This window comes from Streptomyces sp. NPDC004647, from assembly GCF_040609575.1.
In the GTDB taxonomy this organism is placed as follows: domain Bacteria; phylum Actinomycetota; class Actinomycetes; order Streptomycetales; family Streptomycetaceae; genus Streptomyces.
Genome location: NZ_JBEXKU010000053.1, coordinates 1 through 55,036 on the forward strand (window position 1 = coordinate 1; position 55,036 = coordinate 55,036).

The following is a 55,036-nucleotide window of genomic DNA, read 5'->3' on the forward strand; positions in this document are numbered from 1 at the left end:
TCGCGTTCCTCGCACTGCTGGCCGGGACCGCACTGCTGTACCTCTGGAACCTCAGCTCCTCCGGCTACGCCAACTCCTTCACTCATGGAACCCGGCTGGAGGGCTTCGAGCTGTAGGGCAGTCCGGACGTGGCCGGCCCTACTGCTGGGCGCCGGCCTCGCCCCCGCCACTGGCAGCAGCGGCGCCCGCGTCGGCACCGGCGTCAGCGGCGCCACCGTCAGCGGCACCGGCACCCCCGGCACCGGCATCCCCGGCACCGGCGTCCGCAGCGCCACCATCGGCAGCCCCCGCGTCTCCGGCACCCGCGTCAGCCGCGCCGCCGTCCTCCGCGCCACCGGCCGCGGCACCGCCGTCTCCGGCACCGCCGCCCGCACCGATCTGGGCGCCCGTGGCTTCCAGCGCGGCGGTGACCGGCGCGAAGAAGGTCTCACCGCCCGCGGTGCAGTCACCGCTGCCGCCGGAGGTCAGCCCCACGGCCGAGTCCCCGGAGAACATCGCACCGCCGCTGTCACCGGGCTCGGCGCACACATCGGTCTGGATCAGACCGTTGACGATGTCCCCGTTGCCGTAGTTCACCGTGGCGTCGAGACCGGTCACCGCGCCATCGGTGGTCCCGGTCGTGCTGCCGCTGCGCTTCACCTCCATGCCCACGCTCGCCTCGGCGGCCTGGGTGATCTCCTGCTTGGTGCCGTCCTGCAGGTCCACCGAGCTCGGGGCTTCGACGGCCGCGTCGTCGTACTTGACGAGCGCGAAGTCGTTCTCCGGGAACTGGCTGTCCTGAACGGTGCCCACCGCCTCGGCACCGGCCTCGTCAGAGGTCCAGGTCTCCGATGCGTTGCCGCAGTGGCCGGCGGTGAGGAAGGCCGGCTCGCCCTGCACATCGACGTTGAAGCCGAGAGAGCAGCGCGATCCGCCGCCGAAGATGGCGTCGCCGCCCTCCAGGGCGCCGGCCGCCGCGTCGCCGCCGGCACCCGCACCGCCGGCACCCGCACCGCCGGCACCCGCACCGCCGTCGCCCGCACCGCCGGCAGCCGCGCCGCCCTCTTCGGCACCGCCCGCACCGGCACCCGCGTCGCCACCGGCACCCGCGTCGGCAGCGCCGCCGCCTTCCTCCGCGCCGCCCGCGGCGGCACCGGCGTCCGCCGCACCACCGGCGTCGGCGCCGGCATCGGCCGCACCACCGCCCGCTGCGGCGCCGGCATCGGCTGCGCCATCACCCTCGTCGAAGGGCTTGAACTCGCCGGCGGACCGCTTCACGGTCACCTTGCCGTCCATCCCGTCGACGGCCTTGTTGAGCGTGTCCATCTTCGAGCCGGTGACGGTCTTGTCCGCGAGGACGGAGACCTTGTTCGTCCGGGGGTCGATCGACCAGGCGGTGCCGGGCACCGAAGCCTGCTCCGTGAGCGTCCTGGTCGCCGACTTGAGCTCGGCCATGCTGTTCTCGACGACCTTCGCCACGGCGCCCTTGGCCCGTACGCTCTCGGCGCTCTCCTCGTCCAGCACGTTCATGACCAGCCGCTTCGATGTGCCGTCGAAGTACCAGCCGGCCGCGTCCTGACCGAGGTCTCCCGCGAGGGTGGTTCCGAGCTGTGCGGCCGCGCGGGGAGCGAATGACTTCGGGCTCGAGTCCGTGTCCGAACTCGCGTTGGCGTTGGGCAGGAGAATCGCCGCTGCGGCGACGGCGGCTGCGCTTGCTCCGACTATGGCGCCGGTCCGCTTGTTTACGCGTCGGTGGTTCAACTGACTGACCTCCAGTGGGGGGACGTGCCCGCGAGGGGTACGCCGGCCCGGTTCGTGCGAATACCGGTACGCAAGGCGGCTGGAGCGGTGTCCGTTCCGAGTACGGCGGTGGATACGCCACCCTCCGCGCCCTGTGCCTCGTGCCCCCACCCATACGGACGTCCTCGCCGAACCGCTCAATGCGAACTGTTTTCCGATGTTCGAGCCTCATGGCGGGTAGGGTCTGCCGATTGCCTCCCCTGCCGATGGCTCATCGACCAGAAGCGATTGACGGAATGTCAGCTCGAGAGCTGACGACCCGGCAGCACTCCCTGCGACCTCGGCAGCGGACTCCGGACACACCCCACGGGCACCACGCCTCTTCGGTCCACGGACGTCCACGGAAACCCTCCCGGGGTATTGACGGGACCCACGCGGCGCATCGCCCCGGGTTCGTCCGGCGAGAGCTGGGCACCCGGCCGCCAGGGGCGCGCCCCACCCGGCCCGTCCCACCCAGGCCCCGTAGCTCGGGAGGACGATCATGGGCAGCTCAGCAATAACCCGCACCGGCGGCAGCACGGCCTTGCACATGCTCGGGATCTATCTCAACGACCACCTGGCCGGTGCCACGGCCGGCGTCGAGCTTTCCCGGCGCATCGCCCATGAGTACCGCCACTCCCGCCTCGGTGGTGAGCTGGAGCGCCTCGCGGACGAGATCGCGCAGGACAGGGAGTCCCTGCTCCGGATCATGGACGCGCTCGGCGTACCCGCCCGCCGGTACAAGATCTATGGCGGCTGGGTGGGCGAGCGGATCGGGCGGCTGAAGCCCAACGGGCGCCTGCGGCGTCGCTCCGGACTCAGCACCGTCATCGAGCTCGAGGGCATGCGACTGGGGGTGGAGGGCAAGTCGCTGCTCTGGCGCACTCTGGAGACCGCGGCGGCCGGGGAGCCCCGTCTGGACACCGACCAGATCCACGAGCTTCTGGACCGCGCGAGGCGGCAGATCGAAGCCCTGGAGTCCCTGCGCATCAGCGCGGTCTCGGCCATCCTGACTCCCGCGCCGGAGGAGTGAATCCGCTCACCGCCCGCGGGGACGAACAGCCCAACACCCCTGCCGGACTGCGTCGTTGCGACAGACACCGGCCCCGCCGAGTGCGCATCCACCGGTTCGCCGGTCCGAGAATCCGCTCACGCCAGGAGTCTCCGCCAGGCACGCGGGCGGCCCCGGGCAGGGGAAGGCCCCGGCCAGGACGGGGGGACCTGGCCGGGGCCGGTATGGAGGGGCGCGAATCACTGCTCGGCAGTTGGGGACCGAGACCCTGCTCCGGCACCGCGCCTGCTAGGTAGTTTAATGGTGAACCGCGCGGGTTGAACTCTCTCAGCTCGTACACCAGTACGCAAGCCGTATACGACGTCGTGTCGACAGGGGCGAGAGGGCAACCCCAACAGGGAGCTTCACGTCCGGTCCGGCGGGCGTACGGGCGGGGTACGCCGATCCGGTGACCTTCCGCCGCGCCCTGCGCCGTGCGCGATCCCGGCGGCGGGAGGATTGTCCGATGAACCCCCCTTCCGGTCCCCCGGCACCCCACCTCGACCCGGGCGAGGCGAACAAAGGCCAGGACAAGGAATCGGGGCGGGCCGCGAACGAGTGGCGCCGGCTGCGCGCCGAAGCCCGCAAGGTGGTCGCCGGGTACTCACAGGACGCGGACGATCTGGCCTTCCTGCTCGAGGCTCTGGATCTGCACCCGGACACCGATGGCCGACCGGGCCGGACCCGCCCGCGCCCGACCGGCGAAGCGGGCCCGTAGCCCGCGCCACGGCCCGGAGCACGGAGCACCGCGCGGACCGCAGCCGAGCGCTGCAGCAGCGCCACGGCACTCGGACCGTCGCGCCCACCGGACCTGGCCCTGCCCACGTGCCCTGCGGCCCTGGGACCGGCACCGGTCCGGTCCCGTTCCGGAGGGCACGTGGGTAACACCCTCTCAGATACTGACGCCCTTCCCGCGGAGATAGGCCAGGGGATCGATGTCCGAACCGTAGCCGGGGCCGGTGCGCACCTCGAAGTGGAGGTGCGGGCCTGTGCTGTTGCCGGTCGATCCGGACCTGCCGATGCGCTGGCCGCCGTTGACCGGCTGACCCTCCCGGACGGAGAGCGCGGAGAGATGCGCGTACTGGCTGTACCGGCCGTCGTCGTGCCGGATGACGACCTGGTAGCCGTACGCGCCGCCCCAGCCCGCGGAGACGATTCGTCCGCTGCTGACGGCCCGCACCGAAGTGCCGGTGGAGACGGGGAAGTCGACGCCGGTGTGGTAGCCGCTGGACCAGCTGGCGCCGGAGGCCCGGTAGGGCGTGCCGGTGGCCGCTCCGCTCACGGGGCTGGTGAAGTCCGCCGTACGGGGCGCAGCGGCCTGCTTCTGAGTCCTGGGCTCGGACTGGGGCTTGGACTGGGGCTTGGACTGGGGCTTGGGTGCGGCCTTCGGTTCAGCGGTGTCCCGGCCCGCCCGCGGCCGCTCCGCCCTCCCGGCCGACGGCTTGTCGGCTGTCTTGGTGGACTGCCCCTCGAGGGAGAGCTTCTGGCCGGGAAGGATCAGGTCGGGGTCGGCGCCGATGACCTCGCGGTTGCCTTCGTAGAGCCGCTCCCAGCCGCCGTCGACGTCGCGCACCCGGGCAATCGTGAAGAGCGTGTCCCCGCTGACGACGGTGTAGGACTCCGGCCCGGAACGCTTCGACCGCTGGGTGGTGGGCCGCTCGGCGGTCCTGTCCTTCTGCGCCGTCCTGGCAGGCGCCTGCTTCTCCGGGGCGGAGGCCTTCTTCTGCACGGCGGGTAAGGCCCCGGGAGTTTCGCCGCCGCGTGTCAGTCCCGCCCTGTCCGAGCACACAGGCCAGGCGCCGGGCCCCTGGCCCTCGAGGACCTTCTCGGCGATGGCGATCTGCTGGTCCCTGGTGGCCAGGTCCGCGCGGGGGGCGTACTGGGTTCCGCCGTACTCCGCCCAGGTGCTCTGGGTGAACTGCAGTCCGCCGTAGAAGCCGTTGCCGGTGTTGATGCTCCAGTCGTTGGTGCTCTCGCACTCCGCCACCTTGTCCCAGGTTTCGGCGGGCGCGGCGGTCGCCCCGGAGGCGCCGACGAGCGGCAGGGCTATGCCGGCCCCGCCGGCGGTGACGGTCAGGGATGCCTGGGAGATTCGGTTCGGCCGGTAGCGGCGGTGGCGTCCACGTGCGGGCATAGAGCGCTTCCTCTCCTACGCCTGCGAGGTGAGCTGTCGGGTTCGGGCTGGAGTTGCCCGGCCACGCCCGGGGCGGTGCAGGTCCCGGCGTGTCTTCACCCCTAGCCGTCCGCGCGGCTCGCGCGGTGCGGCGTCCTCCTGGTTCCCCCGCTCCTGCCGTCATGGTCTTCGGCCTCCCCCCGGCCGACGGCAGGACTCGGCGTTCCGGCGGACAGGGACCCGCACGGGCGACTCGGCGGGCGCCGCAAAGATTAGGACGCCTATTCCGCTGCCACAAGGGAATGTCGATTTCCGGATATCAAGGGAGTGCCGATGGCTGAAATGGCGTCACTTCACGTTCTCGACCAACACGTTCACTTCAAGATCGGACCTTGGGAAATGGCGTCCGGAACTTCCCTGGCTGACGAAAATGGCCGGAACACGGCCGTCCGGACACAGAGAGCGAAGCGGAATGCATACTAGCGTGATATGCATCACAGACGAGGCTTGGAGGCGGCGCATGCAGGACCCCCTTCCTTCGGCGGACGAACTCGCGCGGATGTACGCCCTGGAGCCGCTGCCTTTGGAGGGCGGGCTGTTCCGCCGTACCTGGGCGGGGCCGCAGCAGCCCGACGGGCGCCCCTCGGGTTCGGCGATCCTCCTGCTGCTGTCGGCCGACGACGGTCACTTCTCCGCGATGCACCGGCTGCCGCGCGACGAGGTCTGGCACTTCTACCTCGGCGATCCAGTGGAGCTGCTGCTCCTGGAACCGGGCGGCGCGTCACGGGTGGAGGTGCTGGGCGGGCAGGTGGACGCCGGTGAACACGTGCAGTACGTCGTGCCGGGCCGCACCTGGATGGGGGCACGGGTACGCCCGGGGGGCGAGCGCGCGCTCCTCGGCTGCACGATGGCCCCGGGATTCGTCCCCGCCGACTACGAAGGCGGCGACGAGGAGGACCTGTGCGCGCGCTATCCGCTGCACGCGGAGCTCATTCGCGCGCTGTCCCGCGCCTCATGACCGGGCCGGGCCCGCAGAGCCAACTCCCCGGCCTCGACGGGCTGGTGGCGGTCGTGACCGGAGCCGGCGGCACGGTGGGGGCGGGGATCGCCGAGGAGTTCGCCCGGGCCGGCGCCCGCGTGGTGGCCCACCACCGTACGAGCGCGGAGCGCGCCCGGGAGCTGGTGGCCCGGATCGCCGAACAAGGCGGCGAGGCCTGGGCCGTGGCCGCCGACCTCACGGACGAAGCGGGCTGCGCCCGGCTGATGGAGGCCGCGCAGTCCCGGTTCGGCCGAGTGGACGCCCTCGTCAACAATGCCGGGGTCCAGCCGGTGCGGGATCTGCCGTCGATGACCGCGGCCGACTGGCGCGCGGTGGTCGACACCAACCTCACCAGCGCGTTCTCCTGCACGCAAGCGGCCGCAGGGGCGATGCGGCGGGAGGGCGCGGGCGGCGGGGGCGGCGGCACGATCACGCACATCGCTTCCATCGAGGGTTCCGCCCCCGCCCCCGGGCACGCGCACTATGCCGCGTCCAAGGCCGCCCTGATCATGCACGCGCGGGCCGCGGCGCTCGAGTACGGCCCCTACGGGATCCGGGTGAACACCGTCTCCCCGGGCCTGATCCACCGGCCCGATATCGAGGAGGAGTGGCCCGAGGGTGTGGAGCGCTACCGGAACGCGGCGCCGCTGGGGCGGTTGTGCCGTCCCGCCGACATCGGGCGCGCCTGTGTCTTCCTCGCCTCGCCGATGGCGGAGTGCGTCACCGGGCACGATCTCGTGGTGGACGCGGGAGTCACGGCGCGCCCGACGTGGTAGCGCGTACGCCGTGCGCGGGCCGGCCCGGGCGTCACCAGGGAAGCAGGCGGGGGTCGATGCGCTTCGCGGGGTCCGGCGGGGAGAGGAGCCCTGCGCCGGTGCCGCCGGCCTGTTGCAGCCAGCGGACGATGGCTCCGACGGCCCCTCCGTCCAGCTGGGCGAGGTCGCGGATGACGCGCCGGTCGTCGGGATGCGGCGGGATGGCGGCCCGGGTCAGCTCGGCGTGCAGCAGCAGCCGCTGGGCGTCGGACGAGTTGCGAACGCCGTTGACCGGGCCTGCGAGCGGGGACTCCTGCGCCTGCACCGGGAGCTCCATCGTGACAGCGAACGGGTCGGCCATGTTCGGTCGCCTCCTTCAAAGTGCCCATCGGAAGGGATGGTGCGGTTTCCCCTTTGCGACGGCGCGTCCGGCGGCGCGGTTGCGGAATCCTCGCGCTATCACCCGTCCGGCCGCACGGCGAGCGGGAGGGGTGCGTCGGCCGGGCACGGCTGAGGCGCCCCTCCCGCACGCGGGGAAGGGCGCCTCAGCCGGTCGGGAAGGTGCGTCGAACGCTCCGGTCCCGGTGTCGCGTTACCTCAGATGGAGACGCCGTGCTCCCGCAGGTAGGCGAGCGGGTCGATGTCCGAGCCGTAGTCCGGGCCGGTGCGCACCTCGAAGTGCAGGTGCGGGCCGGAGGAGTTGCCGGTCGAACCGGACAGGCCGATCTGCTGGCCGCCGGTGACCGACTGGCCGGCCGAGACGGACAGCGAGGACAGGTGGCCGTACTGGCTGTACTTGCCGTCCTCGTGGCGGATGACGACCTCGTTGCCGTACGAGCCGCCCCAGCCCGCGGAGACGACCTCGCCCGCGCCGATGGACTTCAGCGGGGTGCCGGTGGGTACGGGGAAGTCGGCGCCGGTGTGGTAGCCGCTGGACCAGCTGCCGCCGGCCTGGTGGTACGGGGTGCCGATCGTGGTGTCACCGACCGGAGCGGTGAAGCCGGAGGCGCTCTTGGCCTGCTGCTTCGGCTTGGCCTCGGCCTTGGGGGCGGCCTTGTGCGCGGCCTTCGGAGCCTCGGCCTTCGGAGCCTCGGCCTTGGGCGCGGCCTTGGGGGCCTGCTCCCGCTTCGGCTCGGCCTCGGCCTTGTCGCCGCCCACGGCGAGCTTCTGGCCCGGGCGGATCAGGTTCGGGTCGTCGCCGACGACCTTGCGGTTGTCCTCGTAGACCCGCTGCCAGCCGCCGTCGGTGTGCTTGGCGGTCGCGATCTTGTAGAGGGAGTCGCCCGGGACGACGGTGTACGACTCGGGCTTCGCCTCGCGCTTGCCCTCGGCCGGCGTGCTCTTGGGCTTCGGAGCGGCCTCGGACTTGGCCTTGGCGGGGGCCTGCCGGCCCTCGGTGGAGACCTCGGGGTCGGCACCGCCCTGGGTCAGACCGGCCTTGCCGGAGCACACGGGCCAGGCACCGGGGCCCTGGCTGTCGAGCACCTTCTCGGCGATGGCGATCTGCTGGTCCTTGGTCGCCTGGTCGGCGCGCGGCGCGTACTCGCTGCCGCCGAACGCGTTCCAGGTCTCCTCGGTGAACTGAAGTCCGCCATAGAACCCGTTGCCGTTGTTGATGCTCCAGTTGCCGGTGCTCTCGCACTCGGCGACCTTGTCCCAGGTGCTGACGGAGGCGGCGTTCGCCTGGCCGACACCGATGAGGGGAAGAGCGATACCGGCGCCGCCTGCGGCGGCGACGAGGGACACCCGGGAGATTCGGCCGGGGCGGTAGCGACGGTGACGTCCGCGTGCAGACATAGGTGGGTCCTCTCCTACGCCTGCGAGGTGAGCTGTCGGGTTCGGGCTGGAGTTGCCCGGCCGCGCCCTGAGCAGCGTCAAGCGCTGCGGCGCGTCTTCACCCCAAGCCGGACCGCACACCATCGCGCGGTACGGCACTTACCTGGTTCCCCCGCTCCTGCCGTGGTGCGTTTGTCGTTTCTCCCCCGGCCGGCGGCAGGACTCGGCGTTCCGGCTGGTGGCGCCCGCCCTTTCGATGGGCAGGCAGCGGCAAAAGTAAGCGCATTGATTTCTTCACCACAAGTGCCGGGTATTCCACGCATTCGGTATTAACGAGATCCACTCGACGCCGGGTCACGCTACGCTGCCGATCTTGGTCCCAGAGCGATAGGCATTACTACTGAACGGCTCTCATAATCTGCGTTCGGTAACCAAGTTGGCAGATTTGGGGCGTATCGAGTGCGCGGGGTCACATCAGGGCGGAACTCCTGTGAGATGGCTCACCCGCAGTCGAATTGCCCTATTTGGAGCCGAGGTTCTCCTTTGCTGCATTGCAGGCGCTAAGCAGTCTTTTGCCGCGCCGCATAGTATCTGCATTTGGCGCATGTCGGACACTCGCTGCTCGAACGCCCATAACAGGTGAAACGGATGATTCGACAGCGTGGTCACCGCGTTGTGCGCCGGGGTGGCGGCCCTCCCCCCGGTTATCGTGAGGTCCCTCGTCGCGGACCTTCGGAGTCAGTGTGCAGAGAGCGGAAGAGCTGATCGACCCCCCGTCATCGGTGCCGCCGGCACTGGGCGCGCGCGCGTCCCGTACGCTTCCTGGCCGGACCTCTCCGCCCGTCGTGGCGGCGGGCGCGCTGGTCATCGCCGTGGCCGTCGCCGTGGCGCTGGGAGGGAGCGGCTGGCTGTCCCAGCCGGCCGCACAGGCCTGGCGGACGATCTGCGTGGCCATCGTGATCCAGGCGCTGCCGTTCCTGCTGCTGGGCACCGCCCTGTCGGGCGCCATCAACGCCTTCGTCCCCGCCCGGGCCTTCAGCAGGGCGCTGCCGAAGAACCCTGCCCTCGCCGTCCCCGTCGCAAGTGCCGCGGGGGTGGTCCTGCCGGGGTGCGAGTGCGCCTCGGTGCCCGTGGCGGGGAGCCTGATCCGCCGCGGGGTGGCCCCGGCGGCCGCGCTGACGTTCCTCCTCTCGGCCCCCGCGGTGAATCCGATCGTGCTCACCGCCACGGCCGTCGCCTTCCCGGGAGCTCCGGAGATGGTGGTGGCCCGGCTCCTCGCCTCGCTCGCCGCTTCGGCGGCGATGGGCTGGCTGTGGATCCGTCTGGGCCGCCAGGAGTGGCTGCGCCTGCCGGCCCGGACCACCGGTCACACGCCGGGACACGACAGGTGGGAGGAGTTCCGGCTCGGCTTCCAGCACGACTTCCTGCACGCGGGGGGATTCCTGGTGCTGGGGGCGATGGCGGCCGCCACATTCAACGTCACGGTGCCGCGCTCGGTGCTGGACACCTTCTCCGCTTCGCCCTGGCTCTCCGTCATCTTCCTGGCCGCGCTGGCCATCGTGCTCGCCGTCTGTTCCGAGGCCGACGCGTTCGTCGCGGCCTCATTGACCGGTTTCTCCCCCACGGCCCGGCTCGCCTTCATGGTCGTGGGGCCCATGGTCGACCTGAAGCTCATGGCGCTGCAGTCCGGCACCTTCGGGCGGGCGTTCGCGATCCGGTTCGCCCCGGCGACCGCGGTGGTGGCCGTGGCGTGCAGCGCCCTGATCGGTTGGTGCCTGCTGTGAAGCGGAACATCCAGGTACTGCTGCTTCTGCTGTCCGGGGCCGGGCTGCTGCACATCTCGCTGTTCAGCGATGTGTATCTGCGGTACGTGAAGGAGGGCCTGCGGCTGCCGCTGATCATGTCGGCGCTGCTGCTGATCGCCCTGGGGCTGGTGGGGGCGGCACGCGACGGCTTCCCGCTCGCCCGGCCCGCCGAGGCCGGAGAACAGGGTCACGAGGACCACGGACACGGCCATGACCACAGCGGCGGACCGAAGATCGCCTGGCTGCTCTTCCTGCCCGCGATCACCCTGCTGTTCTTCGCACCGCCTGCCCTGGGCGCCTACACCGCCTCCCGGGGCGATGACACCGCCGTGGCGGAACAGGCGCGGTTCCCACCGCTGCCCGACCAGTCCCCCCATCCGATGTCGCTCTCGGCGTTCAGCTCGCGCGCGCGGCAGGACCCCGAACGCAGCCTGGAGGACCGCAGGGTCCGGATGACCGGCTTCGTCACGCCCGGCGAGGACGGCGGCTGGTATCTGACCCGTCTGGTCCTGAGCTGCTGCGCGGCGGACTCCCAGTCGATCAAGGTCGAGATGCACGGAGCCTCTCCCCCGTCGGCGGACAGCTGGGTCACGGTGACCGGCACCTGGCGTCCCGTGGGGAAGGTGGGCACCGCCTCAGCCGCGGCGGCCCTCGACACGGACGAGGTCCGCCGCATCCGGCAGCCCGCGAACCCGTACATGGACACCGCGCCGCCCGCGGCGTGACCGGGTGCGGCGCGGGGCAGCGCAGGGCGGGCGGGGTCAGCGAATCGGCATGCCGGAGAGGGTGCGGGCGATCACCAGGCGCTGGATCTCGCTCGTGCCCTCGAAAATGGTGTAGATCGCCGCGTCGCGGTGCATGCGCTCGACCGGGTATTCGCGGGTGAAGCCGTTGCCGCCGAGGATCTGCATCGCCTGGGCCGTCACCGACTTGGCCACCTCGCCGGCGTAGAGCTTGGACATCGAGCCCTCCGCCGAGGTGAAGGGCTTGGACGCGGCAGCCATCCACGAGGCGCGCCACACCAGCAGCCGGGCCGCGTCGATCTGGGTCCGCATGTCGGCGAGCTGGAAGGCGACGCCCTGGTTGTTGATGATGGGGCGGCCGAACTGCTCGCGGGTCTTGGCGTAGTCGAGGGCGACCTCGTACGCGGCGCGGGCGGTGCCGACCGCCATGGCGCCGACGGCCGGGCGGGAGGCCTCGAAAGTCGCCATCGCGGCGTTCTTCACGCGCTCGCCGCCGGCCTTCGCGCGCTCGCGGGAGCGGGCCAGGCGCTCGTCGAGCTTGTCCTTGCCACCGAGCAGGCAGTGGCCGGGGACACGTACGTCCTCCAGGACGACCTCGGCGGTGTGGGAGGCGCGGATGCCGTGCTTCTTGAACTTCTGGCCCTGGGAGAGGCCGGGCGTGTTCGGCGGAACGATGAAGGAGGCGTGGCCGCGCGCGCCGATCTCGGGGTCCACGACCGCCACGACGACGTGGACATTGGCGATGCCGCCGTTGGTCGCCCACGTCTTGGTCCCGTTCAGGACCCACTCGTCCTTGGCCTCGTCGTAGACCGCGCGGGTGCGCATGGCGGAGACGTCCGAGCCGGAGTCGGGCTCGGAGGAACAGAAGGCGGCGAGCTTCACATCGTCGGGGTCGCCGTACATCTGCGGGATCCAGGTGCCCACCTGCTCCTCCGTGCCGTTGGCGAGGACGCCCACCGCGGCCAGGCCGGTGCCGACGATGGACAGGCCGATGCCCGCGTCACCCCAGAAGAGCTCCTCCGTGGCCATGGGGATGCCGAGGCCGGTGGGGTCGAAGAACTGCTGGGCGTAGAAGTCGAGCGAGTACAGGCCGATCTTGGCGGCGTCCTGGATGACCGGCCAGGGCGTCTCCTCGCGTTCGTCCCACTCGGCCGCGGCGGGGCGCATGACATCCGCCGCAAAGCCGTGGACCCAGTCCCGGACAGCCTTCTGGTCGTCGTTGAGCTCGAGCGTGAACTCGGCCATGTCCCCTCCACGTGCTTGTTACTTGCGGTAACGGAAGTCTGTTACTGACTGGTAGGTCATGTCAACTCCCCGTTCCCCCTTCAATGCCCTGGGTAGCCAGGTGTTACGTTGCGCAGGCACCCAAGCAAGCGCGCACCGGGCGGGGAGAACACACCATGGAGACCAGTCAGCGGGACGACCAACAGCGAGCTGCTGCGCGACGCCGCAAAGAGCTGCTGGAAGCCGCGGACCGGGTCGTGCTGCGCGACGGGCCGGGCGCGTCCATGAACGCCATCGCCGCGGAGGCCGGGATCACCAAGCCGATCCTCTACCGGCACTTCGGCGACAAGGGCGGGCTGTACCGGGCCCTGGCCGCACGCCACACCGACGCCCTGCTCGACGGGCTGCGCGCCGCGCTCGACGCCCCCGCGCACCGCAGGGACCGGGTCGAGGCGACGCTGGACACCTATCTCGTCGCCATCGAGGCACGGCCCCAGGTGTACCGCTTCCTCATGCACCCCGCCGATTCCGACGAGTCCCAGACCGGGGAGCAGGGCTTCGACGTGGGCCGGCACTCGGCTCCCCTGCTGCGCCGGATGGGCGAGGAGCTCGCCCAGGTCATCGCCGAGCGGGTCGACCTCGGCCCGGACGGCGAGCAGCTGGCCCGGGTCTGGGGGCACGGCATCGTCGGCATGATGCACGCGGCCGGCGACTGGTGGCTGCGCGAACGGCCCTGCTCCCGGGACGAGTTGGTGCACAGCCTGGCCGATCTGCTCTGGGGGCGGCTGGCCGCGGCCGGCGACCGGATGGGCGGCCCCGGCTTCTGACGTACCCCGGCCACCGGGTGCGGGCATACGACGGGCATACGCGGCTAGGAACTCCAGGAGGCGCGGCGGGCCGCTCGGAGCACCCGGCGGCGCCGAAGCCCGGTCAGCCGGTCCGGGAAGACGCCGCCCTCCAGGTGGTCCATCTCGTGCTGCAGACAGCGCGCGAAGAATCCGGTGCCCTCGACGCGGACCGGCTCGCCGGTCCGCAACACGCCTTCGACGACGGTGTGGTCGAAACGGCGCGTCCCCGCCTCGATACCCGGGAGGGACAGACATCCCTCGGGGCCGGTCACGGTCACGCCGTCGGCCTCGACCAGCCGCGGGTTGACCACGTGTCCGAGGTTTCTGCGGTCCTCGTCGTCGGGGCAGTCGAAGACGAACACCCGTACCGGCAGCCCGATCTGGTTCGCGGCCAGGCCGACACCCTGGGCCGCGTACATCGTGGCGTACATGTCCTCGATCAGTCGCGCCAGTGCCGCGTCGAAGCGGGTGACCTCGAGGCAGGGTCCGTGCAGCACCGGGTCGCCGAGCAGCCGCATCGGCTTGACGAGTCCCGGACTGCCGGGAATAGCACTGTGTCGCACGCCCCAAGAGTACGGTCCTGACGGCAGCGGCAGGTCGGGCGGTGGCGGGGTTCGGGCCCGGCGCCGGACCTCGATAGGCTGAGCCCCGACCGAAGCCTCCCGGCCGGCGATCGGCGCGAGGGGGCGTACTCACCGGCCGGGTCTCCCAGGACCCCACCGGGAGCGGGCGCGGCGCCGGATGCAAGGAGGAACAAGGACGATGGCAGGTGCAGGCAGCACGGAGCCGCTGTCGCCGCGGGCAAAGCTGGCCGTGACGGCGGGCAAGGCCGCGGCGGCGGTGTCGCGGGCGGCGGGCCGCGGCAGCGGATCGGTGATCGGCGGCAAGGTGGCGCTGAGGCTCGACCCCGACTTGCTCGCCCGGCTGGCGGGACACCTCGATGTGATCCTGGTGTCGGCGACCAACGGCAAGACCACGACCACGCGGCTGATCGCGGAGGCGCTGCGGGCGAGCGGCCCGGTGGTCTCGAACGCGCTCGGCGCCAACATGCCCGCCGGCATCACCTCGGCGCTCTCCGGGGGCTCCGACGCCAAGTTCGGTGTCATCGAGGTCGACGAGAAGTACCTCTCCGGCGTCGCACGCGACGTCACTCCGAAGGCCATCGCCCTGCTGAACCTCTCCCGCGACCAGCTCGACCGGGCCGCGGAGACCCGCATGCTCGCCGAGAAGTGGCGTGAGGGCCTCTCCGGTACGAAGGCCACGGTGATCGCCAACTGCGACGACCCGCTGATCGTCTGGGCCGCCTCCTCCTCCCCCAATGTCGTGTGGGTCGCCGCCGGCCAGGAGTGGAAGGACGACGCCTGGTCCTGCCCGTCCTGCGGCGGTGTGCTGCAGCGCCCCGGTGACGACTGGGGCTGCGGCGAGTGCGGCTTCCGCCGCCCCACCCCGAGCTGGGCGCTGAACGGCGACCACGTCCTGGACCCGCACGGCTCCGCGTGGCCGATCCACCTCCAGCTCCCGGGCCGGGCGAACAAGGCGAACGCGACCACCTCCGCGGCCGTCGCCGCGACGTTCGGCGTACCGCCGCAGGTCGCCCTGGAGCGGATGTACCAGGTGCAGGCGGTCGCCGGCCGCTATGACGTCGTCGACTTCCAGCAGCGTCAGCTGCGGCTGCTGCTGGCGAAGAACCCGGCCGGCTGGCTGGAGACCTTCTCGCTGATCGACCCGCCCCCCACCCCGGTGATCCTCTCGGTCAACGCCCGCGGCGCGGACGGCACCGACACCTCCTGGCTGTGGGATGTGGACTACACCCGGCTCGCCGGGCACCCGATCTGCGTCCTCGGCGACCGCAAGCTGGACCTCGCGGTACGGCTTGAGGTCGCGGGCCTGGAATTCCGGGTCTGCGAGAGTGTGGACGAGGCCGTGCAGCTGTCCCCGCCCGGCCGCATCGAGACCATCGCCAACTACACCGCCTTCCAGGACCTGCGCCGCCGCGTGGGCAACTGACCGGCCCGTACCACGTAAAGGATTGCGAGCATGAGCGACAACAGCCTGCGCCTGGTGTGGGTCTACCCGGACCTGCTGAGCACCTACGGCGATCAGGGCAACGCGCTGGTGGTGGAGCGGCGGGCCCGTCAGCGGGGTCTGGACGTGGCACGGGTGGACGTACGGTCCGACCAGCCGCTGCCCACCTCCGGTGACATCTATCTGATCGGCGGCGGGGAGGACCGGCCGCAGCGGCTGGCGGCGGAGCGGCTGCGTCGTGACGGCGGACTGAACCGCGCGGTCGCCAACGGCGCGATCGTCTTCTCCGTCTGCGCCGGATACCAGATTCTGGGACACGAGTTCATCAACGACCTCGGCGAGCGCGAGGCGGGCCTCGGGCTGCTCGATGTGGTGAGCACCCGCGGCGAGAACGAGCGGTGCGTCGGCGATGTGCTGGCCGACATCGACGAGCGCCTGAACCTGCCGCCGCTGACCGGTTTCGAGAACCACCAGGGCATCACGCATCTGGGTCCGACGGCGCGCCCCTTCGCCCGGGTCCGGTTCGGCAAGGGGAACGGCACCGGGGACGGCTTCGAGGGCGCGTACAACGACACCGTCTTCGGCACGTACATGCACGGCCCGGTGCTGGCACGCAACCCGCTCATCGCCGACCTGATGCTGAAGCTGGCGCTGGATGTGAACGCGCTGCCGCCGGCCGACGACCGCTGGTACGAGGCGCTGCGCCAGGAGCGCATCGCCGCGGCCACCCAGCCCGCCTGACCGCTGGTACGTCCCCGCCGTCCATCGCTTGTAGGGTGGCGGGGATTCCAGCCGGACGACGCGGTCCGGCCGTCCTGCTCAGCTGCAGAGGTATTTCGAGCGATGCGCATTGGTGTGCTCACATCCGGCGGCGACTGCCCCGGCCTGAACGCGGTCATCCGGTCGGTCGTGCACCGGGCCGTGGCGGACCACGGTGACGAGGTCATCGGCTTCCACGACGGCTGGAAAGGCCTTCTGGAGTGCGACTACCGCAAGCTCGACCTGGATGCCGTCGGCGGCATCCTGGCCCGCGGCGGAACCATCCTCGGTTCGTCGCGGGTACAGCCCGCCCATCTGCGCGACGGTGTGGAGCGGGCCAGGGGGCATGTCGCCGAGCTCGGTCTCGACGCGATCATTCCGATCGGCGGCGAGGGCACGCTCAAGGCGGCCCGGATGCTTTTCGACGGCGGGCTGCCGATCGTCGGCGTGCCGAAGACCATCGACAACGACATCTCCTCCACCGATGTGACCTTCGGCTTCGACACGGCTGTGGGCGTGGCGACGGAGGCCCTGGACCGGCTGAAGACGACGGCCGAGTCGCACCAGCGCGTGCTGATAGTCGAGGTCATGGGGCGGCACACCGGCTGGATCGCGCTGCACTCGGGCATGGCGGCCGGCGCGCACGCGATCGTCGTGCCCGAACGGCCCTTCGACATCGCCGAGTTGACGCGGGTGGTGGGCGCCCGGTTCTCGGCGGGCAAGAAGTTCGCGATCGTGGTCGTCGCCGAGGGCGCCAAGCCGCGCGAGGGCACGATGCAGTGGGACGAGGGCGGCAAGGACGTCTACGGGCACCAGCGGTTCGCCGGTGTGGCCCGCCAGCTCTCCGTCGAGCTGGAGGAGCGCCTGGAGAAGGAGGCGCGGCCGGTGATTCTCGGCCATGTGCAGCGGGGCGGCACCCCGACGGCGTACGACCGTGTCCTGGCCACCCGGTTCGGCTGGCACGCGGTGGAGGCGGCGCACCGCGGCGACTTCGGGATGATGACGGCGCTGCGCGGCACGGAGATCACGCTCGTACCGCTGGCCGAGGCCGTGGAGACGCTGAAGACGGTGCCGGAACACCGGTACACCGAGGCCGAGACCGTGCTGTGAACTGAAACCTCGGACAGCAGCGTGGAACCGCCCCCGGCCGGAGCTCCGGCCGGGGGCGGTTCTAGTCTGTTGCGGAACGCATCGGTGCGAATCAGGAGCGAGTGGATGGATCACGGCGGGCACGGCATGACGACGGATCTGCCGCCGTTCACCCTGGGGCGGGGGCTCGAGTTCACCGGGGAGCCGTTCTTCACCGTCGGCTGTCTGCTGGCACTGGTGCTGTACGGCTGGGCCGTGGTGCGGCTGCGGCGGCGCGGCGACGGGTGGCCGGTGGGCCGTACCGTCTCGTTCGCGATCGGTGTGCTCACGGTCGCGCTGGTGATGTGCACGGCCATCAATGACTACGGCATGGTCATGTTCAGTGTGCACATGGTGCAGCACATGGTGATCAGCATGCTGTCGCCGATCCTGCTGCTGCTGGGCGCGCCGGTGACGCTGACGCTGCGGGCGCTGCCGTCCGCGGGGCGGGGCCGGAAGGGGCCGCGCGAGCTGCTGGTGGCTCTGCTGCACAGCCGCTACCTGCGGATCATCACGCATCCGGCGTTCACGATCCCGCTGTTCATCGCGAGCCTGTACGCCCTGTACTTCACTCCGCTCTTCGACTTCCTCATGGGCAGCACGGCCGGGCACCTCGCGATGATGGTGCACTTCCTCATGGTGGGCCTGGTCTTCTTCTGGCCGATCATGGGGGTGGACCCGGGGCCGCACCGGCCGGGCTACGTGATGCGGATGCTGGAGCTGTTCGCGGGGATGCCGTTCCACGCCTTCTTCGGGATCGCGCTGATGATGGCCACGGAACCGATGATCGCCACGTACCGGAACCCGCCCACGTCGCTGGGGATCGACGCGCTCTCCGATCAGAACGCGGGGGGCGGGATCGCGTGGGCGTTCAGCGAGATCCCCTCAGTGGTCGTGCTGGTGGCGCTGGTGTTCCAGTGGTACCGGTCCGAGCAGCGGCAGGCGCAGCGTACGGACCGGGCCGCGGACCGCGACGGGGACAAGGAGCTCGCCGCGTACAACGCGTATCTCGCCTCGCTACAGGCGCGCGGCCGGTAGACCGGCGGCCCGGCCGGACGATCGGCGGTCCGGCGCGAGGAACGGCTGCCGGAAACGGCGGGCGGAGAACGGCAGGCGGGAGCAGCAGCGCTCCGCCGGTAGCGGTGTACGCCGCCCACGGGGGACGATGGTCTCGTTGACCGCGGCCCGGTGCAGTGTCGCCCGGGCTGCCGGGAGGAGGGTACGTGATGCCCGGATCTGCGAAGACCATGGCGGTACTGACGGTGGGCGGGCTGGTCCTGGTGACCGCGTACACCGTCGCTCTGGGCGGCAGCGGCTGGCTGTGGTTCGCCTGGGTGGTGCTCGGCCTGGTGACACTCGGCGTGCTGACCACGAACAACACGCACCGCGCTTGAGCGGCCCGACCCGCTCCGGGGCGTCGCGAGCGACTCCGCCCATCTCGCCGATTTCATCAACACCATCAAGGGGCACGGCGCGCCGGCTCCCGCACCAAGGAGGTCGACTCCTCGCACCCCGTATCGGTCTCCCGCCCGGGCGCCGTCACCGACATGATCCGTGACGCCGCCCAGGCACAACGCTGAGCCCGCGGGGGACCGCCGGGACCCGGAATCCGGGGTCCGGCCTCGGATCCGAGGGTGACCGGGCCGCCGTCCGGGACTCGCCGCCACCCCCACGCCACGCCGAACCGGAGAGGACCCGCGTCATGGGAAGCATCACCACCGCTGACGGCACAGAGATCTTCTACAAGGACTGGGGAACCGGGCGGCCGGTCGTGTTCAGCCACGGCTGGCCCCTCAACGGCGACGCCTGGGACGACCAGGCCCATCTGGTCGCCGGCAACGGCTTCCGCGCGATCGCGCACGACCGCCGCGGACACGGCCGCTCCAGCCAGCCGTGGAACGGCAACGACATGGACACCTACGCCGACGACCTCGCTGCCCTCATCGAACAGCTCGACCTGCGCGATGTGATCCTGGTCGGCCACTCGACCGGCGGCGGCGAGGTGACCCGCTACATCGGCCGCCACGGCACCGCCCGGGTCGCCAAAGCGGTGCTCCTGGGCGCCGTTCCTCCGCTGATGCTCAAGACGGACGCCAACCCCGAAGGGCTGCCGATCGATGTCTTCGACGGTATCCGCGCCGGTGTCCGCAGCGACCGCTCGCAGTTCTACAAGGACTTCAGCGAGTCCTTCTACGGCGCCAACCGGCCCGGCTCGTCCGTCTCCCAGGGCGTCCGCGACACGTTCTGGCTGTGGAGCATGCAGGTCGGACTCAAGGGGGCACTCGACTGCATCAAGGCCTTCTCCGAGACCGACTTCACCGAGGACCTCAAGCGCTTCGACATCCCCGCCCTCATCGCCCACGGGGACGACGATCAGATCGTGCCCATGGGCGCGGCCGCCCTGAAGTCGGTTGAGCTCGTCCAGGACGCCGCCCTCAAGGTCTACCCCGGCGCCCCGCACGGCCTGTCGGCGGTCGGCCCCTTCAAGGAGGAGTTCAACGCCGACCTGCTCGCCTTCATCAACAGCTGACGGCCGTTTCCCGCCTCCCACCTGAGTGGGCGGCGGGAAACGGGCTCTCCCCAGTCGGTCATGCCATCAGAGCAGCTCAGTGGTGGTGTTCGCGCAGTACGGTGACGGCCCGGTAGAAGGCGGAGTCGCGGTGCTCGGTGAACTCCTCGTCGGTGAGGACCGGTTCCTTGACGTGCGGCGGAATGCCGGGGCGTCGAAGGGACCGCCGGAGGCTGGGTGCACGTACAGGGGCTGGGGGTGGGTGAAGCGGTTGCGCAGACAGCCCTGACCGCCGGGCAGGTCGGCGTGGAGCCACGTCGTGCGTGCCCTCCGGGCCCGGTCTCTCCTGCCCGCTCCGGCCCGGGTGGACCGGAGTGCGGGAGAGATACGGTGCCGTCGCAGCAATGTGCCACATATCTGACGCCCCATCACTAATATCGGCAAGGGTTCAGCATGGGTCCGGGCGGAGACGGATACACGGGACCACATCTGCACCTACGCTGACGTCCCCCGGGATGCCCGATGACCAGGCACAACGCAGCCCAGATGTCGATTCCGGCAGAATAGGGAGCGCCCCGTGTTCTACTACGTGCTCAAGTACGTGCTTCTGGGGCCGCTGCTGCGGCTGCTGTTCCGGCCGCGGATCGAGGGTCTGGAGCACGTCCCGCAGGAGGGTGCGGCGATCATCGCCGGAAACCACCTCTCCTTCTCCGACCACTTCCTGATGCCGGCGATTCTGCGCCGCCGGATCACCTTCCTCGCGAAGGCCGAGTACTTCACCGGGCCGGGGCTCAAGGGCCGGCTGACGGCGGCGTTCTTCCGCAGCGCCGGCCAGATCCCGGTCGACCGCTCGGGCCGGCAGGCCGCCCAGAACGCCATCAAGGAAGGGCTGGGTGTGCTGAGCCAGGAGGAGCTGCTGGGGATCTATCCCGAGGGCACGCGTTCGCACGACGGGCGGCTCTACAAGGGACGCGTCGGGGTGGCGGCCATGGCGCTCAAGGCGCAGGTACCGGTGGTGCCCTGCGCCATGGTCGGCACCTTCGAGGTGCAGCCGCCGGGACGGAAGATCCCCCGCATCAAGCGGATCACCATCCGCTTCGGAGAGCCGCTGGAGTTCTCACGTTACGCGGGCATGGCCGACGAGCGTGCGGCGCTCCGCGCGGTCACCGACGAGATCATGTACGAGATCCTGCGGTTGTCGGACCAGGAATACGTCGACCGGTACGCCACCGACGTCAAGGCCGAGCAGCATGCCCAGCAGCGCAGGCCGCGGCTGTTGCACTGACGGTGCATCGGTGCACTGACGGGTGTATCGGCGCACGGACCGATCCGGTCCCGCAGCGTCGACGGCCGGAGACGGCCGGAGGCGGCCGGAGACGGCGACCGGACGGCCGAAGACGGCGAGGGGACGGCCGGGAGGTCCGGCCGTCCCCTCGTTCCGTGTCAGCCGTGCGGGGTCAGTGCACGGTCGGCAGGTCGGCAGCGGCCTTCTTGGCGGCCGCGGCCTGGTCCGGCTTCGGTGTGGCGTGCGGCTCGCACGTCACGTCGCGCCGGTCAACGGTGCCCTTGAGCAGGTAGGCGTCCACCCGCTCGTTGATGCAGGAGTTGACCAGACTGGTGACGCCGTGCGAGCCGGCGTCCTTCTCCGTGATGAGCCGCGAGCCCTTGAGCCGCTTGTGCAGCTCGACGCCACCCTCGTACGGGGTGGCGGCGTCACGCGCGGACTGCACGATGAGCACCTGCGGCAGGCCCTTGCCGGTCTTGACCTCCAGCGGTGTCTGCTGCGGGGCGCCCCAGGTGGCGCAGGGCAGGTTCATCCAGGCGTTGGACCAGGTCAGGAAGGGGTAGTCCCGGTGAAGCCGGGTGTTGTCCCGGTCCCATTTCCGCCAGCTGGTCGGCCACTTGGCGTCGGCGCACTCCACCGCCGTGTAGACGGCGTTGCCGTTCTCGGCGGAGATGTTGCCGGCGGTGTCGGACATGTCCGGGCCGGCCGCCTCGACCAGCGCCTTCTCGTCTCCCGCGAGGTACTTGCTCCAGACGCTCGCGACCGACGCCCACGCGGAGTCGTAGTACGGCGCGCTCTGGAAGAAACCGAGCAGCTCGGCCGGGCCGACGACCCCGCCGACCGGGTTCTTCCTGACCTTCGCGCGCAGGGTGTCCCACTGCTTCTGGACCTTCTGCGGGGTGTCGCCGATGTGGTAGGCCGCGTCGTTCTTGGCGACCCAGGCCTTCCAGTCGTTCCAGCGCAGCTCGAAGGCCACGTCCTGGTCCAGGTTGGCCTGGTACCAGATCTTCTGGCGCGAGGGGTTGACGACGCTGTCCACGATCATGCGGCGCAGGTGGTCCGGGAACAGTGTGGCGTACACGCCGCCCAGGTAGGTGCCGTACGAGACGCCGAGGAAGTTGAGCTTCTTCTCGCCGAGCGCGGCCCGGATGACGTCCAGGTCGCGTGCGGTGTTCGGCGTGGTCATATGCGGCAGCATCGCGCCGCTGCGGTCCTTGCAGCCGTCCGCGTACTCCTTGGCCAGCTTGCGCTGGACGCGCTTGTCGGCCTCGCCGTCGGGCACCGGGTCGAGCTTGGGCGCCTTGACGAACTCCTGCGGGTCCACACACGAGATGGCCGCGGAGTGGCCGACGCCGCGCGGGTCGAAGCCCACGAAGTCGTACGCCTTGGCGGTCTTCACCCACAGCGGGCTCTTGGTGGTGGTCCGGAGCGGGAAGCGCATTCCGGAGCCGCCCGGTCCGCCCGGGTTGTAGACGAGGGAGCCCTGGCGCTCCTTGGCGGTACCAGTGCTGACCGCGCGGTCAACCGCGATCTTGATGGTGCGGCCGTTCGGCTTGGCGTAGTTGACCGGAACAGTGACATATCCGCACTGAACGGGCTTGGCCAGGCCCCAGTCCGCCGGACAGTCCTTCCAGCCGATGCCCTTCTCAGCGGCCCGGGCGGCGGCCGTCCGGACGCCACGTGCCTCGGCGTTGCCGCCCTGTCGCTTTCCGTCTGCGCTGGCGCTCGGCGCGACCATGGCGCCGGCGATCAGCGTTCCGGCTATCAGTGTGCCGGCCGAGCCGAGCACCGCTGTGCGTCTCACGATGTCATTCCCCCTGCTTGGTGCGCCGGTCGTGGCGCGGTGATCACAGAGCTTGCAAAAGAGGATCCTTTCGTCTCCGGGCAGGGGAGCGATAGATCGTGCCGGAGATTCTTTACCAAGACGTCAACTTCCCGGCGCTCGGCGGCTCGGGAACACCTCGGCGGCGGAAGGTGCCTAGGCAGGCCCGGCGTTGGAGGCACAGATGGCCGCGGCGTCCTCGAGCAGCCTGCGGAGGTGCAGGGCGTCCGGGGCGACCGCCGTGGCCAGGACGGCGGGTCCGGCGAGCGGGGTGAGGACCGCCGCGCCTCCGGCCGGGTCGCCGCCCAGGACGTGTGTCTGCGCGTCCTGACCGTCCAACGCCGGGTCCACGACGAGGATTTGGCCGACAGCGCGGTGGTGGGCGAGCACCGCCGGGCCGTCCCAGCCGGGCGCCCCGGGGCCGTACGCCGTCTCCTGGTCGAGGAGCAGCCGGTCGCCGATCCGTACGGTGAGACGGGTGGTGAGGCGTCCGGTCTCCTCGCCGGTGCGGCCGAGGACCTGTTCCTCGCGCAGGACGAGCCGCGCGGTGGCAGCGAGCCGTACGGCGGTCGTCAGGCGCAGGTCACTGCCCTGGGCGGAGATCAACGGCTCGGGGAGCCAGCGCAGTTCGGCCCCGTCTCCGGCGCTCAGCCGCACCTCGTACGCCGCCGGTTCCGCCGTCCGCCCGGGGAGGGCGACGGTCGCCGCGGCCGCTGTCACGTGCAGCGTGGCTCCCGGTTCCGCGGTGGCCTCGAGCGTGAGCCGGTCGCCGCCCAGCGGCGCGCTCATCGCGCCGATCACACACACGCGGGCCTCGGCTCCCTGCGCGCGGATGCGCCGCAGGGCGAGCGGGCCGTCGCCGTCGAGGACGGGCAGCGCGGTGCCGCCACGCCCGTCGGGGGCAGCGGCGATCCGGGCGGTGGCCCTTACGGCGGTGCTGCTCACACCGGGTCCGCGGTCCAGGCGGTGAACCGGGCGCGCACCCAGTCGGCGACGGGCTTGACGCCGTCCTCGGTGGACAGGGAGGTGAAGGCGACGGGCAGGGCGCCGCGCTGGGCCTCGGCGTCGCGGGCCATGCGCTCCAGGTCCGAGCCGACATACGGCGCGAGGTCGGTCTTGTTGATGACGAGGAGATCGGCGGTGGTGACACCGGGGCCGCCCTTGCGGGGGATGTCGTCGCCGCCCGCGACGTCGATGACGAAGACCTGTGCGTCGACAAGGCCCTTGGAGAAGGTGGCGGTGAGGTTGTCACCGCCGGACTCGACCAGGACCAGGTCCAGCGGGCCGACGGCGTCCTCGAGATCCTCGACCGCCTCGAGATTGGCGGAGATGTCGTCGCGGATCGCAGTGTGCGGGCACGCTCCCGTCTCGACGGCGGTGATGCGCTCCGCCGGCAGGACGGCGTTGCGCAGTAGGAATTCAGCGTCCTCGCGGGTGTAGATGTCGTTGGTGACCACGGCGATGGAGATTTCGTCGCGGAGCGTCCGGCACAAGGCGGCGACCGTCGCGGTCTTGCCGGAACCCACCGGACCGCCGAGGCCGATGCGCAGGGCGCGGCGGGTGCCGTCGGGGCGCCGTGGGGCCGCGGCGCCGGCGGTGTGCCGCTGGGGGAAGGTCTCTGGGTGGTCGAGGTGCATCACAGCTCCGGTGGTTGGACTCACGAGGCGAACAGACGTACGGACCAGGCCGCGTGCTGCTCGGCGGCGATGTCGAGCAGCGGGGCCGAGGCGGCGGGCAGGGCGTCGACGCCTTCCCGGAGTGCGCGGTCCGCGGCCTCCGCCGCCTGCCGGGCCACCTCGTCGAGCGCCGGCGCGAGCCGGGCGAGGACGGCGGTGGCCTCGAAGGGGTCGAGGCCGAGGAGGCGTACGGCCGCGGTGGAGGGTCCGCTGACGGATTCGTACGCGGCGGTGTGCGCGGCGTCGAGCGGCGTCAGCCCGGCTGCGCGGGCGAGGAGCCCGAGGACGACGGGCTGGTGCGCACCGCGCGGCCTGGCGGCGGCGAGCGCGTCGAGCTCCGGCGACGGCCAGACGGCGCGGGCCGCACGCATCATCTGCCGGCCGAGGCGGCGTGCGGTGCCGCGGAGTGCGGGCACGGACGTCCGGGCGTCGGCGGCCTCGTCCAGCTCGAGCGGGTCGACCCCGGCGGCGGCCGCCGCCGCCAGTGCCGCGGCGGTGAGCCCGGCGGTGTGCAGCCTGCCCCGGCAGAAGTCGCCGAGGGTGACCGCATCCCGGATACGGCCCGCCTCGACGGCGGCCTCCGCTCCCCCTGAGTGAGCGTGTCCACCTGCGGGGAAGCGGCCATCGGCGAGCACGAGCAGCGCGGCGCGGGCGGCGGGCGGGCTCACGTCGTCCACGGAGGGTCCCGGTCGGCGCGCGGACACTCCGCCCGGGGCCGGGGCACCGGCGGAGCCCTGCTCGGTGCCGTCCGGGGCGCACTGGCACGGCTCGGGCGGGTCGGCGCCGATGCCGTACACGGACGAGACCTTCGCGGCGGTGTCCACCGCATCACCGGCCGCGGCACGCCCGGCGTGGCGCCCGGCACTGCCCACCGGCTCGCTCACATCCACAGCACCCGCGGCCGGGGCACTCGCAAGGTCCGGCTGCCTCACGCCCGGCCGCCCGATGTCCTGCCGTCCGAGGTCCGGCTGCCCGACGTCCGAGCCGCCCGGCGTCATGTGCCCCGCGCCGACGGCCGGGTGGCGCGCCGAGGGGAACTCCCCCCGGGCTTCCCGCCGGGCGTCTGCCGAGGTGCTCATCGTGCCGACCCGCCCGTCAGAAGAGGAAGTACCGCTGGGCCATGGGCAGTTCCGCGGCCGGGGACGGATCGACCGGAGTGCCGTCGATGGTGACCGTGAAGGTGTCGGGGTCGACCACGACGTGCGGACGGGCGTCGTTCTCCCGCATGTCGGCCTTGCCGACACTGCGCGTGCTGCGGATCGCTGTGAACCGCTTGCCGAGCCCCAGCCGCTCCGGAAGGTCGTCCTCGATCGCGGCGGGGGCGACGAAGTTCAGGGAGTTCGCCGCCGGGGCACGGCCCACTGCGCCGAACATCGGGCGGGGCATGACCGGCTGCGGCGTCGGGATGGACGCGTTGGCGTCCCCCATCTGCGCGTAGGCGATCTGTCCGCCCTTGATGACCAGTTGCGGCTTGACGCCGAAGAACGCCGGGTCCCACAGCACGAGGTCGGCGAGCTTTCCGCTCTCCACCGAGCCGATTTCGTCGTCCAGCCCCTGGGCGACGGCCGGGTTGATGGTGTATTTGGCGACATATCGACGGGCTCGGTGGTTGTCCGCGCGCCCGTCGCCGGGCAGCGCCCCGCGCCGCTGCTTCATGACGTGCGCGGTCTGCCAGGTACGCAGCACGACCTCCCCGACCCGGCCCATGGCCTGCGAGTCGGAGGAGATGATCGAGATGGCGCCGAGGTCGTGCAGCACGTCCTCAGCGGCGATCGTGCTGGGCCGGATACGGGACTCGGCGAAGGCGAGGTCCTCGGGCACGGCGGGGTTGAGATGGTGACAGACCATCAGCATGTCGAGGTGTTCCTCGACGGTGTTGACGGTGTGCGGCCGGGTGGGATTCGTCGAGCTGGGCAGCACGTTGGGCTCGGAGACCACGGTGATGATGTCGGGAGCGTGCCCGCCACCCGCGCCCTCGGTGTGGTAGGCGTGGATCGACCGGCCCGCGATCGCGGCGAGCGTGTCACCGATGAAACCGGCCTCGTTGAGCGTGTCGGTGTGGACCGCGAGCTGGACGCCGGTCTCCTCGCACACGCCCAGACAGGCGTCGATGACGGCGGGGGTCGCCCCCCAGTCCTCATGGATCTTGAAGCCCAGCGCTCCGCCGCGGAGCTGGCTGTGCATCGCCTCACGGGAGGTGGTGTTGCCCTTCCCGAGCAGCCCGATGTTGACCGGATACGCCTCCAGTGCCTCGAACATCCGGGCGAGGTGCCACGGTCCGGGGGTGATGGTGGTCGCCTTCGTGCCCTCGGCGGGGCCGGTGCCGCCGCCGACGAGCGTGGTGATGCCGGCGGAGAGCGCCTCGTCGGCGATCTGCGGACAGATGAAGTGGACGTGGGCGTCGATCGCACCGGCCGTGAGGATCTTGCCGTTCCCGGCGATGACCTCGGTCTCCGGCCCGATGACGAGATCCGGATGGATGTTGTCCATGGTGTCCGGGTTGCCGGCCTTGCCGATGCCGGTGATCCGGCCGTCCCGGATACCGAGGTCGGCCTTGACGACACCCCAGTGGTCGACGATGACGGCGCCGGTGACGACGGTGTCGGGGGCACCCTCGGCGCGGGTCGTACGGGCCTGGCCCATGGACTCGCGGATCACCTTGCCGCCACCGAACACCGCTTCGTCTCCCGCGGATCCGGGGCCGCCGGCCAGGTCCTGCTCGATCTCGACGAGGAGGCCGGTGTCGGCGAGCCGGATGCGGTCGCCGGCGGTGGGGCCGAAGAGGTCGGCGTACGCGGCGCGGGACAGTTCAGCCATCGAGGGAACCTCCGGTCTCGCCGCGCAGTCCGTGAACGACCCGCCGGCCGGCGATCGGCACCAGTTCGACCTCGACGGGGATGCCGGGCTCGAAGCGGACGGCGGTTCCGGCGGCGATGCCCAGCCGCAGTCCGCGAGCAGCCGCACGGTCGAAGTCGAGACCGGGGTTGGCCTCGGCGAAGTGGTAGTGCGAGCCGACCTGAACGGGCCGGTCAGCGGTGTTGAGGACGGTGATACGGGTGACGGGGCGGCCGGAGTTGAGCGGCACCGGCCCCACCCCGTACAGCACCTCTCCGGGAATCATGCGCGGCACTCCCCCGTCAGGCGATCGGCTCATGAACGGTGACGAGCTTCGTGCCGTCCGGGAAGGTCGCCTCGACCTGCACGTCGTGGATCATCTCGGGGATGCCGTCCATGACGTCGTCGCGGGTGAGCACCTTGCGGCCGGAGGACATCAGCTCGGCGACGGTCCGGCCGTCGCGGGCGCCTTCCAGGATGTGCGAGGTGATGAGCGCGATCGCTTCGGGGTGGTTGAGCCGCACCCCGCGCGCCCTGCGCTTCTCGGCCACGTCCGCGGCCACGTGGATGAGCAGTCGTTCCTGCTCGTGCGGGGTCAGTTGCACGCTTCCCACCTCACAGTCGTCGGCTCTTCCACCCTCGGGCGAAGGAGCCCGGGGCCGGACCGGGACGCGGCGCCGACGCGTTACGGAAGAAGATGTAACACACCTCCGCACCGGCGGACCTGGCTCCGACCTGCGGCTCGGCCGTGTCACGCCCCGGTGGGCGCAGGTTAGTTCTGTGGAGTTTCGGGGGCGTTAACTCGCACGATTCCCGGTCAGAGGCACCACGCCGCACAGGCTGTAGCTCTCCACGCGCTCCACCCATGCCGGGCGCCCGGCATTTCGGTGGCTGCCGGGCCGGGGCCCGGTGCCCGAAGCGTCGGCCGGCGTGGCGTGTGACGACCGGTGTGGCGTGTGACGAGCCGAGCCCCCACCCGGCCGGCTGAGGAGGGACCGGAGCGGATCACCCGGGCGGCCGTAGCCATCCGCCGCAGCGGACCGCTCGTGCACGGCCTTCCACCGGTCGGGCTCCGGGCCTACCGGCCCCGCCGACCGCCGCCGTCCGAGCCGCGGTGCTCCGCGGCGATGCCGAAGCGGCGCCGTTCGCCTTCAGCGGATGCGCCGGGCCGGACCAACGAGACCGTCGAGATGACCTGCTCCTCCGGGGCCGCATCCAGTTGCTCGAGTCGCTCCAGGTCAGCAGCGGAGACCAGGGCCACGAGCGGCTTTCCGTGGCGCGTCACGACAACCCGCTCACCGCCGTACACCACGCGGTTGATCAGATCCGCCAGCTCGGCTCGGGCTTGCGTCACCGGAATCTCGTAGGCCATGCTCCCCAGCCTAACGGGCGTCCGCGGGCGTCCAGGGATTCCGGGGCAAGCCCAATCAGTCCAGGTCAGAGGCTCGGAGATCCGAACTGTCCGGCCAGGATGTGACGCGTGTGGGAAACGGACGACAAGGCCCCGGCTCCCCTCAGTGGGAGGCCCGGGGTCTCTCCATGTGCCGGGACATCTGCCGTCTGCGCGGCGGCAACGTGTGACCGGGCCTCCGTCGAGCGACGCGTCCCGATGACCTTCATCGGCCTGCCAGGAGCAGACCGGGGGTGCGATTCGTCCCGACATGCGCAAGCGGTTACGTCATCTCGGGAGTCACCGTGGCATGTGGAGCGCAAGGGCACTCCGCCCACCCTCTCGGCGCACCACGGAGGGACACCGCCAGTCACCTTGTCCGGTCTGCTGCCGCAATTTGGCATCTCTCCGGCTGGACCGCAGTCAACGAACCGCGGCCAACGCAGGCTCCGGCGCGGGCAGTTCCTGGGAACGGCGGCGAGCCGGACGTCGCGGGCGGCGCGGACACACGAACGCCAACGTCACCCAGCGGGCCTGCGCCCGGCCAAGCGTTGAAGATCCGCGCATCACCGCGGATGCACCGGAGCCGCCGTTCGCGCTGTGAGAAATCGCGAGGCCTGAGCCTCACGAATCGGCCCAAAAGTGCCTCTGATCTGTTGACCCTCTCGATTGATCTGTTGACCCCTCTCGATCGGCAGGGCAGCATCCCCACCGAACAGGATGTACGTCCTGTACATTTTTTACCGGAGGCCTCCCTCATCGGAGTGCAGACGAGAGGCGCAGTGATGGACCGACCGACAGTCCGCTATCTCCTGCCGGAGTTCACGGAGCGCACCAGCTCCGGGACCCGCACGATGGACCCGTACTCCAAGCTCCTCGAGGAACGCATCGTCTTTCTCGGCACCCGGATCGACGACACCTCGGCAAACGACGTGATGGCGCAGTTCATGCATCTCGAGCACGCCGCTCCGGACCGGGACATCTCGCTCTACATCAACTCCCCCGGCGGCTCGACGACCGCGATGACGGCGATCTACGACACGATGCAGTTCGTCACCTGCGACATCGAGACGATCTGCCTCGGCCAGGCCGCCTCGTCCGCCGCGGTGCTCCTCGCCGCGGGCGCCCCGGGCAAGCGGCTGATGCTGCCGGGCTCCCGGGTGCTCATCCACCAGCCCTCCTTCTCGGAGCCGATCCAGGGGCAGACGTCGGATCTGGACATCCAGGCCAAGGAACTGCTGCGCATGCGCGACGTGCTGGAGGAGATGCTCGCCCGGCACACCGGCCAGGCCCCCGTACGGATCGGCGCCGACATCGAGCGCGACAAGATCTTCCAGGCCGAGGAGGCGGTCGCGTACGGGCTCGCGGACAGGATCGTGCAGAGCCGCAAGCAGGCGAGTTCGCTGTTCGGCGCGGGGTGATTCACCGTGCTGCCGCCCGAACTTCCCCCGCTGCCCGCACTCACCCGAGCCGAGAGCGACCTGGTGGACCGATACCTGGAGGTGCTCGACCTGCTGGGGCGGATCAATCCGGCCCGGACCTCCGACACCTACGGGGGCTTCCGCGCAGCCCAGGCCTTGGTGAGCAGGGCCGCGGCGCTCCGGGACGCGCTGGCGCTCATGCACGAGCGCGGCGAGAGCCAGGTACATGCCGCCACCCTGGCGCGAGCGTTGCGGGTGCTCGACGGTGAGCGGCGGGGCGCGCGGGTCACCGTCCCGCCCGAGCCGTCGGGTTGATGAAGCGTCACCTCGTCCGGCGGCCGGTGCAGCCGAACGGACTCCCTCGATAGATGGACCGGGGAGCAGGCGGCAAGGGTTGATCGACTTGCGCGGAGATCGCATCGGTGCTGCGCGGGGTAGGGGCATCCGCCGCTGGTGGGGGCGCTTGCATGATGTCGGACAAACCGATCACAGCATGTACTTCTAACCCTAATGACGCATATGTGATGAACATCACATAGTGCGCGTTATGCACGGAATCTGCCATGGGCGTGGGGACTATCCGTGGACGACAAGCCCCCGCCACCTCGGCGGGGCGGTCCGGGCGGACGCCGAATCCTGCCGCCGCGCCGGATGTCTGGTCGACACGGAGTGCTTTCGGCAGGAGTGGAGGACCCGATCAGTTCGGGGCCGACCGGGAACTCCGGTCGCCCCTCGGGGTGAAGCCGCTGCGGCGGCCGGGCATCTTCGCCAGCCCGAACCCGACAGGCCATCCCTCACAGGCGGCTGACGAAGGGTCGCACATGGCTGCGAATGGACACGTCCCGTCTCTGTTCTGTCGGGCCGGCACCGCTTCGGCGCTCACTCTGGCCGCTTTCGGTGGGAGCCTGCTGGCTCCTGGTGCCGCGACGGAAGCCCTGGCGGCGCCGCCGCCCCCAGGGCATGAATCATCCCAATTCACCTCGGCGCCACCGGATTTCGACGCTTTCGGCGAGCAGGTGCTGTCGCCTGACACCCAGCCGATGGGAGGGCCGGTCCTGGAACCCGGCCACCGGGACCCAACGCCTGACGTTCTGTCACCGGAGAACGAGAGCCCGGCCCCTGGCAACCCACCACCGGCAACCGGTCCCGATTCGTCCGGTCCCCAGAGACTCCCGGTCCTGGAGCCGTCGCCCGGCACCGGGCCGCCCCGGGCCGAGCCGTCGAAGCCGGATGCCGAACCGCCGCAGGCCAGGCCGCCGAAACAGCGCCCCGCAGCCCCCAAGGACAAGGACGAGGCCGAGGGCAAGGGCAGGGTGACGACGCCGAGCTCCCGCCCGTCCAAGGGCAAGCCGGCGAAGCGCCCCCCAGCTCCCAAGTCGCCCAAGTCTCCCAAGGGAGCGACTGCGGCGGCGACCGGGAGCACGGCTCTCCGGGTGGCCGCCTCGAAGGAGGGGTCCCCGTACCAGATGGGTGCCGAAGGCCCGAACCGGTTCGACTGCTCAGGGCTCACCCAGTACTCCTTCAAGCGCGCGGGCAAGCAACTGCCGCGCACGGCGGCCGCGCAGTACAACAACACCCGGCACATCCCCGCTTCCCAGCGTCAGCCCGGCGACCTGGTCTTCTTCGGCTCGGGCGGCGGCTACATCCACCACGTCGGCATCTACGCCGGCAATGACATGATCTGGCACTCCCCCAAACCCGGTGCGGTGGTGCGCCTGGAGAAGCTCTGGACCAGCAACGTCACTTACGGCCGGGTGAGTTGAGCCGGGAAGAGACTCCGACTGTCCGTCGCCGCGGCTAGGTTGAGTGCGATCAGGGATCACCTACCGCAGCCGCGAGGAGTCGCATGCCCTTCCCGAACCCGGTCCGGCACATCACCTTCGACGCTCGTGATCCCTACGCCCAGGCCCAGTTCTGGTCGGCGCTCACGGGCTGGCTGCTGGAGGACTCCGATCCGGGCGACGACGCGGTGCTGCTCGAGTCGGGGCAGTCCGGAGTGCCCGGCCTGCTGTTCCTTCGGGTTCCCGAGGACAAGACCGTGAAGAACCGGATCCATCTCGACATCCAGCCGCCGACCGACACCCGGGACGCCGAAGTCGGGCGGCTGGCCGGGCTCGGCGCCGAGGTCGTGGCCGACCACCGTACGGACGACGGCCTCGGCTGGGTGGTCATGGCCGACCCGGAGGGCAACGAGTTCTGTGTCGAGCGCAGCGCCGCCGAGCGGGGTCTCACGGCCTGAGCCGCGGCCCGGCAGTGGCGGCGCGGTGACCCGCGGACCGGTTGCGCGGCGGCTTCGGCCGTACGAGAGCGGTGCCCCTGACGCGGGGACAGAAAGCTGTCAGGAGCAGTCGGCCACCTTCCACGGCAGGGCGATCCAGACGGTTTTCCCGCCCTCCGCAGTGGGCGTGACGGAGAGTCTGCCGCCGGACTCGGCGGTCAGCCAGCGGATGATGACCATGCCGCGGCCGTTGTCCTGCTGCACCGCCGCGGGCAGCCGCTGCGGTCGGCGCGGGTGGCTGTCGGTGACCCCGATGCGCAGCTGCTCGTCCCGGTCGAGCTGGAGGTCCACCGTGAACGTGGGCGACTGGCCGAAGGTGTGCAGGACGGCATTCGTGGCCAGCTCGGAGACGATGAGCAGTACGGCATCGGCTCTCTCCGCACCTGCCGGAAGGCCCCATTCTGCAAGGACGTCCGAGACGTATCTTCGGGCGGTGGTGACCGAGGCCGGGGCGCTCAGCAGGGTGACGGATGCTTCCTGGTGGTCTGCCATGGCGGCGGTGTCCCTTTCCCGCCGAGGCCGTGCCCCGAGACGCTGTGGAGTGAGGTCGGAGTCGGCTTCGGACAGCGTTGGGCGCCAGAGTGCCACTCGCGCTGTCCGGACCGGGGACGATCCACCGAGATGCGCAGGAATCGTCGCTCGAAGCGGTGAACTCTGCCACGGAAAAGCGTATTTGACCGGTTCGTTGCGGTGAACGACGAGCGGGCAGTGCGCGGCCGGAGCGTTCGTCGCCCGCGGGCGAGGCGTCAGGCAGCAGTGGGGGCGGTCGCGACGATCACGCCCACTGCTTCGGCGATCTGCTGGTCCGTCAGGTCAGCACGTGCCGTCAGGCGCAGCCGTGAGATGCCGTCGGGTACGGACGGCGGGCGGAAGCAGCCCACCACCAGTCCGGCGGCGCGGCAGTCGGCGGCCCAGCGCAGTGCCGCCTCCGGGGCAGGGGCCCGTACGGAGACCACGGAGGCGTCCGGCCGGACTGCGGCGAGCCCCGCCGCCGTCAGCTGTCGGTGGAGCGCGGCGGCGACCGTACGGGCGCGCGCCGCGCGCTCCGGTTCCCGGGCCAGCAGCCGCAGGCTCGCGAGGGCCGCGCCCACCGCGGCCGGGGCCAGCCCGGTGTCGAAGATGAACGTCCGGGCGGTGTTCACCAGGTGCTCGATCACCCGGGCCGGGCCGAGAACGGCTCCGCCCTGGCTGCCGAGCGACTTGGACAGGGTCACGGTGGCGACCGTGCCGGCGGATCCCGCGAGTCCGGCCGCGTGCAGGGCGCCGCGTCCGCCGTCGCCGAGGACACCCAGGCCGTGCGCGTCGTCGACGAGCAGGCCCGCACCGTACGCCCGGCAGGCGGCGGCGAGTCCCGGCAGCGGGGCGGCGTCGCCGTCGACGGAGAACACCGAGTCGGTGACGGCGAGCGCCCGGCCGTCGTGGCCGTCCAGTGATTTGCGGACGGCCTCCGGGTCCCTGTGCGGCACCACGGCCGTCTCGGCGCGGGAGAGCCGGCAGCCGTCGATGAGCGAGGCGTGGTTGCCCGCGTCGGAGACGACGAGTGTGCCGCGGTCGCTCAGCGCAGTGACGGCGGCGAGGTTGGCGGCGTAGCCGGAGGACAGCACCAGAGCCGCCTCGAAACCGCAGAAGCGGGCGAGCTCTGTCTCGAGCTCGGCGTGCAGCTCGGTGCTGCCGGTGACCAGTCGGGAGCCCGTGGCGCCCGCGCCCCAGCGGCGCGCCGCCTCGGCCGCGGCGCCGGTGACCTCCGGGTGCCGGGACAGACCCAGGTAGTCGTTGCTCGCCAGGTCGAGGAGCGGGGAGTCGGCGGGGCGCGGCCGCAGCTTGCGTACGAGCCCTGCGCGGCGGCGCGTCCGCGCCTGCTCGTCGATCCAGTCGAACGGGTCGTGGGGCATCGGCCGTCCTTGCGTCTGTCGGGTCTGCCCAAACCGTAGCGGCGGGGCGCCACGGTCAGGGTGTGGCAATACACACACCTCGATCGGGCTCTGTTGTGCGATCTCTCCTTGGCCGAGGACGGTGCCGTAGGCGAGGATCTGGGCCATGGACCTGCTGAAGACGCTGGTGGACAAGGGGCTGCGACGCGAGCTGCCCACCCGGGAAGAGGCTCTCGCCGTGCTGGCCACCCAGGACGACGAACTGCTGGATGTGGTGGCAGCGGCCGGCAAGGTGCGCCGCCAGTGGTTCGGGCGCCGGGTGAAGCTCAACTATCTGGTCAATCTGAAGTCCGGGCTGTGCCCCGAGGACTGCTCGTACTGCTCCCAGCGGCTGGGTTCCAAGGCCGAGATCCTCAAGTACACCTGGCTGAAGCCCGACGAGGCCGCCGCGGCGGCGGGCGCGGGAGTCGCCGGGGGCGCCAAGCGCGTCTGCCTGGTGGCCAGCGGGCGCGGACCGACCGACCGGGACGTGGACCGGGTCTCGCAGACGATCGAGGCCATCAAGGAGCAGAACGAGGGCGTCGAGGTGTGCGCGTGCCTCGGGCTGCTCGCGGACGGACAGGCCGAGCGGCTGCGTGCGGCGGGCGCGGACGCGTACAACCACAACCTGAACACCTCCGAGGAGACGTACGGGGACATCTGCACCACGCACGACTACTCCGACCGGGTGTCGACCGTGCGGCAGGCGCAGGTCGCGGGACTGTCGGCGTGCTCCGGACTGATCGCGGGCATGGGCGAGTCGGACGAGGACCTGGTGGACGTGGTCTACGCGCTGCGCGACCTGGACCCCGACTCGGTGCCGGTCAACTTCCTCATCCCCTTCGAGGGGACTCCGCTGGGGAAGGAGTGGAACCTCACCCCCCAGCGGGCGCTGCGCATCCTGGCGATGGTGCGGTTCGTCTGCCCGGACGTGGAGGTACGTCTGGCGGGCGGGCGCGAGGTGCATCTGCGGTCGCTCCAGCCGCTCGCCCTGCACCTGGCCAACTCGATCTTCCTCGGTGACTACCTGACCAGCGAGGGCCAGGAGGGCAAGGCCGACCTGGACATGATCGCCGACGCGGGCTTCGAGGTGGAGGGCGCCGGCACCACGACGCTGCCCGAACACCGCGCGGAGGCCCTGGCCGCGGCGGGAGCGGGCTGCGGCTCGCACGGCGGGGGCGGCTGCGCGCCGTGCGGCGACGGCGGCACGGCCGAGGCCCCGGGCGTCACCGAGACCACGGGCATCCCCGAGGCGCCGGCCGTGCCCGCGGCGGCACCGGCGGGCGACGCCCGTAGGGACCTGGTCGCGGTCCGCCGCCGCGGCGCGGGCACCGACCTCGCGCCCAATGCGTAAGCCGCTGACCACCGGCGAGCTGCTGGCCCTGGACCGGCAGCACGTCTGGCATCCGTACGGTCCGATGCCCGGCCGGCAGGAGCCGCTCGTAGTGGAGTCCGCAGCCGGGGTCCGGCTGCGGCTCGCCGAGCCGGCCGAAGGGCATGCCGAGCTCATCGACGGAATGTCCTCGTGGTGGTCCGCGATCCACGGCTACAACCACCCGGTGCTCAACGAGGCCGCCCGCTCCCAGCTGGAGCGGATGAGCCATGTGATGTTCGGCGGGCTCACCCACGAGCCCGCGGTACGGCTTGCCGCCCGGCTGGTGGAGATCACCCCGGAGCCGCTGCGGCACGTCTTCCTGGCCGACTCCGGTTCGGTGTCGGTCGAGGTCGCGGTGAAGATGTGCCTGCAGTACTGGCGGTCGGTGGGCAAACCGGCCAAGCAGCGGCTGCTCACCTGGCGCGGTGGCTACCACGGTGATACCTGGCAGCCGATGTCGGTGTGCGACCCGGATGGCGGCATGCACCACCTGTGGTCGGGCGTGCTGCCGCGGCAGATCTTCGCGGACGCCCCGCCTGCCGGCTTCGACGCCGAGCGGGACGAGGCGTACGAGGCGCAGCTGCGGGAGCTGGTCGCGCGCCACGCCGACGAGCTGGCTGCCGTGATCGTCGAGCCGGTGGTGCAGGGCGCGGGCGGTATGCGCTTCCACTCCCCCGGCTGCCTGCGGCTGCTGCGCGAGATCTGCGACGAGTACGGCGTGCTGCTGGTGCTGGATGAGATCGCCACCGGATTCGGGCGTACGGGCGCACTGTTCGCGGCCGGACACGCGGGGATCTCCCCCGATGTGATGTGTGTCGGCAAGGCCCTGACCGGCGGCTATCTGACGATGGCGGCCACCTTGTGCACATCGACGGTGGCCGAGGGCATCAGCGGCGGCGAGGTCCCGGTGCTCGCCCACGGTCCGACGTTCATGGCCAATCCGCTCGCCGCTGCGGTCGCGGAGGCCTCGATCGGCCTGCTGCTCTCGTACGACTGGGCGCAGGAGGTGAAGCGGATCGAGGCCGGGCTGCGGGCAGGACTGGCCGAGGCGAAAGGTCTGCCGGGGGTCCGGGACGTACGGGTGCTGGGAGCGATCGGCGTCGTACAGCTCGACCACGAGGTGGACATGGCGGCGGCGAGCCGGGCGACGGTGCGCGAAGGGGTGTGGCTGCGCCCGTTCCGCGACCTCATCTACACCATGCCGCCGTACATCACGGGTGACGACGACCTGGCAAGGATCTGCGCGGCGGTGTGCGCGGCCGCGTCGGCGGGCTGAGCGCCCGGCCGTGACCGGGCCGGGCCCCCGGCCGGGTCGGGCTCCCGCACGGTCGTCGGTGTGATCGCGGTTTGTGCCGGTGGGCACAGGAATCGAGAGAGGTAGGGGAGTCATGGCGGTCATCGTCGTCACGGGCACGGGCACGGAGATCGGAAAAACCGTGGCCACCGCAGCGATGGCCGCCGCCGCTCTGCGCGAGGGGCGGTCGGTGGCCGTGCTGAAGCCCGCGCAGACGGGTGTGAACGCGGACGAGCCGGGCGATGCGGCTGAGGTGGCTCGCCTCGCCGGACCCGTAACGGCGGTCGAACTCGCCCGCTTCCCCGAGCCGTTGGCCCCCGCGACCGCCGCCCGGAGGGCCGGTCTCGCCCCGGTGAAGCCGCAGGATGTGGCCGAGGCGGCCGGGAAACTGGCTGCCGAACACGACCTGGTGCTGGTCGAGGGGGCGGGCGGGCTGCTCGTCCGCTTCGACGACGACGGCGGCACGCTGGCGGACGCGGCGGGGCTGCTGGGCGCGCCGGTGCTGATCGTCGCACCGGCCGGGTTGGGCACGCTCAACTCGACGGCACTGACGGCGGAGGCGTTGCGGGGCCGCGGACTGGAGTGCGCGGGGGTGGTCGTGGGCAGCTGGCCGTACGATCCGGACCTCGCGGCGCGCTGCAACCTCGCCGACCTGCCGGAGGCGGCGGGCGCGCCGCTGCTCGGTGCGATTCCGCAGGGCGCGGGGTCGCTGAGGCCCGCGGACTTCCGTGCGGGGGCGGGGAGTTGGCTCGTGCCCGCGCTGGGCGGCAGCTGGGACCCGGATGCCTTCGCGGCGCGGATGCGGTCCGGCCATCGGCCGGGCGGCGGAGGCACGGCCGTACGCTGACGCCCGCGCGCACGCGCGCCTGGAACAGGGCCTCATGTATCGCCGTCAGTGCGGGTCAGCGCCGCTGCGGGGGGTCCGAGGGCTCGTCCGACGGCTGCGGCGGGGAGAGATCCGTCGGCTGGTCCGATACCGAGCCACACGCGTTCGTACGGCCTGCCTACCCGCCGGTGAGCGCAACCGGTCGAACACCGGCTGCCATCCCGACACCGAGGTCGACGCGATCGAGCGGGCTGCCGTCCCGGCACCGGGCCTCGGCACGATCAGGGCCGGCCGGACTGCCGCCGACTGTGCAGGAGGCCGTCCGGGGCTTCGCGGTCCGGACCGCAACGAGTTCCGCGTCGTCGCGCTGAACCTGCTCGTCCGGTGGATTCGTCCGCGGGTGCAGCGCAAGTCGCCCGCGCGGGGGCACAATCGCCGTGAGCGCCGTCCGCCGGAGAAGGGACCCGCCATGCCTCTGCGCAGCCCCACGGTTCCGCGCGATCCCGTGCACCATCCGCTCTTCGCCCGCTTCTACGCCTGGATCAGCGTGCTCGCCGAGGACAAGGCCGGCGTCGCCGCCCACCGCGACGAGCTGCTCGACGGGCTCTCCGGGCGGGTGATCGAGATCGGGGCGGGTAACGGGCTGAACTTCGCGCACTACCCCGCCACCGTCTCCGAGGTGGTGGCGATCGAGCCGGAGCGGCATCTGCGGCAGCTGGCCGCCGCAGCCGCCCTGCGCTCCGAAGTGCCCGTCGATGTGGTGCCGGGCGCGGCGGAGGCACTTCCGGTGAAGAGCGAGGGGTTCGACGCGGTGGTCGTGTCCCTGGTGCTGTGCAGCGTCAGGGATCTGCCGCGGTCCCTCGGGGAGATCCACCGGGTGCTGCGACCGGGCGGCGAGCTGCGCTTCTACGAGCACGGGCGGGCGCAGGGCCGGGCGATGCCGCTGGTCCAGCAGGCGCTGGACCGCACCGTGTGGCCGCTGCTGTTCGGCGGCTGCCACACCGGGCGTGACACCCTGGCGGCGCTCCGGGCGGCGGGGTTCGAGGTCGGTACCTACCGCCGGCTGCGCGTCCCCGACCGGGGCCTGCCGCTGCCGTCGTCCGCGCATGTGCTGGGCGTGGCACGGCGGCCACCGGACCAGGACGGTCCGGAAACTCCCGGCTAAAGGCTCCAGGTGCGCAGCTCGTCGGCGATGGCGCCGACGTCCGCCGTGCCGTCCTTCACCAGCCGGGCGAGGTCGCGGACCTGCTCGGGCGAGGTCGCGATCTTCAATCCGCTGGCGACGAGATAGGCGTATGCGACCGCGGAGGCGAACATGGCGTTCGACCGCTCCAGCGCCGGTACGTGCAGCAGCAGTTGCAGCAGGGCGGCCGCGCGGTCCTGCGGGTCGGCGTAGACGGGCACGCCGAATATCTCTGCGTCGTGCCGGCCGACAGCGGCTACGAGTGCGCCCCAGTCGGAGACCTGGGGGTCACCCGGGGTGTTGTGTTCGGCGATCATCAGAAGCCAGGCGAGGTCGATGCGCAAGGTCAACGGGGTTTGCGCTCCTCGCCGAATTCCTCAGCGAACACATTCTGGTACTGCTTCATGAAGTCGGCGGCGGCTTCGACGAACGTATGGCCGACTTCGCCCGCGTCCTGGCGGACGAGCTCCTCGATGTAGCGGTTCATGCTCACCCCCCGCTGGAGGGCGCGCTGCCGCGCCGTCTCGGCGGTTGTCTCGTCCACGCGGACGTTCAACTGTGTTTTCGCCACGCCCCAAAGCTAGCGCCCTTCCGCTAGCCCCGGCAAGCGCGCCCCGGGCGTACAGTTCCTCCGCGGGTACGAGTCGGGAGGGCCGGGGACCGCCCCCCAGGGGGATGCCGGGCGCGTCGTCCGGGCTTGACCTCTGTCGCGTACGGACGGTACATCCCTGTTCGGGGAGCGGCCTTGCCCACACCTGCGGCACAGACGGCGGACGGCGCGGAGACCGCCGCGCGCGCCGCGGGCCCTGCAGGGGATGAAGGCTCTCGTGATCCCCTGGCCGACGGTCGTGGCGGTGTGATCGGCTCGATCGTGGTCGGCCTCGCGGCGGCACTGCCGCCCGCGCGCTGCGCGCCTCGCGGATGAATGTCCTGACCGCCATCGCGCACGAGTAGCCGCGCACCCTTGGTATCCCCCAGCGACCAACTCCGGCCTCCGGCCAGGCCGATGGGACCGGTTGCGCCCGCGCAGGGAGCGGATCCGGCATTCTCGCGCGTCACCGCGCTCCATCCCGTGGAGAAACGTCCGGCTGGTGCTCCGCAGGCCCGGTGGCGCCGGCCCCGCAGGGCGGAAAGCGGTCGCGGCCGCGGGCCGGGCGGTGATGGGATACCCCCATGAGTGATCTTCGGATACGGGCCGCGTCACCCGCGGACCTCGACGCCGCCCTCGCCTTCTGGGCGGAGGCCGCGGAGGGCACGAGCATCAGCGACGACCGGGACGGCGTGTCACGGCTCATCGCCCGCGACCCCGGTGCCCTGCTGCTCGCGGAGTACGGGGACGAGCTCACCGGCACCGTCATCGCAGGATTCGACGGCTGGCGCTGCCACCTGTACCGGCTGGCCGTACGCCCCGGCCGACGCCGTCAGGGCATTGCCACCGCGCTGCTCAAGGCGGCCGAGGACCGGTTCACCGCGCTGGGCGGACGGCGCGGGGACGCGATGGTGCTGGACCGCAACGAGCTCGCGCATCAGGCGTGGAGCGCGGCCGGCTACGCCCGTCAGCCTCAGTGGAGTCGCTGGGTCAAGCCGCTGGCGGCCTGACCCGTGGACCTCGGCGGCTCGCCTCCGCCGCCCGGCACCGCCCTTTTGCTGTTCCTTTACCATGGGTGGTCCGTCCGTACCGAAGTGAAAGGTGTGAGCGTCCGCCACATGGGCGAGCCTCCCAGTAGTCACCATCGAGCACACCGCGCACTCCCCACCTCCCTGCCGGATCATGGGACGGAGGTGAACCGATGACCGAAGTGCTCCTCCTGGCGCTCGCTCTGCTCCTGACGCTCGCCTGCGGCGTCTTCGTCGCGGCCGAGTTCTCGCTGACCACAGTCGAGCGCAGCGTGCTCGAACGGGCCGTGGCCGACGGCGAGCGGGGCGCGGACGGGGCCCTGAAGGCCGTACGGACCCTCACCTTCCAGCTCTCCGGCGCCCAGCTGGGCATCACCGTCACCGGTCTGGTCATCGGCATGCTCGCCGAGCCCTCCCTGGGCAAGCTCCTCTCCGGGCCGCTGGAAGCGGTCGGGCTGCCCGCCTCGGCGGCCTCCTCGACCGCCCTGATCCTGGGAACCGCCGTCTCGACGATCCTGCTGATGGTCGTCGGAGAGCTGGTCCCCAAGAACTGGGCGATCTCCCGGCCGCTGCGGGTCGCCAAGCAGGTGGCCGGCCCGCAGCGCGCGTTCAGCACGGCCTTCCGGCCGCTCATCGGGCACCTCAACAACACGGCGAACCGGCTGGTGCGGCGGATGGGGCTGGAACCCGCGGAGGAGCTGGCGTCCGCGCGCGGACCGCAGGAGCTGGTGGCTCTGGCCCGGCACTCCGCCAAGGAAGGCGCGCTGGAGGCCGATACCGCCGAGCTGTTCGTCCGCACCCTCAACCTCGCCGAACTGACCGCGGAGAACGTGATGACACCGCGCGTCCAGGTCGTCGCGCTCGACGTGCAGGCCACGGTGGAGGACATCGCCAACGCCACCCGGGCGACCGGGCTCTCGCGCTTCCCGGTCTACCGCGGCAGCCTCGACACGGTCATCGGCGTGGCCCACATCAAGGACGTCCTCGCCGTACCCGCCAACGAGCGACCGCGGCACCCGGTCTCCGAGATCCTGAGCGAGCCGGTGCTCGTACCGGAGTCACTCACCGTCGACCGGCTGCTGGACCGGCTGTCGGCCAAGCGCAGCATGGCCGTGGTCATCGACGAGTACGGCGGCACGGCCGGGGTGGTCACCCTGGAGGACATCATCGAGGAGGTCGTCGGCGAGGTCCGCGACGAGCACGACCCGCTGGAGGTGCCGGATCTGGCACCGGCGGGCAGGGACGAGGAGGGGCGCGAGGTGTACGACGCGGACGGCGCCGCGCGCACGGACCAGCTGGAGACCCTCGGGCTGCGCGCGCCCGAGGGCCCGTACGAGACCCTGGCCGGTCTGGTGGCGACCGAGCTCGGCCGGATACCGGCCGAGGGCGACCGTGTGGAGGTCGCCGGCTGGACGATCGTCGTGGTGGACGCCACGGGCCGGCGGGCGGCGCGGGTGCGGCTGCACGCGCCGCTGCCCGGGGCCGGCGGAATCCCGTCCGAGGGGGCCGGCCGATGAGCGCGTTCCTCCAGCTCTTCATCGGCCTGCTCACGCTGGTCGTCAACGCCTTCTTCGTGGGCGCCGAGTTCGCGATGATCTCGGTGCGCCGCAGCCAGGTGGAACCACTGGCCGAGCAGGGCAACCGGCGGGCCCGCAGCGTGATGTGGGGCCTGCAGCACGTCTCGGCGCTGATGGCGGCGGCGCAGCTGGGCATCACCCTGTGCACGCTGGTCCTCGGTGTGGTCGCCGAGCCGGCGATCGCGCATCTGCTGGAGCCGGTCTTCGATGCCGTCGGCGTGGCGCACGGTCTGGTCCACCCGATCTCGTTCGTCATCGCGCTCAGCGTGGCCACGTATCTGCACATGCTCTTCGGCGAGATGGTGCCGAAGAACGTCGCGCTCGCCGAACCGGTGCGCTCGGCTCTGGCCCTGGGCCCGCCGATGGTGGCGCTGACCCGGGGGCTGCGCCCGGTGATCTTCGCGGTCAACGCCTTCGCGAACGCGCTGCTGAAGCTGCTGCGGGTGGAGCCGAAGACCGCGGTGCCGGCGTCGTTCTCGGACGACGAGCTGGCCCGGATGGTTGCCGACTCCAGCGAGGCGGGGCTGCTCGACGACCGGGCCACCGAACGGCTGCGGGACGCCCTGGAGCTCGGGCGGCGGCCGGTGGGCAAGGTGGTGCTGCCGGTCGAGCAGGTCGTTGCGGCCCCGTCCGGTGTGACGCCCGAGGGGCTGGAGCGGCTGTCCGCGGAGTCCGGCTTCTCCCGCTTCCCCGTGGTCGACGAGGACGGCCGGATCCTCGGCTATCTGCACATCAAGGACGCGCTCGACGCGCGGCCCCGGGACGTGCCCTTCCCGCCGTCGGCGATGCGCCCGATAGCCCGGGTGAAGGTCTCCACGCCGCTGGACGATGTGCTCGCCGCCATGCGCAGCACGGGTACGCATCTCGCTGCGGTGATCGACCAGGACGGGAGGCTGGCCGGGCTGGTCACCATGGAGGACGTGCTGCGGGAGCTGGTCGGCCAGGCACTCTCCGGCTGACCGGCGCTCCGTGACACGGCCCAGTGGCGCCCAGGGGCACGGCCCGAGTCTCAGGGAAGGACCGCGGATGACGTCCCAGCTGGTGGTGGACGAGGTATCGGTGGGCTACCCCGGCCGCCCGGTGCTGGAGCGGGTGTCGCTGCGGGTGACCCCCGGCGAGCATGTGGGCGTCATCGGCGACAACGGCTCGGGGAAGTCCACACTGCTCCGGCTGATCGCGGGACGGCAACTGCCGGACGAGGGCACGGTGCGGGTGACGGCGGAGGGCGGCACCGGCTATCTGCCGCAGACCCTCGAACTGCCGGGCCGGTCGACCGTACGGGAGGCGATCGACGACGCACTGGCCGACCTGCGTGAGCTGGAGCGGCGGATGCGGGAGGCGGAGGCCGCCCTCGGCTCGGCGGATGAGCGGGAGGTGGCGGCCTACGGCGATCTGGTCGCGGCCTACGAGGCCCGTGACGGCTATCTCGCCGAGACCCGGCTGGAGACGGCGCTGCACGCGCTCGGGCTGCCGTATCTGGACCGTGAACGGCTGCTCGGCAGTCTGTCGGGCGGCGAGCAGTCCCGGCTCGCGCTGGCCTGCGTCCTCGCTTCGGCGCCGGAGCTTCTGCTTCTCGACGAGCCGACGAACCACCTGGACGACGAGGCGGTGGGCTGGCTGGAGGAGCGGCTGCGCGCTCACCGTGGCACGGTCGTCGCGGTCACCCACGACCGGGCGTTCCTCGACCGGATCGCCCACGCCGTGGTGGAGGTGGACGGGGACCGGCGGGCGGTGGAGCGCTACGGGGGCGGCTGGTCCGGCTATCTGCAGCAGAAGGCCGCCGCCCGGCACCGCTGGGAGCGCCGCTACCGGGAGTGGCGCGAGGAGATCGAGCGCCAGGAGGAACTGGCCTCGGCCGGAGCGGCCAGGCTGAGCAGCGGCTGGCGGATGAGCGAGCGGCCGTCGTGGACGAAGCACCAGCGGTCGGTCGAGGGACAGCTGTCCGGGCGGGTGCGGGCCGCCCGGGAACGGCTGAACCGGCTGCGCGCGGAGCCGGTGCCGCGGCCGCCCGGCCCGCTGCACTTCACGGTGGCCATCGGGGGCGGAAGGGACCCGGCGGACGCCGAGGCGGACGAGCCTGCGGCCGAGTTGGTGGGCGTGGCGGTCGGTGAGCGGCTGTCCGTGGAACGGCTGGCTCTCGCGCCCGGTGAGCGGCTGCTGTTGATGGGGCCGAACGGCGCGGGCAAGACCACGCTGCTGCGGGTGCTCTCCGGGGAGCTCCGCCCCGACCGGGGCCGGACCCGGCTGCCGGAGCGGATCGGCCGTCTGCCGCAGGAGGTGCCCGCCATCGCGTCGCGGCGCCCGCTGCTGGCCGCCTTCGCCGCGGGGCTGCCGGGTGTGCCGGAGGATCACGCGGAGACGCTGGCGGATCTGGGGCTGTTCCGGGAGGAGGACTTCGGGGTGCCGGTGAACGGCCTGTCGGTGGGGCAGCGGCGGCGGCTGACGCTGGCTCGGCTGCTGACCCGGCCGGTGGAGATGCTGCTGCTCGACGAGCCGACGAACCATCTGTCGCTGGGGCTGGTGGAGGAGCTGGAGCAGGCGCTGGCGGGGTACGCGGGCACGCTGGTGGTGGTGTCGCACGACCGGCGGCTGCGGTCGCGGTTCACCGGGACCCGGCGGCAGATGTCCGGGGGGCGGCTGCTGCCGGCGGACCCGTAGGCCGCTGCGGCGGAACGGTGGACGCTGCTCACGGACCCGTAAGCCGCTGCCGCGGAACGGTGGACGCTGCTCACGGACCCGTAAGCCGCTGCCGCGGAACGGTGGACGCTGCTCACGGACCCGTAAGCCGCTGCCGCGGGCCGGCGGATGCTGCCCGCCGACCCGAAGGCCGCTGCCGCGGAACAGTGGATGCTGCCCGCCGACCCGAAGACGGTGTTCGAGGAGGCCGGGCCCGGGCCGGGATCAGCCCAGCTCGAACCAGACCGCCTTGCCCCGCGAGGTGTGGTCGACACCCCAGTCGTCGGACATCAGATGGACCAGCGTGAGGCCGCGGCCGTTCTCGTCGTCCAGTGCGGCGGAGCGCATCAGGGGCAGTCGCCTGCTGCAGTCCTCGACCCTGCACCGCAGGGTGTGCCGGTGCTCGACGGTGAGGTGGAGCGGTCCGTCGGCGTGGATCAGGGCATTGCCGACGAGTTCGCTGACGAGCAGCTCCGCAGTGTGGGTGTGGTGCTGGAGGTTCCACTCAGCGAGTACGGCGCGGACCTGGACGCGTGCACGGCGGCAGGCGGCGGGGCTGCACGGCAGCTGCCAGGGGCCCGCGGTACGTCCGGTCTGCCGGGGCACGCCGCCGAGGACGGGCCCCACCGGTATGTGGGGGAGAGCGGCCTCCGGACGCCCGGGGGGATGCGCGTGGTGCATGAGGTTCTCCACTACGGCCATGGAACCGCCGGCACCGAGGGGCGCCGGCCGGCGATGACTGCTGCTGCGGGTGGTCCTTCTGCTCTGCTCCCTTGTCAGGAAAAGATCACTCACACGGCGTACTACCGGGTAAACACTAATTTGGCTTTACCGGGAAGTAAAGTGGTGTACATGATCATTCGCCCCAGCGATGAGGACATGCTCACTGCCGCCTGCGCGGTATTCGCCGACTCCGGGTTCCACGCCGCCACGATGGAGGAGATCGCCGCCCGCGCCGGAACGACCAAGCCCACGCTCTACGCCCATTTCGGCAGTAAGGAGGACCTCTATCGGGCATGCGGCGAACGGGCCGCCGCAACGCTGGGCCGCCGGCTTTTCCAGGCCTATGCGGCGGCCGCGGAGCTGCCACTGGAGCGTCAGGTCAGGGCGGGCATGCTCACGCTTTTCGGTTATGCCGCGGGCCATTCTGCGGCATTCCGGCTGCTCTTCGGCGCCGACCCGGTGGGGACGGTCGCGGCCGCCCGGGAGCGGCTGATGACGGCCGCCACCACGGAGATCGCCGAGCGCATCCGCGATTTCACCGAGCGCCACGGCCGCGGGCGCTGGGGAGTGAGCGCCGAACTGTGCGCCTCCCTCATCACCGGCCTGACCGTCGAAGGTGCCCGCCACGCGCTGTCCGCCGAATCCCTGGACACCGGATCGGCCGCGGAATTCGCCACCTTGTTCACCGTGGCCGCACTCCGCCACATCGATCCCGCCATCGCGGAGGAAATCGACGGGGCCGGGCCGCCCGATCTCCCTTAAAGGCGACACGGACCCGAATTGGCATATGCGGCACAGCAATTGCGCACCCGCGCAATGTGCGGCCCGACGGTCCCGGCAGCTTCGTCGTCCGGGACCGTCGGGCCACACCCTCTCCCGGCAACCCTGTAGGCGCGATGCGACGCCCTCCCGCGCACGACGGGACAGCCGCGGGCCGGCCGCCGCGAGCCGCGGAGTAGGATCAGCCCGCCATGAAAATCGATGCAACCTACACCAGTCTCGTCGCGCTCGGCGACTCCTTCACCGAAGGCATGTCGGACCGGTTGCCCGACGGTTCGTACCGCGGCTGGGCCGATCTCCTCGCCTCACGGCTCGCCGCCCGCACCCCCGGTTTCCGGTACGCCAACCTCGCGGTGCGCGGAAAGCTCATCGCGCAGATCGTCGACGAGCAGGTCGACATCGCCGCCCAGATGCGCGCGGATGTGGTCACCCTGGTCGGCGGGCTCAACGACACCCTCCGTCCCAAGTGCGACCTCGACGAGGTCTGCGACCGGCTGGAGGACGCCGTCACCCGGCTCGCCCCGAGCTGCAAGCAGCTGGTGCTGATGCGCAGCCCGACCAGGCGAGGCCCGATGGCGACCCGCTTCCTGCCGCGCATGCACCAGCTGTTCGCCCATCTCGACGGACTGGCGGCGAAGCACGGTGCGGTGGTCGTCGACCTCTTCGGCGGCGGCGCGCTGAGCGATCCGCGGCTGTGGGCGGACGACCGGCTGCACCTCAACTCCGAGGGGCACCGCCGGGTGGCCGAAGCCGTCTGGCAGGCCCTGGGCCACGGGCCCGAGGACGACTGGACCGTCCCGCTGCCGACCGCCTCGCCGTCCTCCTGGTACGTGCGGCGGGCCGGCGATCTGCGGTTCGCCCGCGAGCATCTGGTCCCGTGGATCGGCCGTCGGCTGACGGGCCGCTCCTCCGGGGACGGGCTGCCGCCCAAGCGCGCGGAGCTGCTGCCGTACCAGCCCTGAGACCGCGACGCCGACCTGCGGGAACGGGAAGTAGAATCTGGCTACGTGACTGCCAAGCCCCGCATCCCCAACGTCCTGGCCGGCCGCTACGCATCCGCGGAGCTCGCTGTCCTCTGGTCCCCCGAGTACAAGGTGACGCTGGAGCGGCGGCTGTGGCTCGCCGTGCTCCGCGCGCAGAAGGACCTCGGCATCGAGGTGCCCGAGCAGGCCCTCGCCGACTACGAGCGGGTCCTCGAGCAGGTCGACCTGGCCTCGATCGCCGAACGCGAGAAGATCACCCGGCACGATGTGAAAGCGCGCATCGAGGAGTTCAACGCCCTCGCCGGGCATGAGCACGTCCACAAGGGCATGACCTCCCGCGACCTGACCGAGAACGTCGAGCAGCTGCAGATCCGGCTGTCCCTGGAGCTGGTGCAGAGCCGTACGGTCGCTGTGCTGGCACGGCTGGGGAAGCTGGCGGCCGAGCACGCCGAGCTGGTGATCGCGGGCCGCTCGCACAATGTGGCAGCACAGGCCACCACTCTCGGCAAGCGCTTCGCGACCGCCGCGGACGAGCTGCTCGTGGCGTACTCGCGGCTGGAAGATCTGCTCGGCCGCTACCCGCTGCGCGGCATCAAGGGCCCGGTCGGCACCGCGCAGGACATGCTCGACCTCCTCGGCGGGGACCCGTCCAGGCTGGCGGAGCTGGAGCAGCGCGTCGCCGCCCACCTCGGCTTCTCGCACGCCTTCACCTCGGTCGGCCAGGTGTACCCGCGCTCGCTCGACTACGACGTGGTCAGCGCGCTGGTGCAGCTCGCCGCGGCCCCGTCCTCGTTCGCGAAGACGATCCGGCTGATGGCCGGGCACGAGCTGGTGACCGAGGGCTTCAAGCCGGGCCAGGTCGGCTCCTCGGCGATGCCGCACAAGATGAACACCCGCTCCTGCGAGCGCGTGAACGGCCTCGCGGTGATCCTCCGCGGCTACGCCTCGATGGCGGGCGAGCTGGCGGGCGACCAGTGGAACGAGGGCGATGTGTCCTGCTCCGTGGTGCGTCGCGTCGCGCTGCCGGACGCCTTCTTCGCCCTCGACGGGCTATTGGAGACCTTCCTGACCGTCCTCGACGAGTTCGGCGCCTTCCCCGCCGTCGCCGCCCGCGAGCTGGATCGTTACCTTCCCTTCCTGGCGACGACGAAGGTGCTGATGGGCGCCGTACGGGCAGGGGTCGGCCGGGAGGCCGCGCACGAGGTCATCAAGGAGCACGCGGTCGCGTCCGCGCTGGCCATGCGCGAGAAGGGCGTGGAGCGCAACGAGCTGCTTGACCGGCTCGCCGAGGACGAGCGCATTCCGCTGGACCGGGCGCAGCTGGACGCGCTGATGGCCGACCGGCTGTCCTTCACCGGCGCCGCCGGTGACCAGGTCGCGGCCGTCGTACGGCGCATCGAGGAGATCGCGGCGCAGCACCCGGAGGCCGCCGCGTACACACCCGGGGCGATCCTCTGACCCCCGAGGAACTGGAGGCCGCCCGCGACCGCACGATCGAGGATGTGGTCGCGGGCGGTCTGCGTGTGCTGTTCTGCGGCATCAACCCGGGGCTGATGTCCGGGGCTACGGGACACCACTTCGCGCGGCCGGGAAACCGCTTCTGGCCGGTGCTGCACGCTTCGGGCTTCACGCCGCGGCAGCTGAAGCCGTCGGAGCAGCGCGAGCTGCTCCGGTACGGGCTGGGCATCACCAATGTCGCGGCCCGGACGACGGCTCGGGCCGACGAGCTGACCGACGAGGAGCTGCGGGATGGCGGGCGCCGCCTCGAGGAGAAGGTGCGGCGGTACGAGCCGAAGTGGCTCGCCGTCGTCGGCGTCACCGCCTATCGCGTGGCTTTCGGGGACCGGCAGGCCCGGATCGGCCCGCAGGAGCGCACGATCGGCACCACCCGGATCTGGGTGCTGCCGAATCCCAGCGGGCTGAACGCGCACTGGTCCGCGACGGCGATGGCGGAGGAGTTCGGCCGGCTCCGGGAGGCCGCGGACGCGGACGGCGGCGCGGGGCAGGACACCTAGCGGACGTCCTCCTCCCCTATCGCGACGACCAACTGGAACGGCAGTTCCCGGCCCCCCTGGCCCAGACCGAGGCCGACCCAGCGGTTGTCGATGCGCCAGGCGTACAGCTCGGGCACGTAGCCGCACAGCGTGTCGAGCGGGGCCGGGACAGGTCGGCCCATCGCCGAGCGCTCCAAGTGGTCGAGGAGTTGCAGGACTTCGGGCTCGCCCCAGCGGCGGGTCAGCGTCTGTACGAGTACGCGCAGCTCGGATTCGAACTCCTCCTGGACCTCCAGCACCCGCGTGGGATCGGCGTCCCAGAACTCCTCGCTGACGCGGAGGCCCGCGATGTGGAACCCGGGGCCGCTCTCGACCAGGGCCGCTCTGCCACGCCGCGAGGGGAAAGGACGGGCACGCAGCAGGTCGATCGTGGCCAGGTGTGCGACGGTGTCCATATCGTCAGTAAAGCGCCTGCGCCTGACACTTGGCGGCCCGTCAGGCACCGAATGCTTTATGGCCCCCTCCCCTTCTCCTCTTCGACGTCGGTGGCCGTCGCTCCCGGTGCTCACACGCCCGGGGCGGGAGCGCGCCTTCGCGCACCCAAGTCATGATCACCGCGTACGAGTCGAGGTTCGCCGCCGCGGACAGCGCCCGGCCTCCCCCGTCCACCCAGGTCGCAGAGGTCGCCGGGCCCCAGCTCAGCGGCTACGATCCCCGCACACACGCACAGGAGGGAGGCCTGCGTTGGGGCGGCTCACCGGCGGGGACCCTTCCCTGCTGCGACGGATCAACTCGGCGGTGGTGCTGCACGCCCTGCGGGACGGCGCCTCCACCACGCTGACCGGCCTCGTGCAGCTGACCGGGCTGTCCCGGCCGACCGTCGAAGGCGTGGTCGAGGGCCTGATCGAGAGCGGCCTGGTGGTGGAGGTGCCCGCCGAGGAGGGCCGGACCCGCCGCCAGGGCCGGCCTGCCCGCCGCTTCCGGTTCCGCACCGAGGCCGGGTATCTGCTGGGCATCGAGATCGGCTCGCACCGGGTCGCGGCGCTGCTGGCCGATCTGCGGGGGCGGGTGACGGACTCCGCTTCGCGCGACGTATCGGAGGCGGCGTCGCCGGACGAACGTCTGGACCGGGTCCGCGCGACTGTGGCCGACCTGCTGCGGCGCGCGGGCGTGCCCCGCAGCTCGCTGCGCGCCGTCGGCGTGGGCACGCCGGGCATCGTCGAGGCGGACGGAACCGTCACGCTGGGGACCGCGCTCCCCGGATGGACCGGGCTGCCGCTCGGCGACCGCCTGAAGCGATCCTTCCGCTGTCCGGTGCTGGTGGAGAACGACGCGAACGCGGCCGTGGTGGCCGAGCATTGGAAGGGCGCGGGTACCGATTCCGAGGACATCGTGTTCGTCCTGGCCGGGCTGAGCCCGGGCGCGGGCTCGCTCATCGGCGGCCGGCTGCACCGCGGGTACGGCGGGGCGGCCGGGGAGATCGGCGCGCTGCACCTGCTGGGCCGGGAGGCCAAGCCGGAGCAGGTGCTGTCGACCACCGGGGAGCCGCTGCACCCGCTCGACGAGGCGGCGGGGGCGCGGGTGTTCGCGCGGGCTGGCGAGGGTGACCCCCTGGCCCGGGACGCCGTGGAGCGGTTCATCCGGCGGTTGGTGCACGACGTCGCGGCGCTCGTCCTCGCCCTGGACCCGGAGCTGGTCGTGGTGGGCGGGTGGCCCGCGGGGCTGGACGGCGTACTGGAGCCGCTGCGACGGGAGTTGGCCCGCTACTGCCTGCGGCCGCCGCGTGTCGAGCTCTCGACGCTGGGCGAGGCGGCGGTGGCCACGGGCGCGCTGCGGCTGGCGCTGGACCATGTGGAGGAACGGCTCTTCGCGGTGGAGGGCACGGTCACCGCTCGCCGCTGAGGTGTGGGCCCGGGCCGAGGTGTGCCCCGGCGTTCGCCGGCGTCCCGGCATGGGTGATTCTCCCGATCGCGTCCGCGGGCATCTCGCTGGGAGCCCGGCCACGTTCCTCACCCCCGCTGCGGCGCGGCGGCCCGGTCGGCTGAGGCCGGTTGTCCTTGCCGGGACGGGGCACGGCCGGTGGGCGGCCACTCGGTGAGCCCGCCACCGGCCGATGGTGAGCCCATCCACCGACCGAGCGGCAAGTCCCGCCACCAGCCGAGCGGTAAGCCCCGCCGCCGACCGATCGGGTAAGTCCCGCCACCTCGACCGCCCCCGGTGCCCGCAACTGCCTCAGGACGCGCGGCGGCCCTCGCCTGCGTGCGTGATCTGGACGCCGCCACTCTCACCGAACGTGAGGCGGCAGGTGTCGGCGCGGTACGTCGCGACCGCCACCGCGACCGTGCGGCCCTCCGCGAAGTAGCGGGTGGTGACCACCAGCACGGGCGCGCCCGGAAGCCGGTCCAGCTCCTTGGCGTCATCCGCCCGGGCCGAACCCAGCTCCACCGACTGGTCCTGGCCTTCGAGATCGAGTCGCTGCAACTCGCGGAGTACGGCCCGGGCGCGGGCCGTACCGGCAGGCGCGCCGATGGCTGTCAGGCCCGGCACGGAGCCGCCGGGTACGTACAGCAGCTCGGCCGCGACCGGCTGGCCGTGCGTCATGCGGGTGCGCCGGACAGTGTGGACCTGTTCGTCGGCGTCCGTGTCGAGGAGCCCCGCGACCGCGGCCGGAGGGTTCGCTTCCGCACAGTCAACGGGCTGCCACGTGTCGCCGCTCGCGCCGGGCCAGGAGTGCTGCTCGGCCCCGACGGCCACGCCCATCCGCGGCGGAGCCACCGTGGTACCGACCCCGCGGCGGCGCTGCAGCCTGCCTTCGAGTTCGAGCTGCTCCAGGGCCTGCCGGAGAGTCGCCCGGGCGACGCCGAACCGGGCTGCGAGGTCGCGCTCGTTGGGCAGGATCTCACCCACCGCGAAATCCGAGTCCAGTGCCTCACTGAGCACGGTCCTCAAGTGCCAGTACTTCGGCTCAGGCACCGGTTCGAGCTGCGTAGTCCCCACCCTGTCCTCCGCAATCGCCGTGTCCCCCGCGGGATTTTTAGTGCCCTTGTTTATTAAAGGTTATTGCACTATCCCTGCGACCATAGGGCGGCTCCCACCCTTGGTCAATACCAATCCTCGTCCGATGCAGTTCTCCGCATGCCTGTGCCGCACAGCGTTCACAAGACGTTCGCGCACCCCCTCCAAGGCGTCCTGGACGGGTTGCGGTGTAGCGTCGCCGATCATCGGCGATACCTGAGGCGGGGCGATGGAGCAGGTCAGCGTGGTCACCGGCGGAAGTCGCGGGATCGGCGCAGCGGTCGCCGTGAGGCTGGCCCGCGCCGGGCACCGGATCGCCATCGGCTACGAGCGGGCCCGGGACGCCGCCGAGGAGACCGCGGCAGCCGTGCGCGCCACCGGCAGCGAGTGCGTGGCCGTCCGGGTGGACGTCAGCGTCGAGGCAGAGGTCGACGTCCTGTTCGACACGGCGAGGGAGAAGCTGGGCCCGGTCACCGGACTGGTCAACAGCGCCGGGATCACCGGACCGCTGGGCCGCTTCGCGGACACCCCGCCCGAGGTGATGCGGCGGGTGGTCGAAGTGAACGTGACGGGGGCGCTGCTCTGCGCACGTCGCGCCGTACGGGAGATGTCGACCCGGTACGGCGGCCGGGGCGGCGCCATCGTCACCATCTCCTCGGGCGCGGCGACGACCGGCAGCCCCGGCGAGTATGTGCACTACGCCGCGAGCAAGGCCGCCGTGGACGCGATGACGATCGGCCTGTCCAAGGAGTTGGGCGCCGAGGGGATCCGGGTGAATTCGGTGCAGCCCGGCATGATCCTCACCGATATCCACGCTTCCATGGGAGACCCGGAGCGGCCCTGGCGCCACCCCGACCGGGTGCCGATGCGCCGCCCGGGGGATCCGGACGAGGTCGCGGGCGCGGTCGCCTGGCTGCTCTCCCCCGAGGCCTCGTACACCACCGGGGCCGTGCTGCGGGTCGCCGGCGGGCTGTAGGCACCTCCCCCCGGAGTCCTCCTTCGGTCGTGTTGTGGTCCGGGTGGCCACCGCGTCATCCCACCCGAATGAACGCGGCCGTGTCCGGGAGTCGTCATCCGTCGCGCAGCACAATGGACGCGCGGTCGCCGGACGGCGGCGGCCCGTTACGGGAGGCGCTGTGAAGTACGGGGTACTGGGCACCGGCGACGTCGGCCGCACGCTCGCGGGCAAGCTGGTCGAGCTGGGCCACGAAGTGGTGATGGGCTCCCGGACGAAGGCCAACGAGAAGGCGCTCGCCTGGGTCGCCGAGGCCGGACCCCGCGCCGGCGCCGGGACGTTCGAGGACGCGGCCGCCTTCGGCGAGGTCGTGGTCAACGGGGTCAGCGGTCAAGCGGCGCTCGCGGCACTGCAGGCCGCGGGCGCGGAGAACCTCGCGGGCAAGCTGCTGATCGACGTGTGCAATCCGCTCTCGTTCGAGGAGGGACGGCTGCGGCTGTCGCCCGTGGAGTCCGACAGCGTCGGCGCTCGGATCCAGCGGACCTTCCCCGAAGCGCGCGTGGTCAAGGCGCTCAACACCGTCAACTGCCGGGTGATGGTGGCTCCCGGCCGAGTGCCCGGCGAGCACCAGCTGTTCCTCTGCGGCGACGACAACGAGGCGAAGGCGCGGACGGTGGCGCTGCTCGGCGACTTCGGCTGGCCCGCGGACCGGGTGTTCGATCTGGGCGGCATCGAGGCTGCCCGCTGCACCGAGATGCTGATGCCCCTGTGGTTCACCCTGATGCAGAAGTTCGGGCATGCCGACTTCAATTACGAAATCCGGCGGGGCTCGGGCTCACCCTCTTGAAGTTCAAGCTAACCATGGGTAATGCTTGCTGACACTGCGTCTCACCCTGTTGACCCGTCGTCGAGGAGTGTCCTCATGACCGCAACCGTGGCCACGGCCTCCTTCACCGTCGACTCCCCCACCGGAAGGCATCCGGTCTCCGTCACGTACCAGCGCAGCGGTTCCGGGGAACCGCTGCTGCTTCTGCACGGCATCGGACACCACCGTCAGGCATGGGACCCGGTGTTCCGTATCCTCGCGGCGGAGCGCGACGTCATCGCGGTGGACCTGCCCGGCTTCGGGGAGTCCCCGGCACTGCCTGACGGCGTGCCGCACGACCTGACGACGGTGGTCCCCGCGCTCGGCGCACTCTGCGGGGAACTGGACATCGACCGGCCGCATGTCGCAGGTAATTCGCTGGGCGGGCTGCTCGCCCTCGACATGGGCCGCGAAAAGCTCGTACGGTCCGTCACCGCCCTCTCCCCCGCCGGGTTCTGGACGGAGACCGAGCGGCGCTACGCGTTCGGCGTGCTGCGCGGCATGCGCGCCGGGGCACGGCTGCTGCCGGACCCCGTCGTGGAGCAGCTGTCCCGTTCGGCCGTCGGCCGGGCGGCGCTGGTCAGCACCATCTACGCCCGGCCGGGGCGGCGTTCACCGCAGGCCGCCGTCGCCGAGACCCGGGCGATGCGGAACGCGACCGGCTTCCACTCCACCCTCGCCGCCGGCCGCGATGTGCTGTTCACCGGCGACGTCCCGGACGTGCCCGTCACCATCGCCTGGGGCACCCGGGACCGGCTGCTGGTGCGCCGGCAGGGGGTGCGGGCCAAGTACGCGATACCCGGCGCCCGGCTCGTACGGCTCCCCGGCTGCGGTCATGTCCCGATGAGCGACGACCCGGCGCTGGTCGCGCGGGTCATCCTGGACGGCAGCCGGCCGGCGACGGCGGGCTGAGAGACCGCGAAGGAACCCTGAGCGCAGGGCTCCGGAGACCGGCAGAGCGGGCACCGGCCCGACAGACCTCGGCGCGTGACGCCTCAGCACGCGACGCCTCAGCCCGCCGGG

54 protein-coding genes, 2 pseudogenes and 2 riboswitches are annotated in these 55,036 nt (G+C 71.6%); of the genes and pseudogenes, 35 read left to right on the forward strand and 21 right to left on the reverse strand.

The genetic code is table 11. The features are described 5' to 3' along the window. Positions 1–138: 138 nt before the first annotated feature. Positions 139–1,740: a S1 family peptidase gene (locus ABZW18_RS22650; RefSeq protein ID WP_356190143.1), complete on the reverse strand. Its 1,602-nt coding sequence runs from the start codon at positions 1,738–1,740 to the stop codon at positions 139–141. Positions 1,741–2,260: 520 nt separating this feature from the next. On the opposite strand from ABZW18_RS22650, the gene ABZW18_RS22655 reads away from it, so the two are divergent. Both ABZW18_RS22655 and ABZW18_RS22660 read left to right on the forward strand, forming a co-directional pair. Then, positions 2,261–2,791, forward strand: coding sequence for a hypothetical protein (locus ABZW18_RS22655; protein WP_356190145.1), 531 nt, complete (start codon positions 2,261–2,263; stop codon positions 2,789–2,791). Positions 2,792–3,275: 484 nt separating this feature from the next. Next, complete coding sequence (locus tag ABZW18_RS22660) at positions 3,276–3,527, forward strand: hypothetical protein (protein ID WP_356190147.1); 252 nt, start codon at positions 3,276–3,278, stop codon at positions 3,525–3,527. Between the two features lie 174 nt (positions 3,528–3,701). Here the strand turns inward: ABZW18_RS22660 and ABZW18_RS22665 are convergent, their stop codons facing one another. Then, a complete protein-coding gene (locus tag ABZW18_RS22665; protein ID WP_356190149.1) occupies positions 3,702–4,943 on the reverse strand; it encodes a transglycosylase family protein in 1,242 nt (413 codons plus the stop codon). A gap of 499 nt (positions 4,944–5,442) precedes the next feature. Between ABZW18_RS22665 and ABZW18_RS22670 the strand changes: the two genes are divergently transcribed. Further along, on the forward strand, positions 5,443–5,940 hold the full coding sequence (locus ABZW18_RS22670; RefSeq protein WP_356190152.1) for a cupin domain-containing protein: 498 nt from the start codon (positions 5,443–5,445) through the stop codon (positions 5,938–5,940). After that, complete coding sequence (locus ABZW18_RS22675) at positions 5,937–6,737, forward strand: SDR family oxidoreductase (RefSeq protein WP_356190154.1); 801 nt, start codon at positions 5,937–5,939, stop codon at positions 6,735–6,737. Before ABZW18_RS22670 ends, ABZW18_RS22675 begins: the two co-directional genes overlap by 4 nt. Positions 6,738–6,768: 31 nt before the next feature. Here the strand turns inward: ABZW18_RS22675 and ABZW18_RS22680 are convergent, their stop codons facing one another. Together ABZW18_RS22680 and ABZW18_RS22685 are read right to left on the reverse strand one after the other, a co-directional pair. Continuing rightward, the gene (locus ABZW18_RS22680; RefSeq protein WP_356190156.1) at positions 6,769–7,077 is read right to left on the reverse strand and encodes a hypothetical protein; all 309 of its coding nucleotides are present in this window, start codon (positions 7,075–7,077) and stop codon (positions 6,769–6,771) included. A 236-nt stretch (positions 7,078–7,313) separates the two neighbouring features. Further along, positions 7,314–8,513 (reverse strand): transglycosylase family protein, encoded by a 1,200-nt coding sequence (locus tag ABZW18_RS22685; protein WP_356190158.1) that lies wholly within the window; start codon positions 8,511–8,513, stop codon positions 7,314–7,316. 4 nt (positions 8,514–8,517) lie between these two features. After that, positions 8,518–8,693: riboswitch (cyclic di-AMP (ydaO/yuaA leader) on the reverse strand. Positions 8,694–9,286: 593 nt separating this feature from the next. On the opposite strand from ABZW18_RS22685, the gene ABZW18_RS22690 reads away from it, so the two are divergent. Next, positions 9,287–10,276, forward strand: a complete 990-nt coding sequence (locus ABZW18_RS22690) for a permease (protein WP_356190255.1) — start codon at positions 9,287–9,289, stop codon at positions 10,274–10,276. Beyond that, positions 10,273–11,022 carry a TIGR03943 family protein gene (locus ABZW18_RS22695; RefSeq protein ID WP_356190160.1) on the forward strand — a complete coding sequence of 250 codons (750 nt, stop codon included), beginning with the start codon at positions 10,273–10,275 and terminating at the stop codon, positions 11,020–11,022. The genes ABZW18_RS22690 and ABZW18_RS22695 overlap by 4 nt, the downstream gene beginning before the upstream one ends. A gap of 36 nt (positions 11,023–11,058) precedes the next feature. Here the strand turns inward: ABZW18_RS22695 and ABZW18_RS22700 are convergent, their stop codons facing one another. Further along, entirely contained in the window at positions 11,059–12,285 is a 1,227-nt protein-coding gene (locus ABZW18_RS22700; protein ID WP_356190162.1) for an acyl-CoA dehydrogenase family protein, read from the reverse strand. A 155-nt stretch (positions 12,286–12,440) separates the two neighbouring features. On the opposite strand from ABZW18_RS22700, the gene ABZW18_RS22705 reads away from it, so the two are divergent. Next, the gene (locus tag ABZW18_RS22705; RefSeq protein ID WP_356190164.1) at positions 12,441–13,091 is read left to right on the forward strand and encodes a TetR family transcriptional regulator; all 651 of its coding nucleotides are present in this window, start codon (positions 12,441–12,443) and stop codon (positions 13,089–13,091) included. 44 nt (positions 13,092–13,135) lie between these two features. Here the strand turns inward: ABZW18_RS22705 and def are convergent, their stop codons facing one another. Next, positions 13,136–13,675, reverse strand: coding sequence for a peptide deformylase (gene def, locus ABZW18_RS22710; protein WP_356190167.1), 540 nt, complete (start codon positions 13,673–13,675; stop codon positions 13,136–13,138). A 199-nt stretch (positions 13,676–13,874) separates the two neighbouring features. Here def and ABZW18_RS22715 point away from each other — a divergent pair, with 199 nt between their 5' ends. The 7 genes from ABZW18_RS22715 to ABZW18_RS22745 all read left to right on the forward strand — a co-directional run bounded on the left by ABZW18_RS22715 (position 13,875) and on the right by ABZW18_RS22745 (position 20,818). Next, on the forward strand, positions 13,875–15,119 hold the full coding sequence (locus ABZW18_RS22715) for a MurT ligase domain-containing protein (RefSeq protein ID WP_356190169.1): 1,245 nt from the start codon (positions 13,875–13,877) through the stop codon (positions 15,117–15,119). A gap of 30 nt (positions 15,120–15,149) precedes the next feature. Beyond that, entirely contained in the window at positions 15,150–15,878 is a 729-nt protein-coding gene (locus ABZW18_RS22720; protein WP_356190171.1) for a glutamine amidotransferase, read from the forward strand. Positions 15,879–15,980: 102 nt separating this feature from the next. Next, positions 15,981–17,006, forward strand: coding sequence for a 6-phosphofructokinase (locus ABZW18_RS22725; RefSeq protein ID WP_356190173.1), 1,026 nt, complete (start codon positions 15,981–15,983; stop codon positions 17,004–17,006). A 105-nt stretch (positions 17,007–17,111) separates the two neighbouring features. After that, positions 17,112–18,062, forward strand: a complete 951-nt coding sequence (locus ABZW18_RS22730; protein WP_356190175.1) for a cytochrome c oxidase assembly protein — start codon at positions 17,112–17,114, stop codon at positions 18,060–18,062. A 188-nt stretch (positions 18,063–18,250) separates the two neighbouring features. Continuing rightward, positions 18,251–18,418 (forward strand): hypothetical protein, encoded by a 168-nt coding sequence (locus tag ABZW18_RS22735; RefSeq protein WP_356190178.1) that lies wholly within the window; start codon positions 18,251–18,253, stop codon positions 18,416–18,418. A gap of 308 nt (positions 18,419–18,726) precedes the next feature. Continuing rightward, on the forward strand, positions 18,727–19,554 hold the full coding sequence (locus tag ABZW18_RS22740) for an alpha/beta hydrolase (RefSeq protein WP_356190180.1): 828 nt from the start codon (positions 18,727–18,729) through the stop codon (positions 19,552–19,554). Between the two features lie 556 nt (positions 19,555–20,110). After that, positions 20,111–20,818, forward strand: a complete 708-nt coding sequence (locus ABZW18_RS22745) for a lysophospholipid acyltransferase family protein (protein WP_356190183.1) — start codon at positions 20,111–20,113, stop codon at positions 20,816–20,818. 172 nt (positions 20,819–20,990) lie between these two features. Here the strand turns inward: ABZW18_RS22745 and ABZW18_RS22750 are convergent, their stop codons facing one another. The 8 genes from ABZW18_RS22750 to ABZW18_RS22785 form a co-directional block, all read right to left on the reverse strand. Continuing rightward, positions 20,991–22,622, reverse strand: a complete 1,632-nt coding sequence (locus tag ABZW18_RS22750; protein WP_356190185.1) for an alpha/beta hydrolase — start codon at positions 22,620–22,622, stop codon at positions 20,991–20,993. 174 nt (positions 22,623–22,796) lie between these two features. Then, complete coding sequence (locus ABZW18_RS22755) at positions 22,797–23,585, reverse strand: urease accessory protein UreD (RefSeq protein ID WP_356190187.1); 789 nt, start codon at positions 23,583–23,585, stop codon at positions 22,797–22,799. Beyond that, positions 23,582–24,277 carry an urease accessory protein UreG gene (gene ureG / locus ABZW18_RS22760; protein WP_356190258.1) on the reverse strand — a complete coding sequence of 232 codons (696 nt, stop codon included), beginning with the start codon at positions 24,275–24,277 and terminating at the stop codon, positions 23,582–23,584. Before ureG ends, ABZW18_RS22755 begins: the two co-directional genes overlap by 4 nt. A 20-nt stretch (positions 24,278–24,297) precedes the next feature. Beyond that, positions 24,298–24,984, reverse strand: a complete 687-nt coding sequence (locus ABZW18_RS22765; RefSeq protein WP_356190260.1) for an urease accessory UreF family protein — start codon at positions 24,982–24,984, stop codon at positions 24,298–24,300. A gap of 427 nt (positions 24,985–25,411) precedes the next feature. Beyond that, positions 25,412–27,133 (reverse strand): urease subunit alpha, encoded by a 1,722-nt coding sequence (locus tag ABZW18_RS22770; RefSeq protein ID WP_356190189.1) that lies wholly within the window; start codon positions 27,131–27,133, stop codon positions 25,412–25,414. Beyond that, positions 27,126–27,437 (reverse strand): urease subunit beta, encoded by a 312-nt coding sequence (locus ABZW18_RS22775; RefSeq protein ID WP_356190192.1) that lies wholly within the window; start codon positions 27,435–27,437, stop codon positions 27,126–27,128. Before ABZW18_RS22775 ends, ABZW18_RS22770 begins: the two co-directional genes overlap by 8 nt. Positions 27,438–27,453: 16 nt before the next feature. Then, entirely contained in the window at positions 27,454–27,756 is a 303-nt protein-coding gene (locus tag ABZW18_RS22780; protein ID WP_356190194.1) for an urease subunit gamma, read from the reverse strand. A gap of 473 nt (positions 27,757–28,229) precedes the next feature. Next, the gene (locus ABZW18_RS22785; RefSeq protein WP_356190197.1) at positions 28,230–28,523 is read right to left on the reverse strand and encodes a type II toxin-antitoxin system Phd/YefM family antitoxin; all 294 of its coding nucleotides are present in this window, start codon (positions 28,521–28,523) and stop codon (positions 28,230–28,232) included. An 803-nt stretch (positions 28,524–29,326) separates the two neighbouring features. Between ABZW18_RS22785 and ABZW18_RS22790 the strand changes: the two genes are divergently transcribed. The 5 genes and pseudogenes from ABZW18_RS22790 to ABZW18_RS22810 all read left to right on the forward strand — a co-directional run bounded on the left by ABZW18_RS22790 (position 29,327) and on the right by ABZW18_RS22810 (position 32,201). Then, the gene (locus tag ABZW18_RS22790; protein WP_356190199.1) at positions 29,327–29,962 is read left to right on the forward strand and encodes an ATP-dependent Clp protease proteolytic subunit; all 636 of its coding nucleotides are present in this window, start codon (positions 29,327–29,329) and stop codon (positions 29,960–29,962) included. Between the two features lie 6 nt (positions 29,963–29,968). Continuing rightward, on the forward strand, positions 29,969–30,277 hold the full coding sequence (locus ABZW18_RS22795) for a hypothetical protein (RefSeq protein ID WP_356190200.1): 309 nt from the start codon (positions 29,969–29,971) through the stop codon (positions 30,275–30,277). Between the two features lie 302 nt (positions 30,278–30,579). Then, positions 30,580–30,780: riboswitch (cyclic di-AMP (ydaO/yuaA leader) on the forward strand. A gap of 3 nt (positions 30,781–30,783) precedes the next feature. Then, positions 30,784–30,906: pseudogene (locus ABZW18_RS22800) on the forward strand (NlpC/P60 family protein); the annotation flags it as partial. A 471-nt stretch (positions 30,907–31,377) separates the two neighbouring features. Beyond that, positions 31,378–31,725: pseudogene (locus ABZW18_RS22805) on the forward strand (C40 family peptidase); the annotation flags it as partial. A gap of 83 nt (positions 31,726–31,808) precedes the next feature. Further along, entirely contained in the window at positions 31,809–32,201 is a 393-nt protein-coding gene (locus tag ABZW18_RS22810) for a VOC family protein (protein ID WP_356190203.1), read from the forward strand. A gap of 99 nt (positions 32,202–32,300) precedes the next feature. Here ABZW18_RS22810 and ABZW18_RS22815 read toward each other — a convergent pair whose 3' ends face one another. Beyond that, positions 32,301–32,732: an ATP-binding protein gene (locus ABZW18_RS22815; RefSeq protein WP_356190206.1), complete on the reverse strand. Its 432-nt coding sequence runs from the start codon at positions 32,730–32,732 to the stop codon at positions 32,301–32,303. 254 nt (positions 32,733–32,986) lie between these two features. After that, positions 32,987–34,132, reverse strand: a complete 1,146-nt coding sequence (locus ABZW18_RS22820) for an 8-amino-7-oxononanoate synthase (RefSeq protein WP_356190208.1) — start codon at positions 34,130–34,132, stop codon at positions 32,987–32,989. Positions 34,133–34,277: 145 nt separating this feature from the next. Here ABZW18_RS22820 and bioB point away from each other — a divergent pair, with 145 nt between their 5' ends. The 4 genes from bioB (at position 34,278) to ABZW18_RS22840 (ending at position 38,810) form a co-directional block, all read left to right on the forward strand. Continuing rightward, positions 34,278–35,504 carry a biotin synthase BioB gene (gene bioB / locus ABZW18_RS22825; protein ID WP_356190210.1) on the forward strand — a complete coding sequence of 409 codons (1,227 nt, stop codon included), beginning with the start codon at positions 34,278–34,280 and terminating at the stop codon, positions 35,502–35,504. Further along, positions 35,497–36,801, forward strand: a complete 1,305-nt coding sequence (locus tag ABZW18_RS22830; protein ID WP_356190212.1) for an adenosylmethionine--8-amino-7-oxononanoate transaminase — start codon at positions 35,497–35,499, stop codon at positions 36,799–36,801. The genes bioB and ABZW18_RS22830 overlap by 8 nt, the downstream gene beginning before the upstream one ends. Positions 36,802–36,913: 112 nt before the next feature. After that, on the forward strand, positions 36,914–37,666 hold the full coding sequence (bioD, locus tag ABZW18_RS22835; protein WP_356190214.1) for a dethiobiotin synthase: 753 nt from the start codon (positions 36,914–36,916) through the stop codon (positions 37,664–37,666). 448 nt (positions 37,667–38,114) lie between these two features. Then, positions 38,115–38,810: a methyltransferase domain-containing protein gene (locus ABZW18_RS22840; RefSeq protein WP_356190217.1), complete on the forward strand. Its 696-nt coding sequence runs from the start codon at positions 38,115–38,117 to the stop codon at positions 38,808–38,810. Here the strand turns inward: ABZW18_RS22840 and ABZW18_RS22845 are convergent. Continuing rightward, the gene (locus ABZW18_RS22845; RefSeq protein ID WP_356190219.1) at positions 38,807–39,178 is read right to left on the reverse strand and encodes a fic family toxin-antitoxin system, toxin component; all 372 of its coding nucleotides are present in this window, start codon (positions 39,176–39,178) and stop codon (positions 38,807–38,809) included. The two genes, ABZW18_RS22840 and ABZW18_RS22845, sit on opposite strands and share 4 nt — an antisense overlap. Further along, the gene (locus ABZW18_RS22850; protein WP_356190222.1) at positions 39,175–39,399 is read right to left on the reverse strand and encodes an antitoxin; all 225 of its coding nucleotides are present in this window, start codon (positions 39,397–39,399) and stop codon (positions 39,175–39,177) included. Before ABZW18_RS22850 ends, ABZW18_RS22845 begins: the two co-directional genes overlap by 4 nt. Before the next feature lie 602 nt (positions 39,400–40,001). Here ABZW18_RS22850 and ABZW18_RS22855 point away from each other — a divergent pair. The 4 genes from ABZW18_RS22855 to abc-f all read left to right on the forward strand — a co-directional run bounded on the left by ABZW18_RS22855 (position 40,002) and on the right by abc-f (position 44,680). Continuing rightward, a complete protein-coding gene (locus tag ABZW18_RS22855; RefSeq protein WP_356190225.1) occupies positions 40,002–40,427 on the forward strand; it encodes a GNAT family N-acetyltransferase in 426 nt (141 codons plus the stop codon). A 191-nt stretch (positions 40,428–40,618) separates the two neighbouring features. After that, positions 40,619–41,962, forward strand: a complete 1,344-nt coding sequence (locus ABZW18_RS22860; RefSeq protein ID WP_356190228.1) for a hemolysin family protein — start codon at positions 40,619–40,621, stop codon at positions 41,960–41,962. Next, a complete protein-coding gene (locus ABZW18_RS22865) occupies positions 41,959–42,981 on the forward strand; it encodes a hemolysin family protein (protein ID WP_356190230.1) in 1,023 nt (340 codons plus the stop codon). Before ABZW18_RS22860 ends, ABZW18_RS22865 begins: the two co-directional genes overlap by 4 nt. 67 nt (positions 42,982–43,048) lie before the next feature. Beyond that, positions 43,049–44,680, forward strand: coding sequence for a ribosomal protection-like ABC-F family protein (gene abc-f / locus ABZW18_RS22870; protein WP_356190232.1), 1,632 nt, complete (start codon positions 43,049–43,051; stop codon positions 44,678–44,680). Positions 44,681–44,923: 243 nt separating this feature from the next. On the opposite strand, the gene ABZW18_RS22875 is transcribed toward abc-f, so the two are convergent. Further along, positions 44,924–45,379, reverse strand: a complete 456-nt coding sequence (locus tag ABZW18_RS22875) for an ATP-binding protein (protein ID WP_356190234.1) — start codon at positions 45,377–45,379, stop codon at positions 44,924–44,926. A gap of 171 nt (positions 45,380–45,550) precedes the next feature. Here ABZW18_RS22875 and ABZW18_RS22880 point away from each other — a divergent pair, with 171 nt between their 5' ends. The 4 genes from ABZW18_RS22880 (at position 45,551) to mug (ending at position 49,199) form a co-directional block, all read left to right on the forward strand. Continuing rightward, a complete protein-coding gene (locus ABZW18_RS22880; protein WP_356190236.1) occupies positions 45,551–46,183 on the forward strand; it encodes a TetR/AcrR family transcriptional regulator in 633 nt (210 codons plus the stop codon). Between the two features lie 209 nt (positions 46,184–46,392). Beyond that, positions 46,393–47,163 carry an SGNH/GDSL hydrolase family protein gene (locus ABZW18_RS22885; RefSeq protein WP_356190238.1) on the forward strand — a complete coding sequence of 257 codons (771 nt, stop codon included), beginning with the start codon at positions 46,393–46,395 and terminating at the stop codon, positions 47,161–47,163. 45 nt (positions 47,164–47,208) lie between these two features. After that, positions 47,209–48,642: an adenylosuccinate lyase gene (gene purB / locus ABZW18_RS22890; protein WP_356190240.1), complete on the forward strand. Its 1,434-nt coding sequence runs from the start codon at positions 47,209–47,211 to the stop codon at positions 48,640–48,642. Next, complete coding sequence (gene mug, locus ABZW18_RS22895; protein ID WP_356190262.1) at positions 48,639–49,199, forward strand: G/U mismatch-specific DNA glycosylase; 561 nt, start codon at positions 48,639–48,641, stop codon at positions 49,197–49,199. Before purB ends, mug begins: the two co-directional genes overlap by 4 nt. Here mug and ABZW18_RS22900 read toward each other — a convergent pair. After that, entirely contained in the window at positions 49,196–49,633 is a 438-nt protein-coding gene (locus ABZW18_RS22900) for a hypothetical protein (protein ID WP_356190242.1), read from the reverse strand. The genes mug and ABZW18_RS22900 overlap by 4 nt on opposite strands. Before the next feature lie 289 nt (positions 49,634–49,922). On the opposite strand from ABZW18_RS22900, the gene ABZW18_RS22905 reads away from it, so the two are divergent. Then, positions 49,923–51,080 (forward strand): ROK family transcriptional regulator, encoded by a 1,158-nt coding sequence (locus ABZW18_RS22905; RefSeq protein WP_356190244.1) that lies wholly within the window; start codon positions 49,923–49,925, stop codon positions 51,078–51,080. A gap of 330 nt (positions 51,081–51,410) precedes the next feature. On the opposite strand, the gene ABZW18_RS22910 is transcribed toward ABZW18_RS22905, so the two are convergent. Beyond that, entirely contained in the window at positions 51,411–52,175 is a 765-nt protein-coding gene (locus ABZW18_RS22910) for a GntR family transcriptional regulator (protein ID WP_356190246.1), read from the reverse strand. Between the two features lie 247 nt (positions 52,176–52,422). On the opposite strand from ABZW18_RS22910, the gene ABZW18_RS22915 reads away from it, so the two are divergent. The 3 genes from ABZW18_RS22915 to ABZW18_RS22925 all read left to right on the forward strand — a co-directional run bounded on the left by ABZW18_RS22915 (position 52,423) and on the right by ABZW18_RS22925 (position 54,925). Next, positions 52,423–53,169, forward strand: coding sequence for an SDR family oxidoreductase (locus ABZW18_RS22915; protein ID WP_356190248.1), 747 nt, complete (start codon positions 52,423–52,425; stop codon positions 53,167–53,169). 160 nt (positions 53,170–53,329) lie between these two features. Beyond that, positions 53,330–53,995, forward strand: coding sequence for an NAD(P)-binding domain-containing protein (locus tag ABZW18_RS22920; RefSeq protein ID WP_356190249.1), 666 nt, complete (start codon positions 53,330–53,332; stop codon positions 53,993–53,995). 75 nt (positions 53,996–54,070) lie between these two features. After that, positions 54,071–54,925, forward strand: a complete 855-nt coding sequence (locus tag ABZW18_RS22925) for an alpha/beta fold hydrolase (RefSeq protein ID WP_356190252.1) — start codon at positions 54,071–54,073, stop codon at positions 54,923–54,925. Positions 54,926–55,036 lie beyond the last annotated feature (111 nt).

Excerpts from the sequence above, each read along its gene's own strand:
- ABZW18_RS22715 (WP_356190169.1), top strand. The coding sequence starts at position 13,875 with ATGGCAGGTGCAGGCAGCACGGAGCCGCTGTCGCCGCGGGCAAAGCTG.
- ABZW18_RS22840 (WP_356190217.1), top strand. The coding sequence starts at position 38,115 with ATGCCTCTGCGCAGCCCCACGGTTCCGCGCGATCCCGTGCACCATCCG.
- ABZW18_RS22790 (WP_356190199.1), top strand. The coding sequence starts at position 29,327 with ATGGACCGACCGACAGTCCGCTATCTCCTGCCGGAGTTCACGGAGCGC.
- ABZW18_RS22855 (WP_356190225.1), top strand. The coding sequence starts at position 40,002 with ATGAGTGATCTTCGGATACGGGCCGCGTCACCCGCGGACCTCGACGCC.
- ABZW18_RS22820 (WP_356190208.1), bottom strand. The coding sequence starts at position 34,132 with ATGCCCCACGACCCGTTCGACTGGATCGACGAGCAGGCGCGGACGCGC.
- ABZW18_RS22785 (WP_356190197.1), bottom strand. The coding sequence starts at position 28,523 with ATGGCCTACGAGATTCCGGTGACGCAAGCCCGAGCCGAGCTGGCGGAT.
- bioD (WP_356190214.1), top strand. The coding sequence starts at position 36,914 with ATGGCGGTCATCGTCGTCACGGGCACGGGCACGGAGATCGGAAAAACC.
- ABZW18_RS22830 (WP_356190212.1), top strand. The coding sequence starts at position 35,497 with ATGCGTAAGCCGCTGACCACCGGCGAGCTGCTGGCCCTGGACCGGCAG.
- ABZW18_RS22810 (WP_356190203.1), top strand. The coding sequence starts at position 31,809 with ATGCCCTTCCCGAACCCGGTCCGGCACATCACCTTCGACGCTCGTGAT.
- ABZW18_RS22880 (WP_356190236.1), top strand. The coding sequence starts at position 45,551 with ATGATCATTCGCCCCAGCGATGAGGACATGCTCACTGCCGCCTGCGCG.
- ABZW18_RS22925 (WP_356190252.1), top strand. The coding sequence starts at position 54,071 with ATGACCGCAACCGTGGCCACGGCCTCCTTCACCGTCGACTCCCCCACC.
- ABZW18_RS22915 (WP_356190248.1), top strand. The coding sequence starts at position 52,423 with ATGGAGCAGGTCAGCGTGGTCACCGGCGGAAGTCGCGGGATCGGCGCA.
- ABZW18_RS22730 (WP_356190175.1), top strand. The coding sequence starts at position 17,112 with ATGGATCACGGCGGGCACGGCATGACGACGGATCTGCCGCCGTTCACC.
- ABZW18_RS22885 (WP_356190238.1), top strand. The coding sequence starts at position 46,393 with ATGAAAATCGATGCAACCTACACCAGTCTCGTCGCGCTCGGCGACTCC.
- ABZW18_RS22670 (WP_356190152.1), top strand. The coding sequence starts at position 5,443 with ATGCAGGACCCCCTTCCTTCGGCGGACGAACTCGCGCGGATGTACGCC.
- ABZW18_RS22655 (WP_356190145.1), top strand. The coding sequence starts at position 2,261 with ATGGGCAGCTCAGCAATAACCCGCACCGGCGGCAGCACGGCCTTGCAC.
- ABZW18_RS22675 (WP_356190154.1), top strand. The coding sequence starts at position 5,937 with ATGACCGGGCCGGGCCCGCAGAGCCAACTCCCCGGCCTCGACGGGCTG.
- ABZW18_RS22875 (WP_356190234.1), bottom strand. The coding sequence starts at position 45,379 with ATGCACCACGCGCATCCCCCCGGGCGTCCGGAGGCCGCTCTCCCCCAC.
- bioB (WP_356190210.1), top strand. The coding sequence starts at position 34,278 with ATGGACCTGCTGAAGACGCTGGTGGACAAGGGGCTGCGACGCGAGCTG.
- ABZW18_RS22735 (WP_356190178.1), top strand. The coding sequence starts at position 18,251 with ATGCCCGGATCTGCGAAGACCATGGCGGTACTGACGGTGGGCGGGCTG.
- ABZW18_RS22680 (WP_356190156.1), bottom strand. The coding sequence starts at position 7,077 with ATGGCCGACCCGTTCGCTGTCACGATGGAGCTCCCGGTGCAGGCGCAG.
- ABZW18_RS22770 (WP_356190189.1), bottom strand. The coding sequence starts at position 27,133 with ATGGCTGAACTGTCCCGCGCCGCGTACGCCGACCTCTTCGGCCCCACC.
- ABZW18_RS22720 (WP_356190171.1), top strand. The coding sequence starts at position 15,150 with ATGAGCGACAACAGCCTGCGCCTGGTGTGGGTCTACCCGGACCTGCTG.
- abc-f (WP_356190232.1), top strand. The coding sequence starts at position 43,049 with ATGACGTCCCAGCTGGTGGTGGACGAGGTATCGGTGGGCTACCCCGGC.
- ABZW18_RS22660 (WP_356190147.1), top strand. The coding sequence starts at position 3,276 with ATGAACCCCCCTTCCGGTCCCCCGGCACCCCACCTCGACCCGGGCGAG.
- ABZW18_RS22705 (WP_356190164.1), top strand. The coding sequence starts at position 12,441 with ATGGAGACCAGTCAGCGGGACGACCAACAGCGAGCTGCTGCGCGACGC.
- ABZW18_RS22865 (WP_356190230.1), top strand. The coding sequence starts at position 41,959 with ATGAGCGCGTTCCTCCAGCTCTTCATCGGCCTGCTCACGCTGGTCGTC.
- ureG (WP_356190258.1), bottom strand. The coding sequence starts at position 24,277 with ATGCACCTCGACCACCCAGAGACCTTCCCCCAGCGGCACACCGCCGGC.
- ABZW18_RS22700 (WP_356190162.1), bottom strand. The coding sequence starts at position 12,285 with ATGGCCGAGTTCACGCTCGAGCTCAACGACGACCAGAAGGCTGTCCGG.
- ABZW18_RS22860 (WP_356190228.1), top strand. The coding sequence starts at position 40,619 with ATGACCGAAGTGCTCCTCCTGGCGCTCGCTCTGCTCCTGACGCTCGCC.
- ABZW18_RS22685 (WP_356190158.1), bottom strand. The coding sequence starts at position 8,513 with ATGTCTGCACGCGGACGTCACCGTCGCTACCGCCCCGGCCGAATCTCC.
- ABZW18_RS22815 (WP_356190206.1), bottom strand. The coding sequence starts at position 32,732 with ATGGCAGACCACCAGGAAGCATCCGTCACCCTGCTGAGCGCCCCGGCC.
- ABZW18_RS22775 (WP_356190192.1), bottom strand. The coding sequence starts at position 27,437 with ATGATTCCCGGAGAGGTGCTGTACGGGGTGGGGCCGGTGCCGCTCAAC.
- ABZW18_RS22740 (WP_356190180.1), top strand. The coding sequence starts at position 18,727 with ATGGGAAGCATCACCACCGCTGACGGCACAGAGATCTTCTACAAGGAC.
- ABZW18_RS22665 (WP_356190149.1), bottom strand. The coding sequence starts at position 4,943 with ATGCCCGCACGTGGACGCCACCGCCGCTACCGGCCGAACCGAATCTCC.
- ABZW18_RS22725 (WP_356190173.1), top strand. The coding sequence starts at position 15,981 with ATGCGCATTGGTGTGCTCACATCCGGCGGCGACTGCCCCGGCCTGAAC.
- ABZW18_RS22900 (WP_356190242.1), bottom strand. The coding sequence starts at position 49,633 with ATGGACACCGTCGCACACCTGGCCACGATCGACCTGCTGCGTGCCCGT.